Genomic DNA, 55044 nt, shown 5'->3' with positions numbered 1-55044 from the left:
GACGGGCCGGATCAGGCCCGCACGCTGCTGAGCGCTCTTGGAAACGTCGGATAGAGGGAGAAAAGCCGCGAAGGACCGTCAGTTCCGGTCCTCGGGCAGCACCGGCAGCGGCATCACGGCGATGCCCTCCTCCAGCAGTTCGCCGACATCCTCGCGCGAGGCGGCGCCATAGATGCCGCGCGCTTCCGCCTCGCCGTAATGGATCTTGCGCGCCTCTTCGGGAAAGGCCGTGCCGACATCCTCGGCATTGGCGGTCAGTTCTGCCCGCAAGGCCCGGAGCTTTTCGATCAGCGCCGCCTGTTCCGGCGAGCGCGGGGCGGCAATCGCCGGCACCTGCGCAGGCCCTGCCCCTTCGGCCGCTGCCGCCTGCCGCGCGGAGGGCGTCACCGTCTCGGCCCGCGCCTCCTTGCGGCGCGAGGTGGACACCGCCGGCGCCATCAAGGCCTTGTCGACCTCGCTGCCGCCGCATACCGGGCAGGACAGCAGCCCGCCCGCCTTTTGGCGGTCGAAGTCGTCGAGCCCCCGGAACCAGCCTTCGAACCCGTGGCCGGCCTTGCAGGTCAGCGCGTAGCGGATCACTCGGCCGCCTCCGTTTCGCTTGCGCCGCCCTGCGGCCCGGCCACTGTGAAGGACCGCTGATTGGCGATGGCGGGGATCCGCCGACGTGCCTCGTCGGCCCTTGCGAGATCGAGCACGGCAAGCGCATAGCCGGGAGCATCGCCGTCGACCTCGGCGATCACCTCGCCCCAGGGCGCGACGATAAGGCTGTGGCCATAGGTCTCGCGCCCGTCGTCGTGGCGGCCTCCTTGCGCGGCCGAAACGACGAAAGCGCCGTTCTCGATCGCCCGCGCCCGCTGCAGCACATGCCAATGCGCCTCGCCGGTCTGTCGGGTGAAGGCGGCCGGCGCGGTGAGCACCCGCGCCCCTGCCCCCGCCTGGGCCCGGAACAGGGCCGGAAAGCGGATGTCGTAGCAGATGCCGAGCCCGACCAGCGTGCCGGCAGCCGGTACAACCAGGGCCTCGCCGCCCGGCTGGTAGGTCGCCGATTCGCGCCAGCTCTCGCCGTTGGGCAGATCGACGTCGAACATGTGGATCTTGTCGTAGCGGGCAAGCGTTGCCCCGTCAGGGCCGAACAGAAAGCCGCGATTGGCGGCCTTGTCCGCCCCCGTGCGGATCGCCAGCGAGCCGACATGCAACACGATGCCGAGCTCGGCGGCCAGCGCCGAGAAGGCGGCCACGGACGGGTCTTCCCTCTCGGCTCGGATCTTGGCGAACAGCTCTTCCCGGCTGCGCTCCAGCAGGTTGGTCATCTCGGGCGTCTGGATGTAGATCGCGCCGTCCGCCGCCGCCTGCCGTATCAGCTGCGACGCCGCCTCGATATTGGCCGCGACATCCCGTCCGCTGCGCATCTGGATGACAGCCGCGACGAGGGTTCCGTCCGTTGCCTTGCTCATGACGTCCGCCTGTTGTCCGTGTCCCGGTTTCCGTGCCTGCCCGGCTCAGTTCGCCGCAAGCAGCGCGTCGAGCCGGCCGGCCCGCTCCAGCGCCATCAGGTCGTCGCAGCCGCCCACATGGGTGTCGCCGATGAAGATCTGCGGGAACGTCGTCCCGCCGCGCCCCGTGCTGGCGCGCTGGATCATCTCCTTGCGCAACTCGGGACTGTAGGTCGCGTCATACTCACGGAATGCCACGTCCTTCTTCTGCAGGAGCTGCTTTGCCATGGCGCAATAACCGCACAGCTGCCGCGTATAGATCTCCACTGCCATGATATCCGTCCTGCCGTCCCCAAGCTTGCGCCCCGACTGCGTCCTTGCGAAGCCGGCGCCGTTTTCCTCCCTTGCATATATTGACCATTTCCCCTTGGCCGCAAGTCGTCAGCCGAGCGGCGTGTCCGCGCCGGCATGGGCGAAGACCATCACGTCCACCGCCGTCGCCCCCTCGCGCAGCAGCGCGCGGGTCGCCGCGCCGACCGTCGCGCCCGTCGTGTAGACGTCGTCGACCAGCACCACCCGTCGGCCCGAAATCGTCATCAAGCCCTGCGGCGTCACGCTGAAGGCCCCGCTGACATTGCGCGCCCGCGCCGCTGCATCCAGTCCCACCTGCTGCCGGGTGCGCTTGCGCCGGATCAGCGCCTGCGGCGCAACCGTGAGGCCAAGAGCGCGGCCCATCTCCCGCGCCAGCAGTCCGGACTGGTTGTAGCGCCGGCTCCACAGACGAAGGCGATGCAGCGGCACCGGCACGATCACGGGAAGTCCGGCTTCTTCCTCGCGCGGCGCAAGCAGTTCGCTCCCCGCCCTCGCCATCCATTGGCCCATGGCGGCCGCCATCGCCGGCCGGTCGTAATATTTCAGCCGCGACACCAGCACCCGCGCCGGCCCCTCATAGGCAGCAACGGCCCGCAGCCGGTCGAAGGCCGGCGGGCGCGCGATTGCCTGCGGCGACAGGGCGCCGGGGCCGAGATCATAGGCGAAGGGCAGGCCGAGACGCTCGCACCAGGGCGGCGCCAGAAACGGCATCTGCTCCCAGCAGGACGGGCACAGCGTCGCCTCCTGTCCGACGATGGCATCGCAGGCAAGGCAGGTCGGCGGCAACACGAGGTCGAGCACCCGCCGCCCGGCCTCTGAAAAGGCGCGCGCCAACGCCTGTCCCCTGAGCGGCCACCTGATCGGTCCGCTGATCTGCCTGCCGTCTTCCGCCGCTTCGCCCCCTGTCATCCGCGCCCTGCTCTTGCCGGTCTGGCCTCAAGAGCACAAATGAACGCGCAATCGGCGGGCAATGCAATCGAAAGGCGAAACGGATCTCGTCGCACCGGTGGAGACGCGTCGCCCCTTGATCCCTCGCCCTTCCCGGCGCTACCTGTGGCGCGCCGCCGCTCGGGCGGCCGGGCACCCCGCACAGGACTGGAACAGCCGTGTCAAACAGCGAGCGACCTGAGATCTTCGACCGGCGCCTGTTCGCCCGCCGGCGCGCCCGCGCGCTGGAGCGGCTTGCGGCCACCTCGGGAGACGCGGACTTCCTGCTGGCCAACGCCGCCGCCGATCTCGGCGAAAGGCTGGCTGCGGTCAGCCGCGACTTTCCGCTCGCCGTCGATCTCGGCGGTCATCGCGGCCATGTCTCGGCCGCCCTTGCGGCATCGGGGCGCGTCGGCACCGTGCTGCGCGCCGACCTCCTGGTCGAGGACCGCTCGGTGCCGGGCGCCGCGCTCGTCGCCGACGACGCCTTTCCGCCCTTTGCCGACGGCTCGCTCGACCTCGTCGCCTCGGCCCTGTCGCTGCATCTCGTCAACGACCTGCCCGGGGCGCTGATCCAGATCCGCCGGGCCCTGCGCCCGGACGGCCTGTTTCTTGCCAACCTGCTCGGAGGCGACACTCTGTTCGAGTTGAAGGACGCCTTCATGCTGGCCGAGTTGGAAACGCTGGGCGGCGCGACGCCCCATGTCGTTCCCTTCGCCGACACGCGGGCGCTCGGCGCTCTGCTGCAGCGGGCGGGTTTCGCCCTGCCGGTCGCCGATGTCGACCGCCTGACGGTGCGATACGGCGACATGTTCGCCCTGATGCGCGACCTGAGGGCGATGGGTGCGGCCAATATCCTTGCCGACCGCAGCCGCACGCCGCTGTCGCGCGCCACTCTTGCACGTGCTGCGGAGATCTATGCCGAACGCCATGGCGACCCGGACGGGCGGATCCGCGCAACGTTCGATCTCGTCTCGCTGTCGGGATGGGCGCCGCACGAGAGCCAGCAGAAGCCGCTCAAGCCGGGCTCGGCGAAGACGCGCCTTGCCGACGCACTCTCGGCCCTCGACGCGGAGCGAAACAACAACGACCCGCAGCCGGACTGACGGTGCGGGTCTTGCTGCGTCGGGATCGGCCGAGCCGCGGCTTGCGGATTCTTGCCTCTGTCAGATGTTGGAAAAGGCGGAGGCGACCACACCGAAGACGTCGTCGCCCAGCACGCCCTGGATGCTCAGCAGCGCGCCGATGATCGCAAAGGAGACGAGCCCCATGATGAGGCCGTATTCGATTGCGGTGGCGCCCGCCTCGTCGCGGCGCATGGTGCCTGCGAGGTCGGCAAACTGGTCGCTGCGATCGCGCAACTTGTCGAACTGTCCGTGCATCTGCCGCGTTCCGTGCTGACTGCGTCAACGGTGGCGGCTGCGGATCTTCCGCTTGTCAGGCCAGATCGATCAGATGCGGGATCAAGGGTTCGTCCGCCGGCGGCATCGGGTAGTCCCGAAGCCTCACAGCTCTCACCCACTTGATCGCCTGACCTTCCCGGCCCGCCACCGTGCCCGACCATCGTCGGCATACGAAAAGTGGCATCAGCAGGTGAAATTCCTCATAAGCGTGACTGGCAAATGTGAGCGGTGCGAGGCACTCTTTCTTAACCGTGATGCCGAGTTCTTCCGCCAGTTCGCGAATGAGCGCATCCTCCGGACGCTCGCCCGGCTCGACCTTGCCGCCGGGAAATTCCCACAAGCCGGCCATCGCCTTGCCCTCGGGTCGCTGGGCGATCAGCACGCGGTTGTCGGCATCGAGCAGTGCGCAGGCCGCGACTAGCAGAAGTTTCATCCGTTTCCCCGTTCCGTTTCGGGACGCTGCTGCAAGGTTTTGCTCACCATGCCGGAGGCTTCCTGCGGCAGGCGGTAGTGATAGCCGTAGCCGCGGCGAAAACCCATGCCCCGATAGAGCGCCCGCGCAGGCCCGTTTTCCGCCGTCACCTGCAGCCAGGCCAGCCGGCAGTCGCGCCTCGCCCCTTGCGCCAGACAGCGGGCGACGAGGCGGGCGCCGATCCCCCTCCGGCGAGCTTCGGGCCGCACCGCCAGATCGTAGATGCCGAGCAGGCCGCGCTCGGCAACCGCCAGCACCACGCCGAGCGGCGCACCGTCCCGGTCCTCGGCAAGGAATGTCAGCCGCGCGACGGCGACCCGGCTGAGCGCATCGGCAAGCCGCTGCAGCGCCACGCTCGTCACCGCTTCCGCCCGCGTGCCGCCGATGGTTCCGAACGCCGTGATGAAGGCGTCGAGATCGACGGGCCGGATGCCGTCCGCGCCCTCTTCGGCGCTGGCCCCGACCTCGAGATCGCCCTGTTCTCGCACCCAAACGTCCGTCTCGCCGCTACGCGTCCAGCCCTCGCTGTCGGCGATCTCCGCAAGTTCCGGCGGCGTTAAGGGCGTATGGCGCAGATGGAAGGGCACGCCGTTGCGGGCGAACAGCACCTGCATTTCGGCCAGCCGCCGCCGTGCATCCCTGCCGTCGCGCGGATCCATCACGTTGAGGGAATTCACCCGCCGCGCCGGATTGCCGGGCGAAAGCCGCGCCACCCAGGCCCCGTCGACGGCGCTGCGCTCGCTCGGGAAACCGTTGAGATTGGCTTCCTCGAGCGCCTTGATTGTCGCCAGATCCAGGGACGGGGCATCATCCGGCATGCGAGGCACCTGCCTCAGGACCGGTAGTCGCCGTTGATCGCGACATATTCCTTGGTGAGATCGCAGGTCCAGACGGTGGCCTTGCCTTCGCCGAGACCGAGATCGACGCGGATCGCGATCTCTTCCTCGCGCATGGCGGCGGAGGCCGCCTCTTCCGAGTAGCCCGGGTCTCGCTCGCCGTCGACGGCAACGCGCACGTCGCCGAACCAGATCGCTAGCCGGTCGCGGTCGGCCGGCTCGCCGGCCTTGCCCACCGCCATGACGATGCGGCCCCAGTTGGCGTCCTCGCCGGCAATCGCGGTCTTCACCAACGGCGAATTGGCGATGGAAAAGCCGATGCGCTTGGCCGAGGCGTCGCTCTCCGCCCCCGTCACGGTGACGGAGACGAACTTGCGCGCGCCCTCGCCGTCCTTGACGATCAACTGCGCCAGCTCGCGCATCAGCTCGCCGAGCGCCTGGCGGAAACCCGTAAGCCGGGGATCGTCCGCCCGCTCGACGCGCTCGCCGCCGGCCTTGGCCGTCGCGAACAGCAGCACGGTGTCGGATGTAGACGTGTCGCCGTCGATGGTGATGGCGTTGAAGGTTCCCCCGACCGCCTCCGACAGCAGCTCCTGTAGGACAGGCGCGGCAATCGGCGCATCGGTGAAGAGGAAGGAGAGCATCGTCGCCATGTCCGGCGCGATCATGCCCGCGCCCTTGGCGATGCCGTTGAGCGTCACGCTCCGGCCGCCGAGATCGACGCTGCGCGAGGCGGCCTTGGGGAACGTGTCCGTCGTCATGATGGCGCGCGCCGCGCCCTGCCAGTCGCCGGCCTGCGCCTCGCTGACCAGCGTGTCGACGACGCCGGCGAACTTCTCCGCCGGCAGCGGCTCGCCGATCACGCCGGTGGAGGCGAGAAACACCTCGCCCATGGCGCAGCCGGCGGCTTCCGCCACATAGCGCGCCGAAAGCTCCGTCGCCTCGCGGCCCTTGCGTCCGGTGAAGGCATTGGCATTGCCGGAATTGACCAGCAGCGCCTGGGCACGGCCGCCGGCGAGATTGTCGCGGCACCAGTCGACCGCCGCCGACGGGCAGCGCGACTTGGTGAACACGCCGGCAACGTCCGCGCCCTCGTCGAGCAGCACCATCAGGACGTCGGTTCGGCCCTTGTACTTGATCCCGGCCTGCGCGGTGGCGAAGCGCACGCCCGCGACCGCGGGCAGTGCCGGATAGGATTTCGGGGCGAGCGGCGAGACGGCCGTGGACATCGGACACTCCCTTGAAAAGCGGGCGCAAAAACTGCCGCGAGCCTTGCCCCATCGCCGCCGCTCGCGCAAGTCCTATCCTGCCGAGGGCCTGCGAACCGGATGCAGGAAGGCAGAAAAGCGCCGGTGCAGGAAGGGGATGAGCCCCCAGACCATGGTCACGACCACGACCGGCACGATCACCAGCGTCTGCTGCCAGAACGCCCAGCCGCGGGTCAGCGGCGCAACCAGATAAAGCAGCGCCGTCACCAGCGGATAGACGCCGGCAAAGACCAGGACGGCGAAGCGCGGACGCGACAGGATGCGTGGAGCGGTGGGCAGCGGGCGCGGCGGCACTTCGGCAATGGCGTCGACCTCGTCGGAGGCAGCCGACTGCGGGGAAAGGGCGGAAGCACTTTGTGCGGACATGGGAAGTCTCCTGGTTCGCAGCCGGCGGCAATGGTCCGGCAGAGAGAACATGTGGGCTGGCGGCTCTTCCTCGGGAGGGAGGCGGATCCCACCGCTTTTGCGGCTCAATATTCGAAACGGACCGTTTCGTTTCTAGTTATCTAAACGAGCCGTTTCGTTTAGTCAAGCCCTGTGCTAAGCCTGACCGCGACGAGAGAGCCGCACCGGCACATGCCTCGCGAGAGGACGCGCCGAAGCCGGCTGCAAGCCGCGAACCTTGAGGAACTGCGATGCGCGATGACGACACGCCGCACGAGAAAGCCGGGGACGCTACCGGCGCCGAGGCTGGAACTCCCCCTGCCCGCCCCTCGACCGGGGCACGGCGCAATCCAGCAAGCGCCGACGCGATCCGCCAGGCGGCCGCCGACATTCTCGCGGAGGACGGCTATGCGCGCTTTTCCATCGAGGCGGTCGCCCGCCGCGCCAGGGCCGGCAAGCCGACGATCTATCGCTGGTGGCCGAGCAAGGCGGCCCTGCTGCTCGACGTCTATCACCGCCAGAAGCACGGCGTCGTCGCGCCCGATACGGGCGATCTGGTGGAGGATCTGACCGCCTTCCTCGACTCGCTCTTCCGTCACTGGCGCGACACGCCGACGGGTCCGGTGTTCCGCTCGGTCATCGCCGAGGCCCAGAGCGAGGAAAGCGCCGCCGAAGCTCTCGGCGCCTATATGGAAGAGCGCTTCGCCCAGTCGTCGCAGATGATCGAGCGCGCCCGCCGGCGCGGCGAGATCGCCGCCCATGTCGACCCGCGCCTTGCCATCGAGCTGGTGGTCAGCTTCGCCTGGTGCCGGCTGCTGACCGGAAGGCTGGACATGGAAACGGCCGCCGTGAGGGCGGCCGTCTGCCTGTTCGTGGATGGCTGGCGCGCCGCACCGGCCAGGCCGGCCTGACGGCCCGCCCGGCTTACTCGGCCTTCGGCGCCTCGGCCGGGGCCTCGCCGCCTTCCGCGGGAGCCTCGCCGCCTTCTGCCGGCGTTTCCTCGACCATCACCTCGATGCTGGTCTTGGCCTTCAGATCCGCCAGCACCTCGGCATAGCGGGCGCGCAGCAGCTGCTGGCGCAGCTGGTCGCGCACATCGGCGAGCGCCGGCGCCGGCTGCTTGCGGGCCTCCTCGACCTTGATCACGTGCCAGCCGAACTGCGTCTCCACCGGCTCCTTGGTATAGGCGCCGACCTCGAGCGCGAAGGCCGCGTCCTCGAATTCCTTGACCATGCGGCCGCGGGTGAAATACCCGAGATCGCCGCCGTTGGGGCCGGTCGGACCGGTGGACTTGTCCTTCGCCACCTCCGCGAAATCGGCGCCGCCGTCGAGTTCGGCGATCACCGCCTCGGCCTCTTCCTTGGTCTTCACCAGGATGTGGCGGGCCTTGCGCTCGTCCTCGCCCTCGAAATTGGCGAATTCCTTGTCATAGGCTTCCTGGATCGCCTCGTCGCTGATCTTCCCCTCGATCTCGCGGGCGAGATAGGCATTGCGCAGCGCGCGCATGGTCAGGAACTCCACCTGACGCTTGAACGCCTCCTCGTCCTGGATGCCGGCTTCACGCGCGGCATTCGCCAGCACGTTCATGTCGACGACCACATCGGTCAGGATCTTGCGCCACTGGGTCGGCGGCACTTGGGAGAGCTGATCCGCGAAGTCTTGCGAGGCGAAGGCGATATCCGCCTCGGTCACCTCGGTATCGCCCACCTTGGCGACGACGTCGCCCGGCTCCTGCGCCAGCGCGCCGGAGGCGGCCAGGCCGCCGACCAGTCCACCGGCCAGAAGCGCGGCAAGCGCGGTGCGGCGCGCCGTTGCGGCAAAAAAGCGTTTCATGCTCTGTTTCCCTGTCATCTCGTGTTCCGGCAGGCACCCGTGCGGCCTCCCGCCTCTTTAAGGTGGTCCGCACGCCCGTCCGCAGACGGTTTGCGCGACGTTGACAACCTCCGGACCCCCTCTTATCTGTCGAGCGTCCCCCTTGGAAGGGCCGGACGCTCCCAGTCGAGCGTGCGTTCGTCTCGCCGCAATGCGGCGGTTGTGAGGCCTGCGCATGTCCGTACCGTCAATCCGATATCCGGGTTGCTGCCAGGACAGGATGCCCCGGCGCGGCCTGACCAAACGATAAGGACCGCCACATGGTCGGCCTCGGCGCACTCGCCAAGAAGCTTTTCGGTTCCTCCAACGACCGGCTGGTCAAGCAGCTGCGGAACCGCGTCACGGCAATCAACGCGCTGGAGGACGAACTCCGGGCCCTCAGCGACGACGACCTGCGCGCCCGCACGGACGTGTTCCGCCGCCAGCTCGCCGACGGCGCCAAGCTCGACAGCCTGCTGGAGCCGGCCTTCGCCACGGTCCGCGAGGCCGCCCGCCGCGTTCTCGGCCAGCGCCACTACGATGTGCAGCTGATCGGCGGCATGGTCCTCAATGCCGGGCAGATCGCCGAGATGCGCACCGGCGAGGGCAAGACGCTCGTCGCGACCCTGCCGGTCTATCTCAACGCGCTGGCCGGCAAAGGCGTCCACGTCGTCACCGTCAACGACTACCTCGCCAGCCGCGACGCGGAATGGATGGGCCGCGTCTACCGCTTCCTCGGCCTTTCCGTCGGCGTCATCGTCCACGGGCTGACCGACGAGGAGCGCAAGGCCGCCTACGCCGCCGACGTCACCTACGGCACCAACAACGAGTTCGGCTTCGACTACCTGCGCGACAACATGAAGTACGAGCGCGGGTCGATGGTCCAGCGCGGCCACAACTTCGCGATCGTCGACGAGGTGGACTCGATCCTGATCGACGAGGCGCGCACGCCGCTGATCATCTCCGGCCCGCTCGAGGACCGCAGCGAGTTCTACAACACGGTCGACGCGCTGATCCCGCATCTTGCGGCGGAGGATTTCGAGCTCGACGAGAAGCAGCGCTCGGCGAGCTTCACAGAGGCCGGCAACGAAAAGCTCGAAGGCCTCCTGCGCGAGCAGGGCCTGCTCAAGGGCGACAGCCTCTACGACGTGGAAAACGTCTCGGTCGTCCACCACCTGCAGCAGGCGCTGAAGGCGCACAAGCTGTTCCAGCGCGACAAGGACTACATCGTGCGCAACCGCGAAGTCGTCATCATCGACGAGTTCACGGGCCGCATGATGCCGGGCCGCCGCTATTCGGAAGGCCTGCACCAGGCGCTCGAAGCCAAGGAGAAGGTGCAGATCCAGCCCGAGAACCAGACCCTGGCCTCGATCACCTTCCAGAACTATTTCCGCCTCTACACCAAGCTTGCCGGCATGACCGGCACCGCCCAGACCGAGGCCGAGGAGTTCGCCAACATCTACGGCCTGGAAGTCGTCGAGATCCCGACCAATGTCGGCGTGAAGCGCATCGACGACGACGACGAGGTCTACCGGACCGTCGACGAGAAATACAACGCGATCATCGAGCTGATCGAGGATTGCCGCAAGCGCGCCCAGCCGGTGCTGGTCGGCACCACCTCGATCGAGAAATCGGAACTGCTCGCCGCCCGCCTCAAGGCAGCCGGCTACAAGCAGGCCGACGTCTCCTCGCCGGCCGCCTTCGAGCCGCTGTTCGCCGGCACCGGCAATGCCGAGCGCATCTTCACGGTGCTGAACGCCCGCTACCACGAGCAGGAAGCCTCGATCATCGCCCAGGCCGGCCTGCCGGGCGCCGTCACCATCGCCACCAACATGGCCGGCCGCGGCACCGACATCCAGCTCGGCGGCAATGCCGACATGCGCATCGAGGACGAGCTCGCCGACATGGCCCCCGGTCCCGAGCGCGATGCCCGCGAAGCCGCGATCCGCGCCCAGGTCGAGGAGCGCAAGCAGCAGGCGCTCGCCGCCGGCGGCCTCTACGTCATCGGCACGGAGCGCCACGAGAGCCGGCGCATCGACAACCAGTTGCGCGGCCGCTCGGGACGTCAGGGCGATCCCGGCCATTCCAAGTTCTTCCTGTCGCTGCAGGACGACCTGATGCGCATCTTCGGCTCCGACCGCATGGACGGCATGATGCAGAAGCTCGGCCTCAAGGAGGGCGAGGCCATCGTCCATCCCTGGATCAACCGGGCCCTGGCCAAGGCGCAGCAGAAGGTCGAGGCGCGCAACTTCGACATCCGCAAGAACCTGCTGAAGTTCGACGACGTCATGAACGACCAGCGCAAGGTCGTGTTCGACCAGCGCATCGACTTGATGGACGGCGAGGCGGTGGCCGAGGCGGTGACCGACATGCGCCACGACGTGATCGAGGATCTCGTCGCCAAGCACATTCCGGAGAAGGCCTATGCCGAGCAGTGGGACACCGAGGGCCTGCAGGCCGAGGTGCGCCGCCTGCTCAACCTCGACCTGCCGGTCGCCGACTGGGCCAAGGAAGAGGGCATCGCCGAGGAAGAGGTGACCGAGCGCCTCAAGAAGGCGGCCGACGAGGCCATGGCCCGCAAGGTCGCCCAGTACTCGCCGGACATCATGCGTCAGGTCGAGAAGGCGGTGCTGCTGCAGACCCTCGACCACCTGTGGCGCGAGCATCTGGCCAATCTCGATCACCTGCGCTCGGTGGTCGGCTTCCGCGGCTACGCCCAGCGCGATCCGCTGCAGGAGTACAAGACCGAGGCCTTCACCCTGTTCGAGAGCATGCTGGTCAACCTGCGCCAGGCGACCACCGCGCAGCTCATGCGCGTGGAGCTGGTCCAGGAACAGCCGCCCAGCCTGCCGGGCGACGGCGACCTGCCGCCGATGCATGCCGAGCACCGCGACCCGCTGACCGGCGAGAACGAGTTCGACGAGGCTTACCTCGCCACCGCCCCCGGCACGCAGCGCGATCCGCAGAATCCCTCGACCTGGGGCAAGGTCGGCCGCAACGAGGCCTGCCCCTGCGGCTCGGGCAAGAAATACAAGCATTGCCATGGAGCCCTTGCCTGAGGAACTCTGGCAAGGATCCGGGTCGGAACGCAAGGAACGGCGGGCTGCACGGCCCGCCGTTTTTGCGACCGGAAACCTGTCCTGGAGGGTGAGGCGTTGAAAACCAATCCGACGCTTGAAGCGATCGAGGACTGGCTGATTCGTGAGGCGCTCGGCCAGCCGGACATCGGCGAGATGTTCTCCGGCTTCTGCGAACGCCTTGCCGCCGCCGGCATGCCGGTGGAGCGCGCCATGCTCACCTGGGCGACCCTGCATCCGCTGGTCGAAGCGGAATCGGTCCTGTGGCGCGCCGGCCGGGAGGCGGAACTCGCGCAGTACCGTCACGACGAGGAAGAGACCGAAGACTGGCTGCGCAGCCCCATCCGCGCCGTGCTCGAGGCGCGCGAGACGCGCCTGCGCCGCAATCTTGCCGGCGCCAATGCGGCGACCGACGATTTCCCGATCCTCACCACGCTGAAGGCCGACGGCTTTACCGACTATCTCGTCCTTTCCACGCCCTTCGACCTGCCGACCGCCAAGGATTTCGGGCCCTCCGGCATGCTCGTCACCTGGTCGACACGCGCGGACGGCGGCTTTTCCGACGAAGTGGTGGAAGGGCTCGACTATCTACAGATCCGCCTGGCGCTGGCCTGCCGCGCCACCATCCAGTCGCGGATTGCCCGCACCCTGGCCGAGACCTATCTCGGCGCGCGCGCCGGATCGCGGGTGCTGTCCGGCCTGATCCGCCATGGCGACGGCGAACGCCTCGACGCGGTGATCTTCTATTCCGACCTTCGCGGCTCCACCGCGCTGGCCGACCGGCTCGCTCCGGACGTCTACATGATCCATCTCAACGCCTATTTCGACGCGACGGCGCGTACGGTGATGGCCCATGGCGGCGAGGTGCTGGATTTCATCGGCGATGCGGTGCTCGCCGTCTTTCCCATCGAGGCGGGCGGGTTCGATGCCGCCGCCACCCGCGCCCTGCAGGCCGCCGACGCCGTCCTGGCGCGGCTGGAGCAGGCCCAGGCGGCGACCGAGCACCCGCTCCACTGCGGCATCGCGCTCTCCTCCGGCGACGTCATGTTCGGCAATATCGGCATTCCCGAACGGCTGACCTTCTCGGTCATCGGCCGCACGGTCAACGCCGCCGCGCGCATCGAAGCAATGACCAAGACGCTCGGGCGCCCGCTTCTCGTCACCGCCGACATCGCCGCCCGTGCCCCTGGCGCCTTCGCCCCGCTCGGCCGCTTCCAGCTCGCCGGCTTCGGCGAGGAGGTGGAACTGCACGCGCCCGTGTGAGAGGGCACGCCCCGCACAAGCGAAAAGGCGCCGGACCTTGCGGCCGCGGCGCCCCGTGGGAACTCTTCGGAAAATCGATGTTGGCGGCGAACCCGCCTTCTCACATCACCGTGACCTGCGCCCCGACGGACACCCGCTCGTAGAGATCCTCGACATCCTCGTTGAGCATGCGGATGCAACCCGACGACACGGCCCGGCCGATCGACCAGTCCTCGTTGGTGCCGTGGATGCGGTACTCGGTCGCCCCGAGATAGAGCGCGCGCGCACCCATCGGGTTCTTCGGCCCGCCGGGCATGAAGGCTGGCAGCTTGCGCCCGTTCTTGCGCTCGCGGACGATCATTTCCGCCGGCGGCGTCCAGCCCGGCCACTTGGCCTTGCGCGTCACCTTCTCGGTGCCCGACCAGGAAAAGCCCTCGCGTCCGACGCCGATGCCGTAGCGCACGGCCTTGCCGCCCGGCAGCACGTAGTAGAGATAGCGGTCGCGCGTGTCGACGATCACCGAGCCCGGCTTCTTGTCGGTGCGGTAGCGCACCTCGGTGCGCTTGTACTTCTCGCGCACGATCTTGCCGGCCGCTTCCGGCGTGATCCGGTAGGTCTGCCAGCTCCGGCTCACCGGATCGTAATAGCGCTCCGTCTGCGCCTTGGCAGGCTGACCGCCCGCCACCGCAGCCGCCAGCACGAGCCCAGCCAGTCCTGCGAAAACCCGTCCAGAAAAGAACCGCATGTCGCCTCCCCATACCGGCAGGGCCGCGCCATCCGCGCCGCCGGCTGATTCGAAACCGGAGGCGAATTTACACGGGCCTCAGGCGCCGCGCTGCTGCTCATTGGCAAGCAGGGCGAGGACATCGGCGCGATGTGGCAGGGGCGCAACAGCGCCGAAGCCGCACACCGCGAGCGCTGCCGCCGCGTTGGCATAACGTGCCGCCGCCAGCCCGTCGCCGGTCGCCAGGAATTCGGCCAGGAACGCCCCGTCGAAGGCATCGCCCGCGCCCGTCGCGTCCACCGCCTCGACCGCGTGCGGGGCGATCGTCCCGGTCCCTTCGGGACCTGCATAGAGCACGCCCTTGTCGCCGAGCGTCAGCGCCACCCGTGCCGCGCCCTTCGCCCGGTAGTGGTCGGCGATCTCCTGCGGGCTCTCCAGCCCCGTCAGCTGCCGCGCATCGTCGAGGCCGGGCAGCAGGATGTCGGCCATCGCCGCTGTCGCCTCGACCACCGCCCGTGCCCGCGCCAGCGGCCACAGCGCCAGCCGCAGGTTGGTGTCGTAGGAGATCAGCCCGCCGGCCGCCTTCACTTCCTCGATGGCCGCGAACACCGTGTCGCACGCGCTCGCCGAAATCGCCTGGCTGATCGCCGAGACGTGCAGGATCCTGGCCTTGCGCAGCAGCTCGAGCGGCAGGTCCTCGGGGCGCATCAGGCTCGCCGCCGAGCCGTTCCGGCGATAGGAGAACATGTGCCCCGACGGCCCGTGGGTGACGAAGTAGATCCCCGTCGGCGCCTGCGCCATCCGCAGCACGCCGGTGGTGTCGATGCCCTCGCCCCGCCACAGCCCGTCGAACAGGTCGCCGAACACGTCGCGGCCCGTCGCGCTGACATAGCCGACGCGCGCCCCCTGCCGGGACGCGGCAATCGCCGCATTCGACGTGTCGCCGCCGAACCCTTGCACGTAAGGCCCGCCCGGCGCCGTCTGGTTGAACTCGATCATCGGTTCGCCGAGGCAAAGAAGCTCGCTCACTCTGGTGCGCTCCAGTCGTTTCAATCGATTTAAGTCCATGCGACGCGGCCCCTCGCCTGTCAAGTGCGCGCGGGCTCGAGCCTCCCGCCACCCGCTTCTCCCCTGTCGCATCCCCCTCTCGCATCCTCGGCCCGTGCATGCGAAAAGGGGCGAAAGACCATCAGCGGAGCAACGCCCATGTCCGAATTGCCGCCCTCGATCCTGCCCGTCACCGCCAGCGGTCCGGACAGTCCGGAGCCGGTGGTGCTGCTGCACGGGTTCGGCAGCGATGCGCGCGGTTTCGCCACGCTGCAGGGCGAGCTGTCGCGCAGCCGCCGCACGCTTTCCTTCGACCTGCCCGGCCACGGCCGCGCCCTCGGCTGGCCGAAGATCGGCGGCGCCGTCGTCGCCTCGCGCGCGGTGCTCGGTTCGCTGGAGGCGCTGGGGCTCACCCGCGTCCATCTCGTCGGCCATTCCATGGGCGGGGCGGCCGCCGCCCTCGTCGCGTTGAAAGCGCCGGAGCGGGTGGCGAGCCTCACCCTGCTCGGCCCCGGCGGCTTCGGGCGCGAGATCAACTCGACCCTGCTGCGCCGCTATGCGGCGGCGAGCGCGCCGGCGGAGCTGGAGCTTCTGCTGGAACAGTTCTTCGGCCTCGGCTTCGACCTGCCGCGCCTCGTCGTGCGGCAGGCGGCGGAGGCCCGCGCCCGTCCCGGCGTCTGCGAGACCTTGACCGAGATCGTCGAGACCCTGCTCGACGGCAAGGACCAGAAGACCCTGCCGATTGCCGAGATCGCGGCGCTCGGCCCTCCGGTGCGGCTGATCTGGGGCGCCCAGGACCGGGTGCTGCCGGTCTCGCACGCCCGCGGCCTGCCCGGCGACATCGCCGTCCAGGTGTTCGACGGGGTCGGCCACATGCCGCATCTGGAAATCCCGCAGCAGGTCGCGCGCGCCATCCGCGCCCAGACCGGCGACAGCGCCTGACGCCCGCAGACGCCCGAGGCCCAAAACGCAAAAGGCCGCGCCCTTTCCGGACGCGGCCTTGAATTTTCAAGCCGGAGCGGTGCTCAGGCCTTGGCGGCCTTGGCCCGCTCGATCGATTCCTCGATGATGCGCCTGGCCTCGTCCGGACCGCCGAAGCCGGTGATCTTCACCCACTTGCCCGGCTCCAGGTCCTTGTAGTGCTCGAAGAAGTGCTTGATCTGCTGGATGGTGATGTCCGGCAGGTCCTCGTAGTGGACGACGTTCTCGTAGCGGCGCGTCAGCTTGTTGGACGGTACCGCGATCACCTTCTCGTCCTGCCCCGCCTCGTCTTCCATGAACAGCACGCCGATCGGGCGGCAGTTCATGATCGCGCCCGGCACGATCGGGCGCTGGTTGGCGACGATCACGTCGACCGGGTCGCCGTCGCCGCACAGCGTGTGCGGCACGAAGCCGTAATTGCCCGGATAGCGCATCGGCGTGTAGAGGAAGCGGTCGACGTACATGGCGCCGGCTTCCTTGTCCATTTCGTACTTGATCGGCTCGCCGCCCACCGAGACCTCGATGATGACATTGATGTCTTCGGGCGGGTTCTTTCCGATCGGAACGGCGTCGATACGCATGGATGGGGGCTCCTCTTTGGATGTTGGCGGCTGTATCGCAAGCGCCGTGTCCAAAGGCAAGCCGGAACTTGTTGCACTGCAACTTAAGACCAAGTGCAGCTCGAGACCAGGCCGCCCGGCCCTGCGCCGCTGCGTCCCGCCGCGCCCGCCCTGCTCAGCGATGCTGTCCGGCGAAATGGGCCGGGCCGTCGGGCAGGCCGTAGCCGCCGCCCTGCCGGTCGAGCGGATAGGCCTCCTCCACCAGGTAGGGCCCGCCGCCGACGCTGGCACGCGAGGAGAACAGCGCGAAGCGCGAAGCGGTGAAGCTCTGGGCGTAGAAATCGCCATGCTCGGCGAGCCAGCGCGCCACGTCCTGGTTGCTGCAGGTGCGGCAGCGCGCCAGCGTCACATGCGGCACGTATTTGCGCCGCTCCGCCGGCAGCCGCAGCCGCTGCAGGATGCGCTCCTGTTCGCCCTGAAGCTCCATCAGCCCCGGCGTCGGCTCGACCCTTGCGAAGACCGCATGCGGCTTGCCGTTGGCGAAGGCGCCGAGCCCCGTCAGCCGGATCTCCACCGGATCGCGGCGGATGCGGTCGAGCGCGTCGGCCACCTCGTCGGCCATGCGGTCGTCGATGTCGCCGATGAAGCGCAGGGTGATGTGATAATTCTCGGGATCTATCCAGCGGACGCCGCGCAGGCCGCCGCGCAACAGGGAGAGCATGAGGCCGGTCTGGGCCGGAATCTCAAGCCCGGTGAACAGTCGAGGCATGGTCCAACCCTCCGCTGTCGCCGAATATACTCATCAGGACGGGTTTTTCGCTGCACCGCAAGCAAAAACGGAACGCGCTGATTTGCCAGCGCATTCCGCCTCGTGCCGGCATTTTTGCCGGGGTGGCCGGCCCGGGCTGGGCAGCCCGGGCAGCCGGTCGTGATTCGCGTCGCGGCCCCGCGCAGCGCTTACGGGCAGGGGCTGCCGTGGCGCTGGTAGAGCGTGTTGATCCGCCCCTCGATCTCCTCGGAGATTTCCAGATCGAGCGCCCCCAGATCATGCTCCAGCTGCGCAAGCGACGTTGCGCCGAGAATCACCGAGGTGGTGAAGCCGCGCGACAGCGCGAAGGCGATGGCCAGCTGCGAAGGCGACACGCCGAGCTCCTCGGCAAGGTCGAGATAGGCGTTGATCGCCTCCTCCGCGCCCGGCTTCTCGTAGCGCTGCAGCCTGTCGAACAGGGTCTTGCGGGCACCGGCCGGCAGCGCGCCGTTGCGGTACTTGCCGGTGAGATAGCCCTGACCCAGCGCCGAATAGGCGAGCAGGCCCACCTGCTCCCGGTGCGCGATCTCGGCAAGGCCGGTCTCGAAGGTGCGGTTGACGAGATTGTAGGCGTTCTGGATCGACACCACCCGCGGCCAGCCGTTGCGCTCGGCCAGCTCCAGGAAGCGCTTCGTGCCCCAGGGGCTTTCGTTCGACAGGCCGAGCTGGCGGATCTTGCCGGCCTTCACCAGCCGGTCCATCGTCTCCAGCGTCACTTCGATCGGCGTCTCGTCGTCGCAGGGCTTGGGCTCCTTCCAGATCGTCGGGTTGGACCCGAAGCCGGAGACGTTCCGGTCCGGCCAGTGGATCTGGTAGAGGTCGATATAGTCGCTCTGCAGCCGCGTCAGGCTCTTGTCGACGGCTTCCTCGATCTGGGCACGGGTCAGCCGGCCCTCGCTGCCGTCGGTGCGGAACCAGGTGTTCTCGGTGCGACCCACCACCTTGGTGGCGATTACCACCTTGTCGCGGTTGCCGCGTGCCTTCAGCCAGGTACCGATGATTTCCTCGGTGCGCCCCTGGGTCTCGGCCTTGGGCGGGATCGGATAGAGCTCGGCGGCGTCGAAGAGGTTGATGCCGCGGTCGAGCGAGAGGTCGAGCTGGGCATGGCCCTCGGCTTCGGTGTTCTGCTCGCCGAAGGTCATCGTGCCGAGCGACAGGCTGGAGACATGAATGTCCGTGCGTCCGAGACGGCGCTTTTCCATGGGCGGATCTTTCTGCTGCGATAACTGTCGAAATTGAGGAGGGTGGCGGGACCTTGACCGCTCGCGCGCGCCTCGTCAACCGCCTGCGGCCGGGCCGCCGCACAGGGCTCCGGCCCGCCGCGAACCGGGCTCAGCCACGCGCGGCAGCGGCCCGCTCGATCAGCTCCTCGACCTTCGGCAGGATGCCATCGACGATGATCGCGACGCCCTTCTGCGTAGGGTGGATGCCGTCGGGCAGCACCGTCTCGGCCGAAATCGGTATGCCTTCGAGGAAATTCGGATAGAGGATCGCGTCATGTTCGGCCGCGATCTCCGCATACATGCGCTCGAACTCGGCGACATACTCATCGCCCATGTTGCGGGGCGCGGCGATGCCGGCGAGCAGCACCGGAATGCCCCGCTCGGACAGGCTTGCGACGATCTTGTCGAGGTTCGCCCGTGCCGAGGCCGTCGGCAGCCCGCGCAGCGCGTCGTTGGCGCCGAGCTCGACGATCACCGCGTCCGCCCCTTCCCCCAGCGACCAGTCGAGACGGGCAAGACCCGCCGCCGTGGTGTCGCCGGAAACGCCGGCATTGATCACGATTGCATCATGACCCCGCGCCTTCAGCGCCGCTTCCAGCTGCACCGGGAACGCCGCCTCGGGAGGCAGCTGATAGCCTGCGGTCAGGCTGTCTCCCAGCGCCAGGATGCGCAGCGGCTCGGCCCTTGCGGGCTGCGCCGCAAAAATACCGGCGAGGGCGATAAAAACTGTAACGAAACGTATCATGTCGGCTGATCCTCTGGACGCTTCCTGCGTAACCTCCCATATCGCGAGGAACGCGTGCAGCGCGGCATGCTGCGAATTCGAACCGTTCATATAGGCAGAGCATGACCGACGGAACAGTCCCGCCCCCCATCGTTTCCCTGTCCGGCGTTCATCTCAGCCTTGGCCACGACGCCGGCCGCGTACACATTCTCAAGGGCGTGGACCTCGATATCGCCGCCGGCCGCCGGGTCGGCATCGTCGGCCCGTCCGGCTCCGGCAAGTCGACCCTCCTGATGGTGATGGCCGGGCTGGAACGTGCCGACAAGGGCTCGGTCACCGTCGGCGGATCGGAGCTGACGGGCATGTCGGAGGACCAGCTCGCCCGCTTTCGCGGCGGCTCGGTCGGCATCGTCTTCCAGTCCTTCCACCTCATTCCCAACATGACGGCGCTGGAAAACGTCGCCGTGCCGCTGGAGCTTGCCGGCGTGCCGCGCGCCTTCGACGCCGCACGCGAGGAACTGGCCGCCGTCGGCCTTGCCGAGCGCACCTCGCACTATCCCTCGCAGATGTCGGGCGGCGAGCAGCAGCGCGTTGCCATCGCCCGCGCCCTCGTCACCCGCCCGCCTCTGCTGCTGGCCGACGAGCCGACCGGCAATCTCGACGAGACCACCGGCGCCCAGATCGTCGACCTGATGTTCTCCGCCACCCGCGACCGCGGCATGACGCTGGTCATGGTCACCCACGATGCGGCGCTCGCCCGCCGCTGCGACGAGACGATCCGCGTGCGATCCGGCCGGATCGAGACGCTGGAAACCGCCGCCGCCGGGGGAGCGTGAGCATGCACGGTGTCCTGCCTGCCTCCTCGCAGCGCCGCTCCCGCCCGCCCCTCGGCCTCGCCTTTCGCTTCGCCCTGCGCGAGATGCGCGGCGGGCTGAAGGGTTTCTACGTCTTCATCGCCTGCATCGCGCTCGGCGTTGCAGCGATTGCCGGCGTCGCCTCGGTCTCGCGCGCCCTCGTCGAGGGCATTGCCGCCGAAGGCACCTCGATCCTCGGCGGCGACATGTCGGTGCGCCTGATCCACCGCACCGCCGACGATGAGGAACTCGCCTGGCTCGACGGCCTCGGCGACCTCTCGCGCATCGCCACCTTGCGCGCCATGGCGCGGGTGCCGGACAGCGGCGAGCAGACCCTCGTCGAGCTGAAAGCCGTCGACAACGCCTATCCGCTCTACGGCGAGATGCAGCTTTCAGGCGGCGGAGCGCTGGATGCGGCCCTTGCCCGGCAGGACGGGCTGTACGGCGCCGTGGTCGAGCCGGAGCTGCTGGTGCGCCTGGGGCTCGAAAAAGGCGACACCTTGGTCCTCGGCCGCGCCAGCCTGCGCATCGCCGACACCATCGCCGTGGAGCCCGACCGCCTCAGCGACGGCATCAATTTCGGCCCCCGGATGATCGTCTCCGACGCGGCGCTGGACGAGACCGGGCTCGTCCAGCCCGGCAGCCTGGTGCGCTGGCTCTACCGCATCCGCCTTCCCGAGGGCACGTCCAACACCGCCGTCGAAACGCTGGCCGAGGAAGCCGACCAGCGCTTCCCGCTCGCCGGCTGGCGGGTGCAGTCGCGCGCCAATGCCGCACCCGGCCTGCAGCGCAACATCGACCGTCTCGCCCAGTTCCTGACCCTTGTCGGCCTGACCGCGCTGGTGGTCGGCGGCGTCGGCGTCGCCAATGCGGTGCGCTCCTATCTCGATGCCAAGCGGCCGGTGATCGCCACCTTCCGCTGCGTCGGCGCCGACGGCGATTTCGTCTTCCGCGTCTACCTCATCCAGATCCTCTGTCTGGCCGGGCTCGGCATCGCCGCCGGCCTCGTCATCGGCGCGCTGATCCCCTTTGCCGCCGCCGGCTTCATCACCGCCGTGCTGCCGGTCAAGGCCATCGCCGCGATCTATCCGGCCGAGCTCGGCCTCGGCGTGCTCTATGGCGGGCTCACCGCGCTCGCCTTCGCGCTCTGGCCGCTGGGCCGTGCCCACGACGTGCCGCCGAGCCTCCTGTTCCGCGACGATGCCGCCGCCACCCGCACCTGGCCGCGCAAGCGCTACATCGTCGCCACCGCCGCCGCGGTGCTGCTGCTCGCCGGCCTTGCCGTCCTGCTGGCCGGCGACCTGCGGATTTCGCTCACCTATGTCGGCGCGACGGCGGTGGTCTTCGTGCTGTTGATGCTGATCGCCCGCGGCATCATGGCAGCGGCCCGCCGCATGCCGCATCCGCGCGGCGCGGAGCTGCGCCTGGCGCTCGCCAACATCCACCGGCCCGGCGCGCTGACCCCGTCCGTCGTTCTCTCGCTCGGCCTCGGCCTGTCGCTGCTGGTCGCCCTGGCCTTGATCGACGGCAACCTGCGCCGCGAACTCGGCACCACCATCACCCAGAACGCGCCGAGCTTCTTCTTCCTCGACGTGCAGCAGTCCGAGCGCGAAGCCTTCGACGCCCTGCTCGCCCGCGAGGCGCCCGGCGGCACCATCGACGGCGCGCCGATGCTGCGCGGCCGCATCGCCGCGGTCAACGGCGTACCGAGCGACCAGATCGTCGCCCCGGAAGGCGGCGGCTGGGTCCTGCGCGGCGATCGCGGCATCACCTATGCCGCCGAAACGCCGGCCAACGCCGAACTGACGGAAGGCACTTGGTGGGCGCCCGACCACAGCGGCACGCCGCTCGTCTCATTCGAGGCGGATGCGGGCGCCGATCTCGGCCTGAAGATCGGCGACACGATCACGGTCAACGTGCTCGGCCGCGAGATGACCGCCGAGATCGCCAATTTCCGCCGCGTGGAATGGGAATCGCTGGCGATCAACTTCGTCATGGTGTTCTCGCCCAACACCTTCGCCGGCGCCCCGCACACCCACCTGCGCACCCTCGCCTATCCCGACGGCGGCAATGAAGCCCGCGAGCTGGCACTGCTCAAGACCCTCTCGCAGGAGTTCCCGACCGTGACGGCGGTGCGCGTCAAGGACGCCATCCAGCAGGTCAACAGCCTGGTGGAGCAGCTCGCCGTGGCGATCCGCGCCGCCGCCTCCATCACCCTGGTCGCCTCGGTGCTGGTGCTGGGCGGCGCGCTTGCCGCCGGCCACCGGCACCGGGTCTACGACGCGGTGATCCTCAAGACGCTGGGGGCGACGCGCGGCCGGCTGATCGCCAGCTTCTCGATGGAATACGCGATCCTCGGCCTCGTCACCGCCGCGTTCGCGGTGATCGCCGGAGCGCTCGCCGCCTCCTTCGTTCTGGTGGAGATCATGGATGCGACCTTCACCTTCCTGCCCGTGACCGCCTTCGGCGCGGCGCTCGCCGCCCTCGTGCTGACGGTCGGCTTCGGCCTCGTCGGCACCTGGCAGGTGCTCGGGCGCAAGCCGGCGCAGGTGCTGCGCAACCTGTAACGGACGCCAGGGAATGGGCGGGCCGGGGCTCTCCGCCGTCCACCCGTTCTCCCCAGGCGTCCGGCAAGAGGGTTCCAATACACGCATATCGCGATAGTCTCGTCGGAGGCTGCCCTGCGTTCCGGGGCGGCGCATGCCATGACACCCCGGGGGACAAGACCATGCCCAAGACCCGCCTGCACGCGGCCCGTGCCGCCTTTCTCGCTGCCGCCATCGCCCTTACCGGCACGGCCGCCCATGCCGAGTCGCCCTTCCATACCGGCGTCTGGCAGGTCAACGAGCCGACGGGCCCGAACGGCCTGGTGGTCAGCGACTGGCTGGTCTTCGAGAACGGGCTGCCGAAGCGCTGGCTCTATCGCCGCGCCGGCACCAACGACCAGAACCAGTTCGACTTCCTCGTGCGCAACATCGGCGAGAGCACCTATGCACCGGTGCAGATCCGCGTCTACCGGACCGGCGACCACGAGATGAAGTACACCACCTTCGTCAAGGGAGCCGAGCCGGTCGAGCATCCGGCCAAACGCCTGTCCATCCCCAACTACAAGAACTCCTGCCTGTCGGTGGAGAACAAGGGCGAGCGCCTCTTCGGCACCTGGACGGGCACACCGGCCGCCTCCTTCAAGCGGTTGCGCCTGTCGAAGACGAAGTTGACCATCGACGGCCAGGCCCGCAACGTCGAGGTGGCGCCCGTGCGCGTCGGCCGGCTTGGCATTGTCGAGAACGGCCAGCCGATCGCGTTCCTCACCGATGCGGGCGGCGACTACGCGGTGCTCCAGTGGTTCAAGCCGGGCATCGACACCGCCACCATGGGCGATCCGAAGAAGGAAATCCTCGATTTTGCCCGCGAGGAGATCGTCCGTTGGCCGGGGGGAACCTGCGACCGGCAGATCCAGTCGCGCCTGAAAGCGATGAAATAGGCGGTTCCGACGGTTAACCCCCGCGGCAAAATGACAGAACGGTAATGTTCGCCGGTCCGATTGCACCTTGTGGGCTGACCGGCTTGTGCCCATATTCAGGGGGACGTGCGTGCGACCGTTGCGGAACGCGACGTTCGCATGACAGGCACGGGGTTGCGCAAGGGGCATCACAGGGCTTCCGGCGCGGCCGGGAGACCGCCCGAAAGGGCAACCGTTTCAAGGGATAGAGAGGATTTCGATGTCGACCTTCGACCGCAATTCCAACATGAGGTACGCTGCGGCCGGCGCACAAGCACAGGCCGGCGTCTATGATGAGGGCCTGCGCGCCTACATGCTGGGCGTCTACAACTACATGGCCCTCGGCCTCGGCATCACCGGTGTGCTGGCTCTGGCCACGGCCTATTTCGCTACCACGCAGGATCCCGCCCAGGCGGCCGCCACGCTCGGCAACGGCACCCTGCTGACCCAGCTCGGCGTCGTTCTCTACGGCAGCCCGCTGAAGTGGGTGGTGATGCTCGCCCCGCTGGCCATGGTGTTCTTTCTGAGCTTCCGCATCCAGTCGATGAGCGCCTCCACCGCGCAGACCACGTTCTGGGTCTATGCGGCGCTGATGGGCGTGTCGCTGTCCTCGATCTTCCTCGTCTATACGGGCGGGTCGATCGCGCGGGTGTTCTTCATCACCGCGGCCTCCTTCGGTGCGCTGAGCCTCTACGGCTACACCACCAAGAAGGACCTGTCGGGCTGGGGTTCGTTCCTGTTCATGGGCCTGATCGGCATCATCATCGCCTCGCTGGTCAACCTCTTCCTGGCCTCTTCGGCGCTGCAGTTCGCCATCTCGGTGATCGGCGTGCTGGTCTTCGCGGGCCTGACCGCCTACGACACCCAGCAGATCAAGGAAATGTACTACGCGGGCGACGGCTCCGAGGTTGCGAAGAAGAAGTCGATCATGGGCGCCCTGCGCCTGTACCTGGACTTCATCAACCTGTTCCTGATGCTGCTGCAGCTGTTCGGCAACCGCGAGTAATCGCGGACCCGACACGCTCCAAGCGGTTCGACGAGGGCGCGGCGCAAGCCGCGCCCTTTTCGTTTGCGCGCCCTCGCGCTTAATCTTCGGCCGGCCCCGGTTTGCAGAGCGTCCGGGCGCGGCGCCACTGCGTCCATTTCTGACTTTCAGGCGCAAAAATCGCGATATTTCAACGCGCCCGGCAATTGACGGAACCGGCCTCCTCACGATTATCTCGCCCCGTTCTGTACTCCCCCTCACGGTCGAACGGATCCCATGTCCCGCGTTGCCAGAAGACTTGCCCGCGCTGTCCGCGCCTCCACCTGCCTGTCGGTCCTGCCCCTCGCCTTTGCCGCCCCCCACACGGCGGCCCTGGCGGACGAATACTCGGCCCAGTGGGGCCTCGGCATGATCGGCGCCCGCATCGCCCACGAGCGCGGCTGGACCGGCCGCGGCGTCACGGTCGGCGTCGTCGACAGCGGCATCATCGCCGGCCATCCGGACCTCGAGCCCAACGTCACGCCGGAATCCTTCAGCGGCCACACGCTCGGCCCGTCCGACGGCGACGCCGTCGGCCACGGCACCCATGTCGCCGGCACCATCGCGGCGCTGGCCAACGGCGTCGGCATGGTCGGCGTCGCGCCAGGCGCGCGGGTGACCTCGATGCAGCTGTCCGGCCCGGACGGCGAGATCGACGAGACCCGCCTCGACAGCATCGCCGCCTCGGCGATCTCCTACGGCCTCGACCTCGGCATCGAGTTCTTCAACAACTCCTGGGGCTCCGATCCGATGATGCCGGAGACCGGCGCCGACGTGGAGACGGTGCGCAACCTGTTCGAGACCCGGCGTCCGGAGATGATGGCGACCTTCCGCCGCGTCGTCGACCAGGGCGCCGTGCTGGTCTGGGCCAACGGCAATGACGGCTTCCCCGGCGTCGCGCTGGAGCCGGGCCTGCCGCACATCTTCCCCGAGCTGCATGGCCACTGGCTGTCGGTCGCGGCCGTCGGGCGCGACGGCACGCTCGCCGACTATTCCAACCGCTGCGGCCTTGCCATGACATGGTGCCTGTCGGCGCCGGGCGGCGGCGACGACGAGGATGCGGACGGCATCTATTCGACCTCCAACACCGGCGGCTACGTCAACATGTCGGGCACCTCGATGGCCGCTCCCCATGTGACGGCCGCGCTCGCCATTGCCCGCGAGATGTTCCCCGATGCCGCGGCCACCGATCTCGCCCAGCTGGTGCTGGCAACCTCGCGCGATGTCGGCGACCCGGGCATCGACCGCGAATACGGCTGGGGGCTTCTCGACCTCGCCAACCTGACCGCCACCCGCGAGGGCAGCACCGCCTCGGTGTTCAGCCAGTCGCAGACGGCCCAGGCCTCGACCCTGTCGCAGATCGCCGGAACCATCTCGAACCTCGCCGCCGCGCACGGATCGGGCAACGCCATGCCCGGCACCGTCAGCCTGTCGAGCCATGGCGCGGCTCCCGGCGAAGCCGCCCGCTACCGGCTGTGGGGCTCGATGCTCGGCAGCTTCTCCAGTATCTCGGCCAGCGCCGGCTCGCCCGGCAGCATCAGCCGCACCGGCGGCATGCTCACCGGTATCGACGTCACGCTCGCCGACGGCATCGGCGGCGGTGTCGGCATCGGCTTCACCTCCGGCAACAGCCAGGGCGGCGGCAACACGGCACGGGCTACCGGCCTGCACGCGGTTGCCTATGGCAGCTACTCGGCCGGCGGCTTTTTCGCCGACGCGGCCGGCGGCCTGACCCGCTTCGAGACGAGCCGCACGCGCAATTCCATCGCCGGCGCCGGCGGTGCCGTCGCCTTCACCGGCTCGAGCAACGCCATCGATGTCGGCGCCTGGTCGAATGCCCGCATCGGCATGACGTTCGAGACGGTCGGCGCAACCGTGCAGCCCTATGTGCAGGCGCGCCTCGTGCACCAGTGGCTGGGCAGCTCGACAGAGACCGGCGCCGGCGTCTTCTCGCTCGCCGCCCCGTCCGCCAATGCCAGCCAGTTCGATGCCGGCGCGGGCGTGCGCGTCGCCGCACCCGCCATGGCGCTCGGCACCGCCGCGACCCTCGCTCCGGTGGTGGATGTGGCCTATGCGCGGGCCATCGGCTCGCTCGGCGACCGCCGCAGCGCCACCATGCTGGGGGCTCCGGTCGCCGCCACCGGCAACGGCGTCGGCCGCGACATCGCCCGCCTGTCGGCCGGCGTCGAGGTCAACTCCACGACCAGCGGCCTGTCCGGCACCCTCACCTATGCGGGCGAGTACCGGGCACGCGCCCGCTCGCACGCCCTCGCCGCGCGCATGTCCTACAAGTTCTGACGTTTCACGGTTCCGTGCTCGCAATCCCTGCGGCACCCCCTTGCGGAGGCTGGCCTGTCCGGCCTCCGCCTTTTCCTCGCCGGGTCACACCAGGCTGAGGTGGCGCTTCTTCTCGAAGACCTTGAGCACCTGGGCGAGATCGCCGCCGCGCTTGAGGATCACCCCGCCGGTGCCGACGACCGCATAGGCGCCCTGCCGCTTGGCATTGCGCGGCACCTTCTCGATCCGGAACAGCGGCATTTCCGAGCTGCGACGGAAGATCGAGAACACCGCCCGGTCCTTCAGATGATCGATGGCGTAGTCGCGCCATTCGCCCGAGGCCACCCGGTGGCCGTAGACCCGCAGGATCAGGTCGAGTTCGCGCCGGTGGAAGGAGACCAGCGCCGGGGCCGGAGGGGCGGCCGATGTAGCGACCGGACTGCGGGCAGGCGCGAAGCCGGAGATTGCCGCCGGCTCCGCACCTGGCCTGGATGCCTCTTCATCGAATTCGCTCATCGCGCCTTCTGCCTCGCCGCCCAATGATCAGCCTGTCATCCAGCCGTCATGATGGGCTCCCCTATCCGCCTTTGGCAAGTCCCGGCCAGTCCGGCAGCGGCCGGCGCCCCCCGGCATCGCCCGATATCCGCGCCGTGCATCGATGCGACAAACCCTTGGCAGAAATGACACTTCCGGAAAGTTCGCGCTCGCCCTCGGGGGCTTTTTGCACCTGGTGTCGATTTCATAGTTTCGCCCCATTGCAGCCCAGACGGTGCCATCTTGGCCGGCGAGATTGGCATCGTTGCATAAGGGACTGACGACAAGGCTTCGGTACGCAACAGCCCCCCAGCCCCCCGGGGTTTTGTCTCAGGCGTTCCCCGGCCCGCAAGGGCCGAGATTGCAACCGGAAGGGCCGGCTCCAATGCCGGCCCTTTTCCGTTTCTGCAGCATGTGCCCCCCGTTTCTCCGCTTTTTCCACCTTGTCGGCGACGGCCTTTGATCAGGGCATGCGCAACGGCTTTTGTCGGCCGGCGAAGGGCGCTATCATGGTTCCATGAGTATCGGCCTGACAGCCCTGCGCCCTGCGCTCCACGACGATGCCGAAGCGCTCGCCACCATCCACGAGGATGCCTGGCGAGCGACCTATCGGGGTATCATCGACGGCCTGGAGCTCGAGCGGATGATTTCCCGCAGGGGTCCGAAATGGTGGCGCACCGCCCTGTCGCGCGGCGTCCAGATCCAGATCCTCGAAGTCGCCGGCATTCCCGCCGGCTATGCCACCTGGGGCCGCAGCCGCATGCGCGAACTGCCCTTCGAGGGCGAGATCTACGAGCTCTATATCCGGCCCGATCACCAGGGCCTCGGCTTCGGCAGCGAGCTCTTCACCGCAACCCGCGCGGCCCTGGCCCGCGCCCGCCTCGATGGCCTTGCCATCCGCGTGCTCAAGGACAATGACGAGGCGGTCCGCTTCTACCAGCGCCGCGGCGGCCAGATCCTGATGACCAGCCGCGAACGCGTCGCCCAGACGACGCTCGACCTCACGGTCTTCGGCTGGTTCTCCGAGGAGCGGTTCTGAAGCGCGCGCCCGCGCGAATGCTCAGGCAGCCGCGCCGTAGCGTCCCGCCGCCTCGATCCAGCCCTTGCGCTTTGTCTCGTCCGAGCCCTGTACCGGCGCGAAGGTGCGGAAGCGGATGCCCCTGAAGCCGCAAAGCCCGAGGATCTGCGATTTCATCGCCCGGTATCCCGGCACCCGCTCGATCAGGTAGAGATACCAGCGGGGCGAATCCGCGGTTACCAGCACTTCCGCAGTCCGTCCCTGCAGCAGCTTTTCCGGCAGCATCTGGCCGGACTTGTAGCTGAAAGCGAAGCCCGGCAGCAGCACCCGGTCGATCAACCCCTTCAGCTTGGCCGGCATCAAACCCCACCACATCGGATGGACGATGACCAGGTGCTCGCACCAGGCAATCTTGTCCTGCACCTCGGCCAGGCACGGCTCCAGCACCTTTTTCGGCTCGTAGCCCGCCCCCATGTCGGGATCGAACGTCATGTCGGACAGGCGCAGCAGCGTGACGTCGTGCCCGGCGCCGGCGGCGCCCTGCACATAGGAGACGGCCAGCGCGCCGCACAGGCTGTCGGGGCCGGGATGTCCATCCAGAACCAGAATGCGTTTCGGCATTGTCTCTCTCCGGTTTCGCGTGTATCCATGCATAATTGACCGCGGTCATTTTTTGATACCCCATTTTTTGACCATGGTCAATAAATAAATTCACGCGGCCCTCGCAGGCAGCGCAAAACCGTCTCGAAAGAGAGCCGCGAGAGAAAGGACTGGAATGGTCGGACGCCCGCAGAAACGCACCCGCGAGACCCGCGACAAGATCCTTGTCGCGGCGCGCGACCTCTTCGATACGCACGGCTACGAGGAGACGAGCGTCGATGCGGTGGCCGAGCGCGCCGGCGTTGCCAAGGCGACCGTCTTCGCGCATTTCAACGACAAGACCAACCTGCTGATCGCGGTGCGGATCGGCAGCCTCGATGCGCTCGCCGAGGCGATGCGCGCGAAGATCGACAGCGGACCGTCCGGAGATCCGGCCGCCTTCCTCGCCGATCTCTTGCATCCCTGGCTGGCGCTCTATCGCGCCGATCCGGAATTCGCCCGCCTCTATCTCGTCCAGTCGACGCTCAAAGACGCCCCTTGGACCCGCCAGTTCCTCGAGGTCTGCTACCGGCTGGAGGAGACCGTCATCGAGGCGGTCGCCTTGCTGCAGGCCTCAGGCCGCCTTGCCGCCGGTGCCGAACCCGTCCTTCTGGCACAGGGGATACTGGCCTTTTTCTACCATATGATCGTCGGCTTCAGCATCGGCGCCATTCCGCAGGCCGAGGAGCAGGCCGCCCTCTTCGACCGGCTCGTCTCCCGCTGGCTGTCCACCGCCCTCCCGCCGCCCGGCGCATAGGCGCCGCGCTCGCCCCACGCCGGCGCAACACGCTGACCTGCCCGCACCTTTCCGCTCCCCTCGCCGCCTCCGGCAACCGTCTTGACGTCGCGACCGTTTCCTGAAAAGTTGCAACTGAAACTAATATCCGGCAACGGCAGGGTCCCTCGGCCGGAACATGGGAGGAAACAATGCGCTTCACGGTGAAATCCGCCGGGTTCGGCCTTGCCGCGCTCGCTTGCGGGCTCCTTGCCGGCCTTGCCGGTGCCCGCGCCGACACCACCCTGGTCATGTCGTCCTGGCTGCCGCCCAAGCATCCGCTGGTCGAGAACGCCATGAAGCCCTGGGCCGAAGAGGTCGAGAAGGCGACGGAAGGCCGGGTCAAGGTGCGCGTGCTGGCGAAGCCGCTCGGTGCCCCGCCGGCCCATTACGACATGGCCCGCGACGGCGTCGCCGACATCACCTACGGCCTGCACTCCTTCACCCAGGACGACCGGTTCCTGCGCTCGCGCATCGGCCAGTTCTCCTTCCTCGGCGACGATGCGGTCACCGTCTCCAAGGCCTATTGGAAGGTCTATGCGGGCACGCTGGACGCAGCCGGCGAGCACGAGGGCGTCAAGCTGCTCTCCGTCTTCGCCCACGGCCCCGGCATGGTCCACAACAACCAGCGCAAGATCGAAAAGCCGGAGGACTTCGCCGGCCTCAAGCTGCGCACGCCGGGCGGCTACATCGCCGACCTGATGCAGGATCTCGGCGTCGTCACCCAGTTCATGGGTCCGGGCGAGGTCTACGAGAAGCTGTCGCGCGGCGTCATCGACGGCGTCACCTTCCCGATGGAGGCGCTGAAGGCCTTCCGCCTTGCCGACCACCTTTCCTATACGCTCAAGGTTCCCGGCGGCATCTACAACACCTCCTGGTTCCTGGTCATGAACCAGGCCAAGTGGGACGAGATCTCCGACGCCGACAATGCCGCCATCGAGCAGCTGTCCGGTGCCGCCTTCGCCGAAAAGGCCGGCGCAGTGTGGGATGCGGCCGATGCCGGCGGCGCGGAACTCGTCGCCGGGACCAAGATCGAGGTGTACGAGGCGAACGAGGCGGTCCTCGCCGCCATCCGTGAGCATGCGGCAAAGCACGAGGCCGCCTGGGCCGAAGCGGTCGAGGCGCAGGGCTTCGACGGCGCCGCCGCCTTGGCCGAGCTGCGCGCCGAGACCGGCGTCTCCTTCTGAGCCGGCAGGACGCAAGGGCCATGACGCAAACCGCAGACAAGGAGGGCCGGCCGCCGCGCCGGCCCTTCGCTCATGCTCTGGAGACGCTGCTCTCGGTGGCCTCCGGCGCGCTGCTTCTCGCTCTGACCCTCGTCACCTGCATCGACGTGGTCGCCCGCTACTGGTTCAACGCACCTCTCGCCGGCGCCTACGAGCTGACCGAGATCTTCCTCGCCTCCCTCGTCTTCCTCGCCCTGCCGGTGACCACGGGCCGCGGCGAGCATGTCGAGGTCGACCTCATGGACATGGTCGCGGGCGGGCGCATCACCCGCGCCGTGCGGCCGGTCACCGGTCTGCTGGTGGCCCTGGTCCTTGCGGTCTTTTCCTGGCGGCTGTTCCTGCACGGACAGCGGCTCGCTCAGGACGGCGCGGTCAGCGATTCGCTGTCCCTGCCGCTGGCGCCGGTCGCCTTCCTTGCCGCGGCCGCCTGCGCGCTCGCCTGCCTTGCCGCCGCCCTGCGGGCGCTTCGCCCGGACGCCTCGCGACGGGATCCCTCATGACGGAATCGCTCATCGGCTTCGCCGTCCTGCTTGTCCTCATCTTCCTGAAGATGCCGGTGGCCTTCGCCATGGCGCTGGTCGGCATCGCCGGCTTCGCCTGGATGCGCGGGCTCGACGCCAGCCTCGCCATGACCGGCACGCTGGTCTTCGATGCGGGCCTCGCCTATTCGCTCTCCGTGGTGCCGCTGTTCATCTTCATGGGCAACGTGCTCGCCCGCTCCGGCGTCGCCAACGGGCTCTATGCGGTCGCCAACCATGCGACGGCGCGCATGCGCGGGGGCCTCGCCATGGCCTCGGTCATCGCCTGCGGCGGCTTTTCCGCCGNTCGCCATGGCCTCGGTCATCGCCTGCGGCGGCTTTTCCGCCGTCTGCGGCTCCTCGCTCGCCACCGCCGCCACCATGTCGCGGGTGGCCATGCCCTCCATGCGCCGCTTCGGCTATGCCGACAGCCTGGCCGCCGGCTCCATCGCCGCCGGCGGCACGCTCGGCATCCTCATTCCGCCCTCGGTGATCCTGATCATCTACGGGCTGCTGACCGAGTCCGACATCGGCAAGCTGTTCATCGCCGGCGTGGTGCCGGGCATCATTGGCCTGCTGTTCTATCTCGCCGCCGTGCAGGTCGCCGTCTGGCGCAATCCGGAGCTCGCCCCGCCGGCCACAGAGGCCGAGCCGCTGACCCGGCGCGACGCGCTCGGCGTCTTCGCCCTGGTCGTCCTGTTCGCCATCATCATGGTCGGCATCTATGGCGGCTTCTTCACCCCGACCGAGGCCGCCGGCATCGGCGCCGGTGCCGCCCTGCCGCTCTCGGCCCTGTTCGGCCGGCTCGGCTGGCGCGCCCTCGGCGAGGCCATCGGCGAAAGCACCCGCGCCACCGCGATGATCTTCGCCCTGATCATCGGCGCCGACATCTTCACCAATTTCGTGAACTTCGCCGGCCTTCCCGACGCGCTGTCCGACTTCGTGTCGGATCTTAACGTCAGCCCCTGGCTGGTGATCCTGGCGATCGTCGGCGTCTACATCCTGCTCGGCTGCGTGCTGGAAAGCCTGTCGATGATCCTGCTCACCGTGCCGGTCTTCTATCCGCTGGTGACGGGGCTGGACTTCGGCTCCGGCCTGCTCGCCGATCCCGAACTGGTGCTGATCTGGTTCGCCATCGTCGTCGTCGTGGTGACCGAGATCAGCCTGATCACCCCGCCCGTCGGGCTCAACGTCTTCGTGCTGCGCAGCGTGCTGGAAGACGTCAGCCTGACCACGATCTTCCGGGGCGTCACGCCTTTCTGGATCGCCGACATCTTCCGCCTCGCCCTGCTCGTCGGCGTGCCGTGGATCTCGCTCTGGCTGGTCGTCGCCATGGGGTGAGACGCGCGCTAGGAACGTCTGCTAAAAAAGTCATGACACGTATCCAAGTCGCTGCGAAAATGCCTTTCAGGTATTTCGGACGGGCAACTATTACCGCCTGACCGCCTCTCAGTAGAGGTGTATGTCAATGCTTTCCTACCTCGGCCACCTCGCCTTGCTTGTGCTGTTGTGTTGCGCACCACCAATCAACGGAAGCTGGAGTCAAAGCGAACCTACTCCTGGCACAAAAGAAATAAGCAGCGCCCCAGAGGGCAGCCAATTCAATCCTGAGCTGCAAACCCTTCTGAAAAAATTGGAAAGCATTGAAGCCGCCATTAGAGCCTCAAACACTGAGGATAACACCGAAAATAAATACAAAGAAATTGAAATTTCAGAACGAGATCTTGAAGCGCAGGAGATAATGGCAATATCATCAATATTAATGGTTTTAGTTACGATAATTACTGTGTATTTTATTTTCAGAACTCTATATTATACACGTAAAGCTGCGATACACACAGAGGAAATGATTGATAAAACGAAGGAGAGCATAGAGGTTACAAAGAAAATCGGTGAAAAGCAAATTCAAGCATATATCTCAACACAAAAATCTTCGCTACATATATATCCCTTTCCCTATATAAAACTGACCCTACGAAACTCTGGCCAAAGTCCCGCCATAAATTTGCGTCTCACCTTATCGGCAACTCGATTCCAAACACTCGACGCCTCCAGTCCTGATGCTCCCTTGGATTTTATCAGCGTGACCCACGTCGATAACCGAAACTTCATGGTTATGTTTAGCGACATATCTAGCAACGACTCGATTGAAGTCGATATAAAACTATTTACTCAAATATCACACGCGGAAGAAAAAGGTAAAATCGCACAAAAAATATCGGAAAACCATAGATTCTCCGTCGATTTCTATGGAATAATAGAGTGGGAGAACGTTATGGGTCAAAATGATTTCATTCCTTTGTGGATTAAATTTGGCGAACTACGTGAAGGGGATGAGAACACAATAAGACTTGTCCAGGAAGGGACGAAGCAAATAAATGGAATCATGACACCTTTCGAAAACAAGGAAAGTGGGAAAATTATCGTAAGAAATTTCTCGGACATGCTAGCAAAATAGAAAACTTATGCTTGAAAAATTTGGACGTGATAATGTATTGTTCCCGCGATAAAATCGGAAAACCACTCGCACGCGACCTGCGCCCGGTGACGATTTCCTACAAGGGGCTCTCCCGCACCTTCGACATGCCGGGCTGGTACGCGGAAGGGGTGGAAGACGGCATCCATTCCGGTGAAGACATGAAGGTGTCCGATCGCGAGCTGAATCGCCTGAAGGCCGAGGCCGAGCACCTGCTGACGCCGGACGAGGTTCGCGCGATCCGCCGCAAGCTGCGCCTGAGCCAGCGCGATGCCGGCCTCGTCATCGGCGGCGGGCCGAGGGCTTTCCAGAAATACGAATCCGGCGAGGTTCTCGTCAGCCGCGGCATCGCCTCGGCCCTGCGGCTGCTGGAGCGGCATCCGGAGGAGATCGCGACCCTTCGCTCGCTCATCCCCGATGCCGCCACCAGCTCTGCCTGAGCCCCCTCAGCCGCGATCCTCCAGCACCCTGCGGGCGATCACCTGCGCCTGGATTTCCGCCGCGCCCTCGAAGATGTTGAGGATGCGCGCATCGCACAGCACCCGGCTGATCGCGTATTCCAGCGCGAAGCCGTTGCCGCCGTGGATCTGCAGCGCATTGTCCGCCGCCGCCCAGGCGACGCGCGCGCCGAGCAGCTTGGCCATGCCCGCCTCCAGGTCGCAGCGCCGGCCGGAGTCCTTTTCCAGCGCCGAGAAATAGGTCAGCTGGCGCGCCGCCATCAGCTCCGCCGCCATCATCGCCAGCTTGTCGGAGACGCGCGGGAAGGCGATCAGCGGCTTGCCGAACTGGATGCGCTCCTGCGCATAGCGCAGGCCCAGGTCGAGCGCCGCCTGGGCAACGCCGAGCGCCCGCGCCGCCGTCTGGATGCGCGCGCCCTCGAAGGTCTGCATCAGCTGCTTGAAGCCCTGCCCCGGCACGCCGCCCAGCAGGTTCTCCTGCGCCACCTCGAACCCGTCGAAGGCGATCTCGTATTCCTTCATGCCGCGATAGCCGAGCACCTCGATCTCGCCGCCCGACATGCCCGGCGCCGGGAACGGATCGGCATCCGTGCCGCGCGGCTTTTGCGCCAGGAACATCGACAGGCCCTTGTAGCCCGGCTCCGACGGATCGGTGCGCGCAAGCAGCGTCATGACGTCGGCGCGCACGGGGTGGGTGATCCAGGTCTTGTTGCCGTAGATCTTCCACACCTCGCCCTCGCGCACGGCGCGGGTCTTCAGCGAGGCGAGGTCGGAGCCGGTGTTGGGCTCGGTGAAGACCGCCGTCGGCAGCACCTCGCCGGAGGCGATCTGCGGCAGCCATGTCTGCTTCTGCGCCTCCGTTCCCCCGCGCAGGATCAGCTCGGCGGCGATCTCCGAGCGGGTGCCGAGCGAGCCGACGCCGATATAGGCCCGGCTCAGCTCCTCCGAGACGACGCACATGCTCTCCTTGCCGAGGCCGAGGCCGCCGTAGTCTTCCGGGATCGTCAGGCCGAAGACGCCGAGCTCGGCCATCTCGCCGATCACCTCCAGCGGGATATAGGCGTTCTTCAGGTGCCACTCATGCGCATGCGGCACCACCTTGGCAGCGGCGAAGCGGCGCATTTCCTCGCGCACCTGCTCGTAGGTCTCCTCGAGCCCGGAGGCGCCGAAGATCGAGTTGCCCTCCTGCTGGCGGATCAGCTCGGCCAGCCGCGCCCGCAGCACCGGCGTGTTGCCGGTGGCGATCAGTTCCTCCACCGCCGCGCTGCGGAAGGAAGCCGCCGTCTCCAGCCCGAGCCCGAGATCGGCAAGGCGCACGACCTCGCCCTGGTTCATCGGAATGCCGCCGAAGACCTGCGCCAGATATTCCGCGAAGGCGAGGCGCACCAGCAGCTCTTCCGTCTCGCCGAAGCGGCCCTCCTCCTCCAGCCGCCCGGCATAGGCGGCGAGCTGGCGCAGCGCCTCCACATAGGTCGCGAGCCAGGCGAGCCCGTGGGTCGCGCGCTGCTCGGCCTCGAGCCTCTCCCCCGACAGCCGCCCATCGGCCGACACCACGCGGGCGCGCACGCGCGCAGCCGCCGCATCGAGCAGCGCGCCCAGCGTTTCCACCGCCTCGCCCGCCAGCGCCGTCAGCCGCGTTTCCCGTGCCTCGTGACCGAATTCGCTCGCCAGGGACATGCCTTCCTCTCCATTGCCGTTTCCCGCCGCACCCCGCCCCTCCCGGCAGGCGATGCTGCAGCGCAAACAATATCGCGGCGGCTTGGCGAAGCAATGCTTCTTTTGAAGGAGGTGAAAAGCAATAATATTTCATGCATTTCGCGACGCAGCATGAAATGCCGGCCACGGCTTGACCCCGGGCGACGCCTCCCGCAAAAGCGGCGGATGAACCCGTTTCGCCTGCTGCGGTCCGCGCTCGCCACCATCTACGACGCCGTCATGCATATGACGAACGACGACGGCTTCGCGCTGGCGAGCCATGTCGCCCTGTCCTCGCTGCTGGCGCTGTTCCCGTTCCTGATCTTCGTGGCCGCGCTCACCGGCTTTCTCGGCATGTCGGACATGGCCGACCGCATCGCCACGCTGCTGTTCGATGTCTGGCCGGAAGAGGTCGCCCGGCCGATCTCCCGCGAGATCCACGTGGTGCTGACCCAGCCGCGCGGCGACATCCTCACCTTCGGCATCGTCGCCGCACTGTGGTTCGCCTCCAACGGCGTGGAGGCCCTGCGCGTTGCCCTCAACCGCGCCTATGGCGTCGGCGAGACCCGCAACTATTTCTACCTGCGCGCCCAGTCGCTGCTCCTGGTGCTTTTCGGCACTTTCGTGCTGATCAGCTTCGCCCTGCTGATCGTCTTCGCGCCGCTGGTCTGGCGCGCCGTCGTCGCCCATGCGCCGCTGCTCGAGCCCTTCACCGCCCGGCTCAACATCTCGCGCTACGTCATCGCCTCGCTGCTGACCCTCGGCGGCCTGTTCATGGCCCATGCGGTGCTGCCGGACGGCCGCCGCCGGCTGCTCGACACGCTTCCCGGCGTCGCCGCCACGCTGCTTCTGTGGCTGGCCTCGGGCGTCGCCTTCGGCGCCTGGCTCGCCGGCTTCGCCGACTACGTGTCGACCTATGCCGGCCTTGCCGGCGCCATGACCGCGCTGATCTTCCTCTACCTGATCTCGATCTGCTTCGTCTTCGGCGGCGAGCTCAACGCGGCGATCCTGCGCCGCCGCGCCCGCAAGCTCGCCAGCGTGTGACGGAACGGCGCTGCCTCAGGCCGGCGTGCGCCGCGTGCCGATCCGCCGCTCGCGGATGATCAGCAGCGCGCCGATCACCAGCGCCGCGCCCGCCACCTGCACCAGGGACAGCGTCTCGCCGAACAGCAGGTAGCCCTCCACCGCGGTGGCCACCGGCGCCAGGTAGAACAGGCTCGACACCCGCGAGGCGCTGCCCCGCTTGATCAGGACCATCAAGAGCAGGATCGCCCCGATCGACAGCACCAGGACCAGCCAGGTCATGGCGACGACCAGCTCGCCGGTCCAGGCGATCTGCCAGTCCTCCAGCATCGACAGCGGCATGACCAGCGCCAGCGCACCGAAATACTGCACCAGCGTGCCCGGGATCAGGTCGATGCCGACCACGAACCGCTTCTGGTAGATCGTGCCGACGGCAATGCCGGCCGCCGCGGCAAGGCAGGCCAGCACGTTGACCGTCGAAAAACCCGCCGTCTCCGCCCCCGCGAGGCGCGGGACCACCACCAGCAGCAGGCCGAGGGCGCCGACGGCCAGCCCCAGCCAGTGGCGCGGCGCCACGCTCTCGCCCAGCACCGGCCCAGCCAGCAGCGCCGTCAGCAGCGGTTGCAGCCCCAGGAACAGCGCGGTCACGCCCGCCGGCATGCCGTTGTCGATGGCGTAGAAGATGCCGCCCAGATAGACGCCGTGGATCAGCATCCCGGCGACGAAGCAATGCGCCCAGTCCGTCCCCCGCCGCGGCCATGTCGCGCGCAGCATCACGGCCAGCGCCAGCATCACCGGCAGAACCAGCGCGAAGCGGATCGTCAGGAAGACGAAGGGCTCGATATGCGGCGCGCCCAGCTTGGAGCCGATGAAGCCGGTCGACCACAGCAGGACGAAGATGCCGGGAACGGCCTTGTCGAAGAACGAGCGCACGGGAGATCCAGTTCAGAACGTTGCGGAAGGCGGCGGGGGCAATGGCGAACCCTGCGGCATTTTACGCCGAAGACCAAATATGGGCACCGCGGCGCCCGGCGGTCAGTGGAATGTTAACTTTGCTGATGGACTTTTGCGCAAGGTAGGGACTGACCAGTCGAGGTATGCCAGTGATGCAATTTCGAGGTTTCGCGTCGGTATCGACTTTAGTCGGCCGACTGTCCGTGCGCATCAGGATTTTTCTTCTGATCGCCGTCACCATGACCGGCCTTGCCGCCATCGGCGGCGTCTTCTGGTGGAGTCAGGCCAGCGTCGAAAGCGCCTTCGCACGGGCCGAGGGCTTTTCCGACCTTGCCGGCACCGTCGCGGATCTCTCCACCGCGGCCGGTACCATGCGCGTTACCGAAAAGAGCTATCTCGCCGCCCCTTCTGCCGCTCTCTACCAGTCCTTCACGTCCGAGATCGCCTCGGCGCGCGGCCAGCTCGACGCGGTGCGCGGCCTTGCCGTCGCCGCGCCCTATGCCTCGGAAATCGACCAGGTCGCCCTTGCGCTCGACAACATCGAGGCGACGTTCCGCGACCTGCATTCGGTGCAGCAGCGCCTCGGCCTTGCAGGCGGCGAGGACGGTGCGCGCGGCGCGCTGACCGTCAATGGCGATGCCCTGGTCGCGGGCGTCCAGAAGCTGGCCCGCTTCAAGCGCGGTCCCGAGACCGAGCGGCTGGCCTTTGCCGGCGTCGACCTGCAGCGCAGCGAGAAGGCCTATCTGCTCGACCGCAGCGACGTGAACCTCGGCGGTTTCGAGGTCGCCGCCGCCCGCGTCGAGCGCGCGCTCTCCCGGGCCAAGCTCGACGAGGCGGCGAGCACCGAGCTGACCGGCTTCCTCACCGCCTATCGCGAGGCCTTCGACACCTATACCGGCGCCGGCGGCGAGCACACGGCGCTGGTGGAAAAGCTCGAAGCCTTCTTCGACGTGCTGCCGCCCTATCTCGCCCAGCTTCAGGCCGCCGCCGAAAGCGGCCAGGCCGAGGCATCGAGCGCCCTCGACCAGGGCCGTTCCGTTGCGGCCATGACCATGCTGGCGATCATGGGCCTCACGGTCGCCGTGCTGCTTCTGGCCGGCCTCGTCATCGGCGCCTCGATCTCCGGCCCGCTCGCCGCCCTGCGCCTTGCGATGGACCGGCTGGCTGCCGGCGAGACCGACATCGACCTGCCGGAAGCGCGCGGACGCACCGAACTCGACGCGATGGCCGCCAGCGTCGCCGTCTTCCGCGACAACGCGCTGGAGCGCAGCGAGCTTGCCGCCGCCCAGGAGGCGGAAAACGCCGCCCGCGACCGCCGCATGCGCCATCTCGACCAGTTGATCGCCGGTTTCGAGGCGACCGTCGGCGACGCCCTCTCGCGCCTCGACGGCGCCGCCGAGGAGCTTGCGGGCGCCTCCGGCGCGCTCGATCAGGCGGCCGGGCGCGCGGCCGAGGAAGCGGCGACCGCCGGCAATGCGGTGCAGGTCGCGGCCGACAGCGTCACCTCGGCGGCCTCCGCCTCCGAGGAGCTCAACGTCTCCATCGCCGAGATCGCCGACCAGGCGAACCGCTCGACGCAGGTTGCGGAAAAAGCCGTCGCCAGCGCCCGCGACACCGGCGCCAGCATGAGCGCCCTGTCGCGCACCGCCGACCGGATCGGCCAGGTCATGGGCCTCATCCGCGACATTGCCGAGCAGACCAACCTCCTGGCGCTCAACGCCACCATCGAGGCGGCCCGCGCCGGCGAGCACGGCCGCGGCTTCGCGGTCGTCGCCGCCGAGGTCAAGGAACTGGCCAGCCAGACCGGCCAGGCCACCCAGGACATCGCCCAGCAGGTGGAGGCGATCCAGCAGGCCTCCGCCAGCGCGGTCATGGCCATCGGCGACGTCGAGCAGATCATCGTCCAAATGAACGAGATCGCCGGTTCGGTCGCCGCCGCCGTCGGCCAGCAGAGCATCGCCCTGCGCGAGATCACCGAGAATGTCGCCCGGGCTTCGGAGCGCTCCAGCACCGGGGCCGAGGCGATGGGCCGGGTGTCCGGCGCCACCGACCATGCCCGCGGCACCGGCGCCATGGTCGGAGACCTGTCCGGCACGCTGGGCGAGCAGGCCCGCCTGCTGCGCAAGGAGATCGGTACGTTCCTGGAGAGCGTGCGCGCCGCCTGACGGTGCGCCGCTCCGGCTCTCCTCCTCCGGCAACGCCCCCTATTGCCACCGTCGGCAATCTCGCCACATAACGCGTGCAGACCGAACGACGGCACGGGCAGACGAACCGCCGCCCGCGCCGTTCCCGCCAGCCGCGCGCGACGGCCGCCGGCTCCCCGCCGACCTCGCAGCAAAGCTCGTCGAGAAGCCTCGCGGAGAAACCGGGCCGCAGGCCGGCCCTACGCCAGATTGCCGAAGGAATTCCCATGCAGGACAGCATCGTCATCGTCGGAGCGGGCCAGGCCGGCGCCCAGGCCGTCCAGTCGCTGCGCACCGGCGGCTTCGGCGGCCGCATCGCCCTTGTCGGCGAGGAGCCGCATCCGCCCTACCAGCGCCCGCCCCTGTCGAAGAAGCACCTTGCCGGCGAGATCGACGACGAGGCACTGCACCTGCGCCCGCTCGGCTTCTACGAGCAGAACGCCATCGACTGCCATTTCGGCAAGGCGGTCGAGGCCATCGACCGCGACATGCGGGCCGTCCTGCTTACCGGCGGCGAGCAGCTTCCCTACGAGCGGCTGATCATCGCCACCGGCACCCGGCCCCGCGCCCTGCCGATCGCCGGCGCCGAGCTGGCCGGCGTCGTCACCTTGCGCAAGATTTCCGACGTCGAGGCGATGCGCCCGCTGCTGCGCGCGCCCGGCCGTGTGGCCATTATCGGCGGCGGCTATATCGGGCTGGAGGTCGCCGCCGTCGCCCGCACCATGGGCCACGAGGTCACCGTCGTCGAGGCGCAGGACCGGGTGATGAAGCGGGTGGTCTCGCCCACTGTTTCCGCCTGGTTCCAGCAGCTGCATGCGGATAAGGGCGTACAGCTGATGCTCGACACCGGCATCACCGGCTTTTCCGGGAGCGAGCGCGTCACCGGCGTGCAGCTGGCCGGCGGCGGCGAGGTTCCCTGCGACATCGCGCTGGTCGCCGTCGGTGCGGTGCCCAACGACGAGCTGGCGGCCGCCTGCGGCCTCGGCACCGGCGACGGCATTCTCGTCGACGATGCCGGGCTCACCTCCGATCCGCTGATCCATGCGGCCGGCGACTGCACCCGCTTCCGCTCCGCCCTCTACGGCCGCTCGATCCGCCTGGAGAGCGTGCAGAACGCCATCGACCAGGCCAAGGCCGTCGCCGCCTCGATCCTCGGCCAGGAGGTGCATTACGACCCGGTGCCGTGGTTCTGGTCCGACCAGTATGCGGTCAAGCTGCAGATCGCCGGCCTGTCGCAGGACCACGACGAGGCGCGCACCTTCGGCGATCCCGCCTCCGGCTCCTTCTTCGTCGCCTATCTCGGCGGCGGCCGCCTGCTTGCCGTCGACAGCATCAACCACCCGCGCTCGCACATGATGGCGCGCCGGGCGATCGGCAAGACCTTCGAGGACGCCTTGCTTCCCGCTGCCTGAACCGGATGGGTGTCTGGAAACGGATATCGGGGCGGCCGGCGCTCAGTCGGCCGCCGCCTCGATGGCCTCCATGTCGTCGTCCGACAGGCCGAAATGGTGGCCGAGCTCATGGATCAGCACATGCGCGATGACGCCGCCCAGCGGCTCGTCATAGGCGCACCAGTAGTCGAGGATGGCGCGGCGATAGAGCCAGACCCGGTTCGGCATGCGGCCGCTGAAGGCCTCCGCCCCGCCCTGCGCCAGTCCGATTCCCTCGAACAGGCCCATCAGCTCGAACGGATCCTCGACGCCGACCGACTCGAGCGCCTCGTCGTCGGCGAAGTCCGCCACCCGGATCTCGATCTCGCCGCACAGCTCGCGGAATTCGGGGGGAAGCTCCTCGAAGGCCGCGACCGCGATCCGCTCGAATTCGGCCAGATCCGGCGCCGCCAGGCCCGCCCAGCTGCTGCGTTCGTTACCGGCCGCGCGAGATCCCATCGTCCGCTTCTCCCCTAATTCGCCACCGGGGAGAGGAGGTAGGTCCAGATGAGATAGACCACAAGGCCCAGCGCGAAGACCGCGCCCGCGCCGCGGCCGATCTTGCGGCCGAGCCGCTCGATGGGATCGTCCTCGTCGACGGGCGCGCCCGTGCGCTTGTGGGCGCCCTCGAAGGTGGTGCGCAGCACGGTCTCGCTTTCGCGCTCGGCCCGGTCGAGCACCGACTGCGCCTCGCGCCGGCGCTCGTCCTCGCGCGGGTCCCCGCCGCTCACGCCGCGCTCCCGCGCCGCCACGTCCAGGCGGCGCCGAGCGCCAGCACGGCGATGCCAGCCGAGATCACCGCATTCCATCCCGCAAACGACAGGCCGAACATCCGCCAGCTCGCCTCGGTGCAGCTCACCACGCGGGTGGAGCGCAGCGCGTTCAGCATGTTGGCGGCCGAATCGGGCATTCCTCCGCCGCCGCCGCAATCCGCAGGGCCGGCCCAAAAGCCCCATTCCGCGCCCGCCTGATAGCCGCCGATGCCCGCGCCCCAGGCGAAGACGGCCGCGACCGCAAGCAGCAGGATCGTCACCACCAGCCGGCCTCGCGCCGGCGCCCCGCGCAGCATGACAAGGAGCGCCAGCAGGGCCAGCGGCAGGCCGACATAGTAGGGAATGCGCTGTTCGAGACACAGCTTGCAGGGCACGTAGCCGCCGATCAGCTGGAAGCCCCAGGCCGTCAGGATCGAGGCCAGGCCTCCGGCGATCAGCAGCATCACCAGCTGCCGGGACGTTCTTGCGGGGTCGCTCATCTCACCGCCTCGGTTTCACAGGAAGCGGATTAGCGCGAAGCCGCCGACAAGGCCAATCACGAAGATCGTGAACATCAGGCCGAGCCGCTGCTCGATGAAGGTGCGGATCGGCGGCCCGAACAGGTAGAGCAGGCCGGCGACGGCGAAGAAGCGCAGGCCCCGCGCCAGCACGCTCGCCACCATGAACACCGGCAGGCTCAGCCCCGTGGCGCCGCTGGCGATGGTGATCACCTTGTAAGGAAAGGGCGTCACGCCGGCGATGAAGACGATCCAGGCGCCGTATTCGTTGAAATTGCCGCGGAAGGTCTCGAACTTGTCGAGATAGCCGTAGAAGGCGAGGATCGGCTCGGCCAGCTGCAGGAACAGGAAGGCGCCGATGGCGTAGCCCGCCGCCCCGCCCAGCACCGAGGTCGCCGTGCACAGCGTCGCATAGGCGAACGCCTTCGAGCGCTGCGCGATCACCATCGGGATCAGCAGGATGTCCGGCGGGATCGGAAAGAACGAGCTTTCGGCAAAGGACACGGCCCCGAGCGCCGCCGGTGCGTGGCGGCCCGAGGCGAGCGACATGGTCCAATCGTAGAGGCGGCGCAACATGTCGCCTCATTAGCCGGAAGCGCGGCCCTTGTCATCCGACTTCCGCTGCGGCGCAGTGACCGCGATCCGGCACGGGACAGACGTCATGTTTCAATTGACGGGGCAAGCGCTGCGGCTATGATCGCGCCGTTTCCCGCGGGCCCCCGTGGCGGAATTGGTAGACGCGACGGATTCAAAATCCGTTTCCCTAACCGGAGTGTCCGTTCGAGTCGGACCGGGGGCACCATTTTCCTTTTCGCACTGCCTTCCGGTTGCCTCGCGGGCCCTTCTTCTGCACCTCTTGCGGGGACACGGACGAGGAGGACGCCATGCTTTCCCCCGAAAATCGAAGCGAAGACCTTGCCGCCCGTCGCGCCGTCATCGACGCCTGCCTGAAGATGAACGCCTCCGGCCGCAACCAGGGCACCTCCGGCAATGTCAGCCGGCGCCATGGCGAAGGCTTCCTGATCACCCCCTCCGGCATTCCCTACGAGGCGATGCAGCCCGAGCAGGTGGTCCAGGTCCACATGGACGAAAGCTATTCCGGCGACTGGCTGCCCTCGTCCGAGTGGCGGATGCATTTCGACATCTACGCCACCCGCCCCGCAGCCGGCGCCGTCGTCCACACCCATTCGCCCCATGCCACGGCCATGTCGTGCCTGCGCCGCGAGATCCCGCCCTTCCACTACATGATCGCGGTCGCCGGCGGGCGCACCCTGCGCACGGCCGACTACGCCACCTTCGGCACGCGCGATCTGTCGCGCGCCATGCTGGCCGCGCTGGAGGGGCGCAGCGCCTGTCTTCTCGCCAATCACGGCATGATCTGCTTCGGCCCCGGCCTCGACAAGGCGCTGTGGCTCGCCGGCGAGATCGAGACCCTGTGCCGGCAATACGCCATCGCCCTGACCGCCGGCGACCCGGCGATCCTCACCGACACGGAGATGGACGAGGTCATCGCCCGCTTCGCCAGCTACGGCCGCCAGACGGGCGAACTGGCGCCGGGCGAGGTGCCCGCGGTCGAGGCCCCGCGCCGGCGGGGTTGATCCCTATTGAGGCGCCGGCTGCGGCGGCCCCTGCTGCGGGCGATGATAGCCCGGCCCCACGGTCAGCGGCCCCTTCGGCGAGGCGTCCGCGTCCAGCTCGCTGGTGATGGTGGTGTGCTGCACCTCCATCGGCTCGCGCCCGCCATAGTCGTAGAGCCGCAGCTCGACCGCATAGGGCCTGCCCTTGACGACACCGGTGAGCGGCGGCGTTTCCAGCCCGTAGCGCTGCTCGCCGTGGCGCAGCCGCGTCTCCACCTCCACCGGCGCGCCGCCCGCCGGGTTCTCGAACCGCGCCACCAGCCGCGATTGCGACGGCGTCGGCTTCTGCACGATCACCGTGATGCCGGCGCGGATCTCGCCGAGCCGGTAGTAGAACAGGAAGCCGCCGCCGGCGATCCGAACATGGGTCAAGGCCGCCTGCCGGCGCTGGTTGTCGACGACCAGCGCAACCGCAATACCCGCCAGCACCACGGCGGTCGCCAGCGCCGTGATGCGGAACCAGCGCGTCTTCTCGAACTCGGTCACCGCCACCGCCGTCTCCTCCCGGCCAGCCGTCCCTGCCCGCAACCAGACACCAGATCCCGTTTCTCCTCAAGCTCCGCGAGACGGACTGAGCCGGCAAACGAAGACGCACTCAGCGCGCTTTTCTGGACAGGCTTCGGGAAAACGGCTAGAGCCATCGCGAAGGGTGCCGCACACTGGCAGCCGCCGGAACACTGCAACGGGCGAGGCGATGGGCGCGAAACGGGAAGTCGAGCTGAAGCTCGAGCTGGCGAAGGCCGGTCAGCAGAGGCTGAAAGGAGCACCGGCACCCGAAGGCTTTGCCGCCGAGCGCGCGGTGACGCGCACCCTGCGCTCGATCTATTTCGACACGCCGGACCAGGCCCTGAGCAAGGCGAAGTGGTCGCTGCGGGTCCGCCGGGTCGGGCGCAAATGGGTGCAGACGGTCAAGGCCGGCACCGGCGTCACCGGCGGCATGTCGCGTCCGCGCGAGGCGGAGGCGGAGGTCGCGGGCCCCGCGCCGGACCTGACCCTGATCCTCGAGCCGGCGATGCGCGAAGGCCTGTGGAAGCTGATCGACGGTCAGCCCCTGGCGCCGGTCTTCGAGACCGCGATGCGCCGCACGATCCGCATCTATACCCGCGAAAGCGACGGCAGCACCATCGAGATGGCGCTGGATGCCGGCGAGATCGTCGCCGGCGAGCGGCGGCAAGCCCTGTTCGAGGCCGAGCTGGAGCTGAAATCCGGCGACCCCGCCGCGCTCTTCGCGCTCGCCGGCAGCCTTCCTGCCCTGGCCAACGCCCGCTTCTCGCGCCTCAGCAAGGCCGGCCGCGGCTATGCGCTCGCCGCCGGGGAACAACCGCTCGCCGGCCCGGTCAATGCGACGGAAGCCAGCCTTGCGGCGGGCACGGCCATCGGCCCGGCCTTTCGCGCCATTCTTCTGTCCTGCATGGACCAGATCGCCGGCAACCGCGACGCGGTGCTCGACAGCGACGATCCCGAAGGCCCGCATCAGCTGCGCGTCGGCCTGCGCCGGTTGCGCAGCGCGTTGAAGGTGCATCACCCGTTGCTCGATCCCGGCACGCGCAAGGAGCTGGATGCCGCCGCCCGCGACCTTGCCCTTGCCGTCGGCGAATTGCGCGATCTCGACGTGCTGGTCGGCGAGATCGTCGAGCCGGCCATGGCGGTCGCCAGGCTCGGACCGGATGCGGCCTTGCTCGACGATGCCGGGCTCGCCCGCCGGGTCGATGCCGCGCGCAGCGCCGCGCGCAGGTCCCTGCGCGAGCAGCTCTCCGGCCCCGCCGTCAATGAACTGCTGTTCCGCCTCGGCGCGCTGGCCCATGGCGGCGGTCGGCGCAAAGGCGAAGAGGACGGCAAGGAGGAGGCCGCTGGCGATACGACCGTCGGCGCCTTCGCGGTCGAGGCGCTGGAAAAACGCTGGAAATCGGCGGCCCGGCTGGCCGCGCGCATGGACGAACTGACGCTGGAGGAGCGCCACGACCTGCGCAAGGAGCTGAAGAAGCTGCGCTATGCGGTGGAGTTCTTCCGCTCGGCCTGGCCTGCGCGCAAGGTCAAGCCGTTCCTCGCCCGCCTCAAGACGCTGCAGGACGTCTTCGGCTATCTCAACGACGTGGTGATGGCCGGCAAGCTCGCCGGCATGGTCGCCGCCGTCGACCGCAAGCCGCCGGTGGAAACCGCCCTTGCCGCCGGCTTCGTGCTCGGCTGGCACGAGGCGCGTGCCGCCCATGCCTTCGAAAACGCCCGCGCCCTGTGGGACGAGACGCAACGCGCCCGCCGCTTCTGGCGCGACTGACCGCGCTCCGATCGCTCCCCCCGGCCCCCGACTCAGGATCGTTTTCGGGAACAGGTCGTGGACTCATAATTGTGCCGGAAACGGCGTCCGTTCGGGCAATGATATGCTAGGAGGAGCGCGATGGCCGGGGCAGGTCCCCCGGCCGAGCGATCCGACGCCGCAGATCGAAGCTCGAACGGCGCCCTTCGGGTATGCCCGAACCCGCCGGCAACAGCGTCGCAAGCCCTTGAAAACCTGATGGTTTCCTGCGGCCTTGCTCCTTATATCCGATCGGGTTCGGGCATACCGTTTCTTGCCAGAATTATGAGTTCACGACCTAGGCTTCGGGAGACGGCCTTACCGGATCGGCGCGCCCTACTGCGGCGTCTCTCCCTGCGGCGTCTCTTCCTGCGGGGCCTCGTCCAGCGGCAGCTGTTCGTCCTGCTGCTCCTGCTGCGGCGCGTCCTGCTGCTGGCGGCGGCCGATGCCGAAGGAGCCGAGGAAGCCGGACGGCAGGCCGAAGCCCTGCTCCACCGCCTCCAGCACTTCCTTGTCGTCGACCTCGCCGTCCAGCACCTTCTGCACGTCGATATTGGCGTTGCCGCCGGTCGCCCGGTTGATCGCCTCGTTGGCGACGCCGGTCAGCGTCTCCTGCGGGTTGCGCGCCTCCTGCAGCGACTTGAACAACCCGCCGCCGAGATTTTCCAGCTGCTTCAGCGCCGCCTGCGGGTCTTCCAGGATGCCCTTGATGTCCGGATAGATCTGCGGCCGGTCCCAGGACCCGCGCACGATCACCGGCACGCCGAGCCCTTCCAGCTCGCGCGTCTCGCCCTTGGCCAGCGGCACCGGCGCGCTGCCCTCCAGGCTCGCCACCACCCGCGGCTCCAGCCGCCAGTCGAGCATGCGCTCCGGCATGTCGACCCGGCCCGTGCCGCTCATGCGCACCAGGGGGCCGATCAGCGCCAGGTCCTCCGTCGCGGCGATGCCGCGCGTGATGGTGAAGCTTGCGCCAAGCGCCGAGAAGTCCGTCTTCTGCTCGGGATTCTGCGCCCAGCCCAGCAGTGTGTCGACCGTCAGCCCGCGCACCATGCGCGGAATGTTGATGCCCCGAATGGCGCCGTCGGCGAAGTCGAAGCGGGCGGTACCGTCGAGGCCGGAAATCAGCTCGTATTCGCTGACCCCGTGCGCCTTGACATCGAGCGTCGTCGTCACCCGCCCCTCGATCCAGTCGAAGCCGGCGACCGCGGCCAGGAACGGCCGGGCGCTGAGGTCGGTGAGCGTGAAGCGGCCGGCCAGTTCCGGCACCTGCTGCGAACCGTCGAGCACCAGCAAGCCGTTGCCCTGCCCGCCATAGAGCGACATTTCGGCAAGCTCCGCCGACAGCCGCCCGCCTTCCAGCGTCAGTTCCAGCCGGCTCGGCCCGATCTCCAGCGTATCGCGGACGATCTGCTTCGCCGACAGCGAGAGCTGCGCATCCACCGCCTTGAGGCCGGACAGGTCGATCGGCACCCGGCTCCAGGAGCCGCGTTCCGCGCCCGGCACCCGCGCCTCGCTGCGCCCGTCGCTGGCCCGGTCGGTTTCCACCGCGTAAGGGTCGAGCCCCAGCCGGTCGAGCTCCAGCCGCGCCGTCACCTTGGGCCTGGCGCCGAGGCGCAGTTCGCCCTCGCCGCGGCCGGTCGTGTCGTCGAGGCGGATCTCCTCACCGGTGAAGCGCACCGCGTTCTCGCCCGCCGCCAGCCGGCCGGAGAAGGAGAAGGGTCCGAGCCCCCCGCCCTCGGCCAGCGGTACGCCGAGCCAGCTCGCCAGCGCCCTCAGGTTCTGCGTTTCCAGCACCACGGCGCCGTCGACCGAGCCGGCCGGCGACACGCTGCCGTCATAGCCAACCTCGACCCGCGAGCCGGCGACCCTCAGCTTGAGCGGCGTCGGCATGCCGGCCATCGCCAGCGCCGGCGTTGCCGATCCCTCGATGCGGAAGGCATCGCCCCGCCATGTCAGTCCGCCGCTCACCGAGACCGGGGCGTCGCGCCCGGCAAAATCGACGGCGACAGCCAGGTCCTCGATCCGGCGCGAGGCCGCGTCGTCGCCGATCGGCGAAGGCACCGGCAGGCCGGAAATGCCGCCGCCGGCCAGCGACAGCCGGCCTTGCGCATCCACCGATCCCATCAGGGTCGCCGCATCCGCCCCGCGCGCCGAAAACCGCAGCGAGCCGCCCAGCGTTCCTTGCGCGTCCTCGCTGCGCCCGGCCAGCGACAGAAGCGTTTCCAGCCGCGCATCGGCCAGCTCCAGCTGGCCCGTCACCTGCGGTTCGCCCGCCAGCGCCACCGTGGCGGTGGAGCGCAGGCTCGCCCCGGCCAGCCGCGCCTCGAGGGCACCGATCTCGACCGCGCTCGCGCTCGCGGTCACATCGCCCGTCACCCGGAAAGGGCCGGGCTCGCGCGGCAGGCCGGCGCCGAAAGCGGCCAGCGTCGCGCCCAGTTCCTCGCCTTCCACGGCAATGCGCAGGCGGCTCTCATCCTGCGGCGCCACGTCGCCGGTGATCTTCGCGCTCGCCCCGGCGCCGCCCACGGTCAGGTCGACCGCCGAGCTGCCGCCGCCGGCAAGGCGCATCGGCGCCTCCACCGTGCCGGCGACCGTCACCGCCACGCCGCCATAGCCGAGCCCGCCGTCCAGCGACAGGGCGCCGGAGAGCGAGGGCAGGCTCAGCACCAGATTGACGTTGTCCGCCTCGTGGCGCGTGCCGTCGCGGCGGTCGGAATAGATCAGCCGGCCGTTGGCGATTTCCAGCCGGTCGACGCCGATGCGCGCCAGCGCCATGCCGTCGGCGGCGACATCGGCGCCCGCATCGCCGCCCGGCGTCTCCGCCGGCACCCGCGCCTGGTCGCTCGCGCCGGCCGCCGGCCGCAGCGGGGCTTCGCCGTTGCTGTCGGCGATCGCCTGCGTCGCCGCGCTCCAGCGGTCGGACGGGAAGCCCGCGCCCGGCCCGTCATTCGTCGCAACGGCCGCGCCCGCAAGGCCCGCGGTCCAGTTCGGCCGGCCGCTCTCGTCGATCTCGACGCTGACCACCGGCGCGTCGAGACGCACATGGGTCAGGCGGATGTCGCCGCCGAACAGGCCCTGCCAGGCAAGACCGAAATCCACGGTGCCCGCGCGCAGGATCTCTCCCGCCTCGCCGGTCGACACGCCGACATTTTCCGCGCTCATCCGGAATCCGGGCAGCAGCGACAGCCCGACCGGCCCGTCGAGGCGCAGCCGCCAGCCGGTCCGCTCCTCGATCTGGCTGATCAGCTCGGCGCGGATCGCGTCCTTCGGCAGGAGCAGCGGCACCACGAAAAGGGCCGCAATGAGGAGGAAGAGCAGGCTGGCAAGGCCCGCGAGTGCGCGTTTCAAAGCGTGTCTCCAGAAGGACGAATCAGCGCCAGTCTACGCCAAAGCATGTCGACAGGATGGCGCGGGACGGGCCGTCGCGATAGCCGCCTGCATGTTCTTTCCGCACAGCAGCATGGACAATCGCGCCCGGATTGCGGATGCTGCCGCGGTTGCGGACGGCATCGGAGGGGATATGTTTTCTGCGTTGAAGCGGTTTTTGCGCACCGCGGTCACGGGCGAAAGCGGCGAGCTGAGCTTCGCCGAGGACGACCACCGCCTCGCGGCGGCGGCCCTGCTCGTGCACATCATCTCCGTCGACGGCGTGGTCGACGACGTGGAGCGGGCGGCGCTGACCGAGGTCCTGCGGGCCAATTACAAGCTGACGCCCGAGATGACCGCCGACCTGATCCGCGAGGCGACGCGCCGCGACAACGAGGCGGTGGACCTTTACGGCTTCACCTCGGTGCTCAAGCGCAGCCTGGAACTGGAAGAGCGGCTCAAGGTCATCGAGATGATGTGGGAGCTGGTCTATGCCGACGGCACCGTCCACGAATTCGAGGACAACACGATCTGGCGCGTCGCCGAACTGCTCGGCATTTCCTCGCGCGACCGGCTGGCCCTGCGCCGCAAGGTCGCCGGCGACACCTCCGCCGGCTCCGGCAATGCCTCGGGCGAGGCCTGACCGTGCTGTCCTCTCGACGTCGTATCGCGTTGCAATATAAACTGGTGCCATGATCCTGGATCCCAAAGAGCTGGCCGCACGGCCCAAGGTTCTCATCGTCCTGCATCAGGAAACCTCGACGCCCGGCCGCGTCGGGCAGGAGCTCGTGCGCCGCGGCTTCGCCCTCGACATCCGCCGGCCGCGCTTCGGCGAGCTGCTGCCCGAGACCCTGGCCGACCACGTCGGCGCCGTCGTCTTCGGCGGGCCGATGAGCGCCAACGACACCGACGCCTTCATCGCCCGCGAGACCGACTGGATCGACGTGCCGCTGCGCGAGGAAAAGCCGTTCCTCGGCATCTGCCTCGGCGCGCAGATGCTGGCGCGCAATCTCGGCGCGCGCGTCTACGGCCATGACGACGGCCTCGTCGAGATCGGCTATTACGACCTTTCGCCGACCGATATCGGCCGCGAGCTCATGCCGAAATGGCCGGGCAAGGTCTACCAGTGGCACCGCGAGGGCTTCGACCTGCCGCAAGGCGCCGAGCTGCTCGCCACCGGCGAGACCTATCCCAACCAGGCGATCCGCGTCGGCCCCTGCGCCTACGGCATCCAGTTCCATCCCGAGCTGACCTACCAGATGATGGTCCGCTGGACGACGCGCGGCGCCCCCCGCATGGAGCTGCCCGGCGCCCGCGACCGGCGCGACCATTTCGCCGGCCGCTTCGCCTTCGACCCGGCGGTGAAGGCCTGGCTCGACGCGTTCCTCGACCGCTGGATCGGCCGCGCCGACGCGCACTCCGCAGCCGCCATGGCCGCCGAGTAGCCGGTCCGCCCCACTTCTCGCGTCCCTTTCGCGTCTCTCGCTGGAGCGCCTTCCGATGTGCGGAATTGCCGGCATCTTTGCCCCTCTCGGCTCGCCCGCCCTCGAGCCCGCCGCGCTTGCCGCCCTGGGCGAGGCGATCCGCCATCGCGGTCCCGACGCCGGCGATGTCTGGCGCGATGCCGAGGCCGGCATCGGCCTCGTCCATCGCCGCCTGTCGATCCTCGACCTCAGCCCCGCCGGCGCCCAGCCGATGCATTCGCCCTGCGGGCGCTACGTCGTCTCCTACAACGGCGAGATCTACAATTACCTCGAGTTGCGCCGCGAGCTGGAGGAGGCCGGCCTTGCGCCCGAATGGCGCGGCCATTCCGACACCGAGGTGCTGCTCGCCGGCATCCGCGCATGGGGCCTTGCCGAGACCTTGAAGCGCACCGCCGGCATGTTCGCCATCGCCCTGTGGGACCGCGAGCGCCGGGTGCTGTCGCTTTCCCGCGACCGCTTCGGCGAGAAGCCGCTGCATGTCGGCCTGTTCGGCGGCGAGATCGCCTTCGCCTCGGAGATCAAGGCGCTGCGCACCCATCCCGCCTGGACCGGCGAGATCGACCGCCAGGCCATCGCCCTGTGCCTGCGCCACGGCTACATCCCCGCCCCGCGCACCGCCTTCACCCAGGCGGTCAAGATCGCGCCCGGCACCATCGTCGAGATCGACGCGGGCGCACTCACCCCCGAGAGCTGGCGCGTCACCTCCTGGTGGGACACGCTGGAAGAGGCGCGCATCGCCCGCCGCAACCGCTTTGCCGGCAGCGACCAGGAGGCCGTCGACCAGCTCGACGAGCTGCTGCGCGGCTCCGTCGCCCGGCAGATGATCTCCGACGTGCCGCTCGGCGCCTTCCTGTCGGGCGGCATCGATTCCTCCACCATCGCCGCGATGATGCAGTCGCTGAGCGCCGCGCCGGTCGAGACCTTCTCCCTCGGCTTCCACGACAAGGCCACCAACGAGGCGGAGTTCGCCCGCGCCGTCGCGAACCACCTCGGCACCCGCCACAACGAGATCTTCCTCTCCGGCGAGGAGGCGCGCGACCTCGTCGACGAGATGCCGGACGTCTACGACGAGCCCTTCACCGACCAGTCGCAGCTGCCGACCTACATGGTCGCCCGCTTCGCCCGCACCCGGGTCACCGTCAGCCTGTCGGGCGACGCCGCCGACGAGTTGTTTGCCGGCTACGGACGTTATCATTCCATCGACCGGCAGTGGCAGGGCACCCTGTCCGCGCGCATCGGGCGCGCCGCCCGCCGCGCCTATGTCTCGGCCCAGCTTGCCGGCATCGTCGCCCCGGCCGAGCGGCTCGGCCTGTCGCGCATCGGGCGCAAGAGCCCGGCCGGCCTGCGCCTGCGGCTGGAGGAAAAGCTCGCCGGCCTCACCGCCCGCTCGGCGGTCGCCGCCTATGAGCGCAAGTTCACGCTGATGGACACCGCCCACCGGCTGGTGCCCGGCAGTGCGCGCGAGACCCACCCGCTCGCCGACACGGTGGCGCAGGAAACCGGCTGGAGCGTGCTGGAACAGGCGAGCCTGCTCGATCTCGTCCACTACCTGCCCGACGACATCCTGGTGAAGGTCGACCGCGCCGCCATGGCCCATGCGCTGGAAACCCGCGTGCCCTTCCTCGATCCGGCCGTGGTGCGCTTCGCGCTGTCGCTGCCCGACCGGGTGCGGCTGATGGGCGGCCAGCGCAAGGGCGTGGTCAAGCAGGTGCTGGATCGCTATGTGCCCGCCGCCCTGTGGGACCGGCCCAAGCGCGGCTTCGGCATTCCCTGCGCCGATTGGCTCAAGGGCCCGCTGCGCCCGCTCGCCGAGGACATGTTCTCGTCCGCGCAGATCGCCCGCCTCGGCCTGCTGGACGAGGAGCTGGTGCGCCTGTTCTGGGACGATTTCCTGGCCGGCGACCGCCGCCGCGCCAACATGGTCTGGGCGATGTTCGTGGTGCAGCTCACCCTCTCGCGCCACACGCGCTGAGGGAGCGCGCGCCACCCGCCGGCGGGAAACAGGCACTCCGCTGTCGTCCCGAACGGCTCGCGTGAGGCCCGGCGCTGCCGCCGGACCGCCGGTGGCTGCTGCTCTCGCGCAAACATCCAGCCTGGCGGATACTGGATACCTGCCTTCGCAGGTATGACAAGCGAGAGTGGGGTCAGCGCCTTCCACCTCGCGCGTGCTGAGGGCACCAATGGTTCCCGGCTCTGCGCTGACGCGCGGCCGGGATGACGGCCTGAGAGAGGGGCACTGCCTCGCCTCACCCTCCACCGTCACCCCGGGCAAGGCGCAGCCGCGACCCGGGGCCTATTGGCTGCCAGAGCGGCAGCTACGACACGCTGGCCGAGCCGCGCACTCCGGTCTCCCCCCCGAGAAAGAGATGAGGGGGAGATGTCGGCGCAGCCGACAGAGGGGGGTGAGCAGCACCCGCGACGGAGCGCACCCCGACCGCCGGGGCTCCCCGGTCCCGGATCTTCGGCCTACGGCCTCGTCCGGGAAGACGCAAGGAGAGGCATCAGCGGAAAAACACCAGCAGAAAAACTCCGCTGCGCAAAGTTACCCGACGCGAACCCCACCCGCAGGATGTTATCCCGGTTTCGGCGCAGCCGAAGACCGGGAACCAGTAACCCCGAACGGTTCGGCTCAGACCTCAGCGCTGCCGTCGCAAGGCCGGAGGCTGCAGCCGTCGCACACTCATGCGTCCCAGCGGATACTGGACGCCTGCCTGCGCAGGCGTGACAGCCGAGGGGGGTGGCACCGCCTCGCCCCTCCCCGAGCCCCCACAGCCCCCTTCAGGCGAGGCGGCCGAACAGCCGCAGCCGGCTGATGCCGCCGTCGGGATGGATGTTGAGGCGCACATGGGTGACCGGGCCGAGCGGCTTGACCGCTTCCCTGCCGATCTCGTGGATCGCGTCGGCGGAGAGTTTCGTGCGCCCGACCAGTTCTTCCCAGAACATCGAGGAGGTGACGATGGCCCGGTCGAGATCGCCGGTCATGCCGCCAAGATCGGCTGCCTGCATCGAGCAGCTTTCCGGGAAGTTGCCCTTGTAGAAGGCCGTGTCGACGCTGGCCCGCTCAATGATGCCGCGC

General features: G+C 68.5%; 52 protein-coding genes, 1 tRNA gene and 1 pseudogene (2 of these 54 cut by a window edge). 27 read left to right on the top strand and 27 right to left on the bottom strand.

The features are described 5' to 3' along the window. Positions 1-54 carry the end of a MarR family winged helix-turn-helix transcriptional regulator gene (locus tag MNI96_RS08690; RefSeq protein ID WP_249692161.1) on the top strand. 396 nt of this gene lie to the left of the window's left edge, so the window shows 54 of its 450 coding nt (coding positions 397-450); its start codon lies beyond the left edge, outside the window; the stop codon is at positions 52-54. A gap of 24 nt (positions 55-78) precedes the next feature. On the opposite strand, the gene MNI96_RS08685 is transcribed toward MNI96_RS08690, so the two are convergent. The 4 genes from MNI96_RS08685 to MNI96_RS08670 form a co-directional block, all read right to left on the bottom strand. Continuing rightward, on the bottom strand, positions 79-579 hold the full coding sequence (locus tag MNI96_RS08685) for a DUF1178 family protein (protein WP_249692159.1): 501 nt from the start codon (positions 577-579) through the stop codon (positions 79-81). Continuing rightward, positions 576-1454 carry a carbon-nitrogen hydrolase family protein gene (locus tag MNI96_RS08680; protein ID WP_249692157.1) on the bottom strand — a complete coding sequence of 293 codons (879 nt, stop codon included), beginning with the start codon at positions 1452-1454 and terminating at the stop codon, positions 576-578. The genes MNI96_RS08685 and MNI96_RS08680 overlap by 4 nt, the downstream gene beginning before the upstream one ends. 45 nt (positions 1455-1499) lie before the next feature. Beyond that, positions 1500-1769 carry a glutaredoxin 3 gene (gene grxC / locus MNI96_RS08675; protein ID WP_158196160.1) on the bottom strand — a complete coding sequence of 90 codons (270 nt, stop codon included), beginning with the start codon at positions 1767-1769 and terminating at the stop codon, positions 1500-1502. Positions 1770-1874: 105 nt separating this feature from the next. Then, positions 1875-2714 (bottom strand): ComF family protein, encoded by an 840-nt coding sequence (locus MNI96_RS08670; protein WP_249692155.1) that lies wholly within the window; start codon positions 2712-2714, stop codon positions 1875-1877. A 197-nt stretch (positions 2715-2911) separates the two neighbouring features. Here MNI96_RS08670 and MNI96_RS08665 point away from each other — a divergent pair, with 197 nt between their 5' ends. Next, complete coding sequence (locus tag MNI96_RS08665; protein WP_502960314.1) at positions 2912-3838, top strand: methyltransferase domain-containing protein; 927 nt, start codon at positions 2912-2914, stop codon at positions 3836-3838. 60 nt (positions 3839-3898) lie between these two features. Here MNI96_RS08665 and MNI96_RS08660 read toward each other — a convergent pair whose 3' ends face one another. The 5 genes from MNI96_RS08660 to MNI96_RS08640 form a co-directional block, all read right to left on the bottom strand. After that, positions 3899-4114 (bottom strand): Flp family type IVb pilin, encoded by a 216-nt coding sequence (locus MNI96_RS08660; protein ID WP_249692153.1) that lies wholly within the window; start codon positions 4112-4114, stop codon positions 3899-3901. 55 nt (positions 4115-4169) lie between these two features. Continuing rightward, the gene (mutT, locus tag MNI96_RS08655) at positions 4170-4568 is read right to left on the bottom strand and encodes an 8-oxo-dGTP diphosphatase MutT (protein WP_158193945.1); all 399 of its coding nucleotides are present in this window, start codon (positions 4566-4568) and stop codon (positions 4170-4172) included. Further along, entirely contained in the window at positions 4565-5425 is an 861-nt protein-coding gene (locus tag MNI96_RS08650; RefSeq protein WP_249692151.1) for a GNAT family N-acetyltransferase, read from the bottom strand. Before MNI96_RS08650 ends, mutT begins: the two co-directional genes overlap by 4 nt. 14 nt (positions 5426-5439) lie before the next feature. After that, positions 5440-6672 (bottom strand): bifunctional glutamate N-acetyltransferase/amino-acid acetyltransferase ArgJ, encoded by a 1233-nt coding sequence (gene argJ, locus MNI96_RS08645; RefSeq protein ID WP_249692150.1) that lies wholly within the window; start codon positions 6670-6672, stop codon positions 5440-5442. Between the two features lie 72 nt (positions 6673-6744). Next, positions 6745-7077 (bottom strand): putative antibiotic biosynthesis monooxygenase, encoded by a 333-nt coding sequence (locus tag MNI96_RS08640; protein ID WP_249692148.1) that lies wholly within the window; start codon positions 7075-7077, stop codon positions 6745-6747. Between the two features lie 269 nt (positions 7078-7346). On the opposite strand from MNI96_RS08640, the gene MNI96_RS08635 reads away from it, so the two are divergent. Further along, on the top strand, positions 7347-8006 hold the full coding sequence (locus tag MNI96_RS08635; RefSeq protein WP_249692147.1) for a TetR/AcrR family transcriptional regulator: 660 nt from the start codon (positions 7347-7349) through the stop codon (positions 8004-8006). A 13-nt stretch (positions 8007-8019) separates the two neighbouring features. Here MNI96_RS08635 and MNI96_RS08630 read toward each other — a convergent pair whose 3' ends face one another. Next, on the bottom strand, positions 8020-8928 hold the full coding sequence (locus MNI96_RS08630) for a peptidylprolyl isomerase (protein ID WP_249692145.1): 909 nt from the start codon (positions 8926-8928) through the stop codon (positions 8020-8022). A gap of 299 nt (positions 8929-9227) precedes the next feature. On the opposite strand from MNI96_RS08630, the gene secA reads away from it, so the two are divergent. Both secA and MNI96_RS08620 read left to right on the top strand, forming a co-directional pair. Continuing rightward, complete coding sequence (secA, locus tag MNI96_RS08625) at positions 9228-12005, top strand: preprotein translocase subunit SecA (RefSeq protein WP_249692144.1); 2778 nt, start codon at positions 9228-9230, stop codon at positions 12003-12005. Positions 12006-12101: 96 nt separating this feature from the next. Further along, on the top strand, positions 12102-13286 hold the full coding sequence (locus MNI96_RS08620; protein ID WP_249692141.1) for an adenylate/guanylate cyclase domain-containing protein: 1185 nt from the start codon (positions 12102-12104) through the stop codon (positions 13284-13286). A 100-nt stretch (positions 13287-13386) separates the two neighbouring features. Here MNI96_RS08620 and MNI96_RS08615 read toward each other — a convergent pair whose 3' ends face one another. After that, entirely contained in the window at positions 13387-14010 is a 624-nt protein-coding gene (locus MNI96_RS08615) for a L,D-transpeptidase (protein ID WP_249692139.1), read from the bottom strand. Positions 14011-14088: 78 nt separating this feature from the next. Further along, entirely contained in the window at positions 14089-15018 is a 930-nt protein-coding gene (locus MNI96_RS08610; RefSeq protein ID WP_249692137.1) for a sugar kinase, read from the bottom strand. 177 nt (positions 15019-15195) lie between these two features. Here MNI96_RS08610 and MNI96_RS08605 point away from each other — a divergent pair, with 177 nt between their 5' ends. After that, entirely contained in the window at positions 15196-15978 is a 783-nt protein-coding gene (locus MNI96_RS08605) for an alpha/beta fold hydrolase (protein ID WP_249692131.1), read from the top strand. Positions 15979-16061: 83 nt separating this feature from the next. Here MNI96_RS08605 and ppa read toward each other — a convergent pair whose 3' ends face one another. The 4 genes from ppa to MNI96_RS08585 all read right to left on the bottom strand — a co-directional run bounded on the left by ppa (position 16062) and on the right by MNI96_RS08585 (position 19353). Next, the gene (gene ppa / locus MNI96_RS08600) at positions 16062-16598 is read right to left on the bottom strand and encodes an inorganic diphosphatase (RefSeq protein ID WP_249692129.1); all 537 of its coding nucleotides are present in this window, start codon (positions 16596-16598) and stop codon (positions 16062-16064) included. 154 nt (positions 16599-16752) lie between these two features. Next, on the bottom strand, positions 16753-17346 hold the full coding sequence (thpR, locus tag MNI96_RS08595; RefSeq protein ID WP_249692127.1) for an RNA 2',3'-cyclic phosphodiesterase: 594 nt from the start codon (positions 17344-17346) through the stop codon (positions 16753-16755). 188 nt (positions 17347-17534) lie between these two features. After that, a complete protein-coding gene (locus tag MNI96_RS08590) occupies positions 17535-18587 on the bottom strand; it encodes an aldo/keto reductase (RefSeq protein WP_249692126.1) in 1053 nt (350 codons plus the stop codon). 130 nt (positions 18588-18717) lie between these two features. Beyond that, a complete protein-coding gene (locus MNI96_RS08585; RefSeq protein ID WP_249692124.1) occupies positions 18718-19353 on the bottom strand; it encodes an arylesterase in 636 nt (211 codons plus the stop codon). Between the two features lie 101 nt (positions 19354-19454). Between MNI96_RS08585 and MNI96_RS08580 the strand changes: the two genes are divergently transcribed. The 5 genes from MNI96_RS08580 (at position 19455) to MNI96_RS08560 (ending at position 27010) form a co-directional block, all read left to right on the top strand. After that, positions 19455-20168 (top strand): ABC transporter ATP-binding protein, encoded by a 714-nt coding sequence (locus MNI96_RS08580; protein ID WP_249692122.1) that lies wholly within the window; start codon positions 19455-19457, stop codon positions 20166-20168. A 2-nt stretch (positions 20169-20170) separates the two neighbouring features. Next, on the top strand, positions 20171-22753 hold the full coding sequence (locus tag MNI96_RS08575; protein WP_249692121.1) for an ABC transporter permease: 2583 nt from the start codon (positions 20171-20173) through the stop codon (positions 22751-22753). A gap of 161 nt (positions 22754-22914) precedes the next feature. After that, positions 22915-23670 (top strand): hypothetical protein, encoded by a 756-nt coding sequence (locus MNI96_RS08570; RefSeq protein WP_249692119.1) that lies wholly within the window; start codon positions 22915-22917, stop codon positions 23668-23670. A 238-nt stretch (positions 23671-23908) separates the two neighbouring features. Then, positions 23909-24694 carry a Bax inhibitor-1/YccA family protein gene (locus MNI96_RS08565; RefSeq protein WP_249692117.1) on the top strand — a complete coding sequence of 262 codons (786 nt, stop codon included), beginning with the start codon at positions 23909-23911 and terminating at the stop codon, positions 24692-24694. 255 nt (positions 24695-24949) lie between these two features. Continuing rightward, positions 24950-27010 (top strand): S8 family peptidase, encoded by a 2061-nt coding sequence (locus tag MNI96_RS08560; protein WP_249692115.1) that lies wholly within the window; start codon positions 24950-24952, stop codon positions 27008-27010. 84 nt (positions 27011-27094) lie between these two features. On the opposite strand, the gene MNI96_RS08555 is transcribed toward MNI96_RS08560, so the two are convergent. Continuing rightward, complete coding sequence (locus MNI96_RS08555; protein ID WP_249692113.1) at positions 27095-27505, bottom strand: DUF2794 domain-containing protein; 411 nt, start codon at positions 27503-27505, stop codon at positions 27095-27097. A 535-nt stretch (positions 27506-28040) separates the two neighbouring features. Between MNI96_RS08555 and MNI96_RS08550 the strand changes: the two genes are divergently transcribed. Then, positions 28041-28562, top strand: coding sequence for a GNAT family N-acetyltransferase (locus tag MNI96_RS08550; protein ID WP_249692112.1), 522 nt, complete (start codon positions 28041-28043; stop codon positions 28560-28562). 21 nt (positions 28563-28583) lie between these two features. Here MNI96_RS08550 and MNI96_RS08545 read toward each other — a convergent pair whose 3' ends face one another. Next, positions 28584-29162: an NAD(P)H-dependent oxidoreductase gene (locus tag MNI96_RS08545; protein WP_249692111.1), complete on the bottom strand. Its 579-nt coding sequence runs from the start codon at positions 29160-29162 to the stop codon at positions 28584-28586. Positions 29163-29316: 154 nt separating this feature from the next. On the opposite strand from MNI96_RS08545, the gene MNI96_RS08540 reads away from it, so the two are divergent. The 6 genes and pseudogenes from MNI96_RS08540 to MNI96_RS08515 all read left to right on the top strand — a co-directional run bounded on the left by MNI96_RS08540 (position 29317) and on the right by MNI96_RS08515 (position 34615). Then, the gene (locus MNI96_RS08540) at positions 29317-29937 is read left to right on the top strand and encodes a TetR/AcrR family transcriptional regulator (protein ID WP_249692110.1); all 621 of its coding nucleotides are present in this window, start codon (positions 29317-29319) and stop codon (positions 29935-29937) included. Between the two features lie 170 nt (positions 29938-30107). Beyond that, on the top strand, positions 30108-31142 hold the full coding sequence (locus tag MNI96_RS08535) for a TRAP transporter substrate-binding protein (RefSeq protein ID WP_249692109.1): 1035 nt from the start codon (positions 30108-30110) through the stop codon (positions 31140-31142). A 20-nt stretch (positions 31143-31162) separates the two neighbouring features. Then, positions 31163-31681: a TRAP transporter small permease gene (locus tag MNI96_RS08530; RefSeq protein WP_249692108.1), complete on the top strand. Its 519-nt coding sequence runs from the start codon at positions 31163-31165 to the stop codon at positions 31679-31681. Continuing rightward, positions 31678-33040 (top strand): annotated as a pseudogene (locus MNI96_RS08525) (TRAP transporter large permease). Before MNI96_RS08530 ends, MNI96_RS08525 begins: the two are co-directional and overlap by 4 nt. 127 nt (positions 33041-33167) lie before the next feature. Next, the gene (locus MNI96_RS08520) at positions 33168-34157 is read left to right on the top strand and encodes a hypothetical protein (RefSeq protein WP_249692107.1); all 990 of its coding nucleotides are present in this window, start codon (positions 33168-33170) and stop codon (positions 34155-34157) included. 32 nt (positions 34158-34189) lie between these two features. Then, entirely contained in the window at positions 34190-34615 is a 426-nt protein-coding gene (locus MNI96_RS08515; protein ID WP_283776377.1) for a type II toxin-antitoxin system MqsA family antitoxin, read from the top strand. A gap of 6 nt (positions 34616-34621) precedes the next feature. Here the strand turns inward: MNI96_RS08515 and MNI96_RS08510 are convergent, their stop codons facing one another. Continuing rightward, positions 34622-36310 (bottom strand): acyl-CoA dehydrogenase family protein, encoded by a 1689-nt coding sequence (locus MNI96_RS08510; protein WP_249692104.1) that lies wholly within the window; start codon positions 36308-36310, stop codon positions 34622-34624. A gap of 204 nt (positions 36311-36514) precedes the next feature. On the opposite strand from MNI96_RS08510, the gene MNI96_RS08505 reads away from it, so the two are divergent. Beyond that, positions 36515-37372 carry a YihY/virulence factor BrkB family protein gene (locus MNI96_RS08505; RefSeq protein ID WP_249692102.1) on the top strand — a complete coding sequence of 286 codons (858 nt, stop codon included), beginning with the start codon at positions 36515-36517 and terminating at the stop codon, positions 37370-37372. A gap of 15 nt (positions 37373-37387) precedes the next feature. On the opposite strand, the gene MNI96_RS08500 is transcribed toward MNI96_RS08505, so the two are convergent. Continuing rightward, positions 37388-38284 carry a DMT family transporter gene (locus MNI96_RS08500; protein WP_249692101.1) on the bottom strand — a complete coding sequence of 299 codons (897 nt, stop codon included), beginning with the start codon at positions 38282-38284 and terminating at the stop codon, positions 37388-37390. Between the two features lie 224 nt (positions 38285-38508). Between MNI96_RS08500 and MNI96_RS21980 the strand changes: the two genes are divergently transcribed. Further along, positions 38509-40470, top strand: coding sequence for a methyl-accepting chemotaxis protein (locus MNI96_RS21980; RefSeq protein ID WP_249692099.1), 1962 nt, complete (start codon positions 38509-38511; stop codon positions 40468-40470). A gap of 245 nt (positions 40471-40715) precedes the next feature. Then, positions 40716-41900: an NAD(P)/FAD-dependent oxidoreductase gene (locus tag MNI96_RS08490; RefSeq protein WP_249692096.1), complete on the top strand. Its 1185-nt coding sequence runs from the start codon at positions 40716-40718 to the stop codon at positions 41898-41900. Between the two features lie 42 nt (positions 41901-41942). Here the strand turns inward: MNI96_RS08490 and MNI96_RS08485 are convergent, their stop codons facing one another. From MNI96_RS08485 to MNI96_RS08470, 4 genes are read right to left on the bottom strand one after another with little or no spacing between them, the layout of a single operon-like run. Then, positions 41943-42377 carry a metallopeptidase family protein gene (locus tag MNI96_RS08485; RefSeq protein WP_249692094.1) on the bottom strand — a complete coding sequence of 145 codons (435 nt, stop codon included), beginning with the start codon at positions 42375-42377 and terminating at the stop codon, positions 41943-41945. Positions 42378-42391: 14 nt separating this feature from the next. Continuing rightward, positions 42392-42649, bottom strand: coding sequence for a hypothetical protein (locus MNI96_RS08480; RefSeq protein ID WP_249692093.1), 258 nt, complete (start codon positions 42647-42649; stop codon positions 42392-42394). Further along, positions 42646-43170, bottom strand: a complete 525-nt coding sequence (locus MNI96_RS08475; RefSeq protein ID WP_249692091.1) for a disulfide bond formation protein B — start codon at positions 43168-43170, stop codon at positions 42646-42648. Before MNI96_RS08475 ends, MNI96_RS08480 begins: the two co-directional genes overlap by 4 nt. 15 nt (positions 43171-43185) lie before the next feature. Then, entirely contained in the window at positions 43186-43764 is a 579-nt protein-coding gene (locus MNI96_RS08470; RefSeq protein ID WP_249692089.1) for a YqaA family protein, read from the bottom strand. Between the two features lie 139 nt (positions 43765-43903). On the opposite strand from MNI96_RS08470, the gene MNI96_RS08465 reads away from it, so the two are divergent. Continuing rightward, a tRNA-Leu gene (locus tag MNI96_RS08465) sits at positions 43904-43990 on the top strand. An 82-nt stretch (positions 43991-44072) separates the two neighbouring features. Continuing rightward, positions 44073-44786, top strand: coding sequence for a class II aldolase/adducin family protein (locus MNI96_RS08460; RefSeq protein WP_249692087.1), 714 nt, complete (start codon positions 44073-44075; stop codon positions 44784-44786). 3 nt (positions 44787-44789) lie between these two features. Here the strand turns inward: MNI96_RS08460 and MNI96_RS08455 are convergent, their stop codons facing one another. Further along, positions 44790-45317 (bottom strand): hypothetical protein, encoded by a 528-nt coding sequence (locus tag MNI96_RS08455; protein WP_249692085.1) that lies wholly within the window; start codon positions 45315-45317, stop codon positions 44790-44792. A 202-nt stretch (positions 45318-45519) separates the two neighbouring features. Between MNI96_RS08455 and MNI96_RS08450 the strand changes: the two genes are divergently transcribed. Next, a complete protein-coding gene (locus tag MNI96_RS08450) occupies positions 45520-47100 on the top strand; it encodes a CYTH and CHAD domain-containing protein (RefSeq protein ID WP_249692083.1) in 1581 nt (526 codons plus the stop codon). Between the two features lie 354 nt (positions 47101-47454). On the opposite strand, the gene MNI96_RS08445 is transcribed toward MNI96_RS08450, so the two are convergent. After that, entirely contained in the window at positions 47455-50466 is a 3012-nt protein-coding gene (locus MNI96_RS08445; protein WP_249692081.1) for an AsmA family protein, read from the bottom strand. 172 nt (positions 50467-50638) lie between these two features. Between MNI96_RS08445 and MNI96_RS08440 the strand changes: the two genes are divergently transcribed. From MNI96_RS08440 to asnB, 3 genes are read left to right on the top strand one after another with little or no spacing between them, the layout of a single operon-like run. Continuing rightward, positions 50639-51127, top strand: a complete 489-nt coding sequence (locus MNI96_RS08440; RefSeq protein WP_249692079.1) for a tellurite resistance TerB family protein — start codon at positions 50639-50641, stop codon at positions 51125-51127. A gap of 49 nt (positions 51128-51176) precedes the next feature. Continuing rightward, positions 51177-51929: a glutamine amidotransferase gene (locus MNI96_RS08435; protein WP_249692077.1), complete on the top strand. Its 753-nt coding sequence runs from the start codon at positions 51177-51179 to the stop codon at positions 51927-51929. A gap of 55 nt (positions 51930-51984) precedes the next feature. After that, the gene (asnB, locus tag MNI96_RS08430; RefSeq protein ID WP_249692075.1) at positions 51985-53940 is read left to right on the top strand and encodes an asparagine synthase (glutamine-hydrolyzing); all 1956 of its coding nucleotides are present in this window, start codon (positions 51985-51987) and stop codon (positions 53938-53940) included. Positions 53941-54746: 806 nt separating this feature from the next. Here the strand turns inward: asnB and alc are convergent. Further along, on the bottom strand, positions 54747-55044 hold the end of the coding sequence (alc, locus tag MNI96_RS08425; RefSeq protein WP_249692073.1) for an allantoicase. It continues 716 nt past the right edge of the window; only the last 298 of its 1014 coding nucleotides appear in the window; the start codon falls outside the window, past its right edge; the stop codon is at positions 54747-54749.

Source organism: Stappia sp. WLB 29 (assembly GCF_023507705.1).
Classification (GTDB): Bacteria; Pseudomonadota; Alphaproteobacteria; order Rhizobiales; family Stappiaceae; genus Stappia.
This window is presented reverse-complemented; position numbering and strand designations above follow the sequence as displayed.

What these genes read in the sequence shown, in the direction of transcription:
- MNI96_RS08680 (WP_249692157.1), bottom strand. Translation starts at nt 1,454, where the DNA reads ATGAGCAAGGCAACGGACGGAACCCTCGTCGCGGCTGTCATCCAGATG.
- MNI96_RS08670 (WP_249692155.1), bottom strand. Translation starts at nt 2,714, where the DNA reads ATGACAGGGGGCGAAGCGGCGGAAGACGGCAGGCAGATCAGCGGACCG.
- MNI96_RS08660 (WP_249692153.1), bottom strand. Translation starts at nt 4,114, where the DNA reads ATGCACGGACAGTTCGACAAGTTGCGCGATCGCAGCGACCAGTTTGCC.
- mutT (WP_158193945.1), bottom strand. Translation starts at nt 4,568, where the DNA reads ATGAAACTTCTGCTAGTCGCGGCCTGCGCACTGCTCGATGCCGACAAC.
- MNI96_RS08650 (WP_249692151.1), bottom strand. Translation starts at nt 5,425, where the DNA reads ATGCCGGATGATGCCCCGTCCCTGGATCTGGCGACAATCAAGGCGCTC.
- argJ (WP_249692150.1), bottom strand. Translation starts at nt 6,672, where the DNA reads ATGTCCACGGCCGTCTCGCCGCTCGCCCCGAAATCCTATCCGGCACTG.
- MNI96_RS08640 (WP_249692148.1), bottom strand. Translation starts at nt 7,077, where the DNA reads ATGTCCGCACAAAGTGCTTCCGCCCTTTCCCCGCAGTCGGCTGCCTCC.
- MNI96_RS08635 (WP_249692147.1), top strand. Translation starts at nt 7,347, where the DNA reads ATGCGCGATGACGACACGCCGCACGAGAAAGCCGGGGACGCTACCGGC.
- MNI96_RS08630 (WP_249692145.1), bottom strand. Translation starts at nt 8,928, where the DNA reads ATGAAACGCTTTTTTGCCGCAACGGCGCGCCGCACCGCGCTTGCCGCG.
- secA (WP_249692144.1), top strand. Translation starts at nt 9,228, where the DNA reads ATGGTCGGCCTCGGCGCACTCGCCAAGAAGCTTTTCGGTTCCTCCAAC.
- MNI96_RS08615 (WP_249692139.1), bottom strand. Translation starts at nt 14,010, where the DNA reads ATGCGGTTCTTTTCTGGACGGGTTTTCGCAGGACTGGCTGGGCTCGTG.
- MNI96_RS08605 (WP_249692131.1), top strand. Translation starts at nt 15,196, where the DNA reads ATGTCCGAATTGCCGCCCTCGATCCTGCCCGTCACCGCCAGCGGTCCG.
- ppa (WP_249692129.1), bottom strand. Translation starts at nt 16,598, where the DNA reads ATGCGTATCGACGCCGTTCCGATCGGAAAGAACCCGCCCGAAGACATC.
- thpR (WP_249692127.1), bottom strand. Translation starts at nt 17,346, where the DNA reads ATGCCTCGACTGTTCACCGGGCTTGAGATTCCGGCCCAGACCGGCCTC.
- MNI96_RS08590 (WP_249692126.1), bottom strand. Translation starts at nt 18,587, where the DNA reads ATGGAAAAGCGCCGTCTCGGACGCACGGACATTCATGTCTCCAGCCTG.
- MNI96_RS08585 (WP_249692124.1), bottom strand. Translation starts at nt 19,353, where the DNA reads ATGATACGTTTCGTTACAGTTTTTATCGCCCTCGCCGGTATTTTTGCG.
- MNI96_RS08580 (WP_249692122.1), top strand. Translation starts at nt 19,455, where the DNA reads ATGACCGACGGAACAGTCCCGCCCCCCATCGTTTCCCTGTCCGGCGTT.
- MNI96_RS08575 (WP_249692121.1), top strand. Translation starts at nt 20,171, where the DNA reads ATGCACGGTGTCCTGCCTGCCTCCTCGCAGCGCCGCTCCCGCCCGCCC.
- MNI96_RS08570 (WP_249692119.1), top strand. Translation starts at nt 22,915, where the DNA reads ATGCCCAAGACCCGCCTGCACGCGGCCCGTGCCGCCTTTCTCGCTGCC.
- MNI96_RS08565 (WP_249692117.1), top strand. Translation starts at nt 23,909, where the DNA reads ATGTCGACCTTCGACCGCAATTCCAACATGAGGTACGCTGCGGCCGGC.
- MNI96_RS08560 (WP_249692115.1), top strand. Translation starts at nt 24,950, where the DNA reads ATGTCCCGCGTTGCCAGAAGACTTGCCCGCGCTGTCCGCGCCTCCACC.
- MNI96_RS08555 (WP_249692113.1), bottom strand. Translation starts at nt 27,505, where the DNA reads ATGAGCGAATTCGATGAAGAGGCATCCAGGCCAGGTGCGGAGCCGGCG.
- MNI96_RS08550 (WP_249692112.1), top strand. Translation starts at nt 28,041, where the DNA reads ATGAGTATCGGCCTGACAGCCCTGCGCCCTGCGCTCCACGACGATGCC.
- MNI96_RS08545 (WP_249692111.1), bottom strand. Translation starts at nt 29,162, where the DNA reads ATGCCGAAACGCATTCTGGTTCTGGATGGACATCCCGGCCCCGACAGC.
- MNI96_RS08540 (WP_249692110.1), top strand. Translation starts at nt 29,317, where the DNA reads ATGGTCGGACGCCCGCAGAAACGCACCCGCGAGACCCGCGACAAGATC.
- MNI96_RS08535 (WP_249692109.1), top strand. Translation starts at nt 30,108, where the DNA reads ATGCGCTTCACGGTGAAATCCGCCGGGTTCGGCCTTGCCGCGCTCGCT.
- MNI96_RS08530 (WP_249692108.1), top strand. Translation starts at nt 31,163, where the DNA reads ATGACGCAAACCGCAGACAAGGAGGGCCGGCCGCCGCGCCGGCCCTTC.
- MNI96_RS08520 (WP_249692107.1), top strand. Translation starts at nt 33,168, where the DNA reads ATGCTTTCCTACCTCGGCCACCTCGCCTTGCTTGTGCTGTTGTGTTGC.
- MNI96_RS08515 (WP_283776377.1), top strand. Translation starts at nt 34,190, where the DNA reads ATGTATTGTTCCCGCGATAAAATCGGAAAACCACTCGCACGCGACCTG.
- MNI96_RS08510 (WP_249692104.1), bottom strand. Translation starts at nt 36,310, where the DNA reads ATGTCCCTGGCGAGCGAATTCGGTCACGAGGCACGGGAAACGCGGCTG.
- MNI96_RS08505 (WP_249692102.1), top strand. Translation starts at nt 36,515, where the DNA reads ATGAACCCGTTTCGCCTGCTGCGGTCCGCGCTCGCCACCATCTACGAC.
- MNI96_RS08490 (WP_249692096.1), top strand. Translation starts at nt 40,716, where the DNA reads ATGCAGGACAGCATCGTCATCGTCGGAGCGGGCCAGGCCGGCGCCCAG.
- MNI96_RS08485 (WP_249692094.1), bottom strand. Translation starts at nt 42,377, where the DNA reads ATGGGATCTCGCGCGGCCGGTAACGAACGCAGCAGCTGGGCGGGCCTG.
- MNI96_RS08475 (WP_249692091.1), bottom strand. Translation starts at nt 43,170, where the DNA reads ATGAGCGACCCCGCAAGAACGTCCCGGCAGCTGGTGATGCTGCTGATC.
- MNI96_RS08470 (WP_249692089.1), bottom strand. Translation starts at nt 43,764, where the DNA reads ATGTTGCGCCGCCTCTACGATTGGACCATGTCGCTCGCCTCGGGCCGC.
- MNI96_RS08460 (WP_249692087.1), top strand. Translation starts at nt 44,073, where the DNA reads ATGCTTTCCCCCGAAAATCGAAGCGAAGACCTTGCCGCCCGTCGCGCC.
- MNI96_RS08450 (WP_249692083.1), top strand. Translation starts at nt 45,520, where the DNA reads ATGGGCGCGAAACGGGAAGTCGAGCTGAAGCTCGAGCTGGCGAAGGCC.
- MNI96_RS08440 (WP_249692079.1), top strand. Translation starts at nt 50,639, where the DNA reads ATGTTTTCTGCGTTGAAGCGGTTTTTGCGCACCGCGGTCACGGGCGAA.
- MNI96_RS08435 (WP_249692077.1), top strand. Translation starts at nt 51,177, where the DNA reads ATGATCCTGGATCCCAAAGAGCTGGCCGCACGGCCCAAGGTTCTCATC.
- asnB (WP_249692075.1), top strand. Translation starts at nt 51,985, where the DNA reads ATGTGCGGAATTGCCGGCATCTTTGCCCCTCTCGGCTCGCCCGCCCTC.